Origin of the sequence: Jannaschia sp. Os4 (assembly GCF_016820245.1) — a bacterium.
Classification (GTDB): Bacteria; Pseudomonadota; Alphaproteobacteria; order Rhodobacterales; family Rhodobacteraceae; genus Jannaschia.
Genome location: NZ_JAFCAR010000001.1, coordinates 220,208 through 274,703, shown reverse-complemented (window position 1 = coordinate 274,703; position 54,496 = coordinate 220,208). Strand labels below are relative to the sequence as shown.

Below are 54,496 nucleotides of genomic sequence, written 5' to 3'. Positions count from 1 at the left end.
GCAGCGCCGCCAGATGACGACGCCTGCCGCTGACAACGTCCACGCGCTGGCCGTCACGGGTCATTTCGACGACTGCCAAGCGCGCGTGAAGGACATGTTCAACGACCTCGCCTTCCGCGACCGGGTGCGGCTTGCGGGGGTGAACTCGATCAACTTCGCCCGCGTGCTGGCGCAGGTGGTCTACTACTTCACCGCCGCGACGGCGCTGGGCGCGCCGCACCGCAGCATCTCCTTCGCCGTGCCCACGGGCAACTTCGGCGACGTCTTCGCGGGCCACATCGCCAAACGGATGGGACTGCCCATCGAGACGCTGGTGGTGGCGACGAACCGCAACGACATCCTGCACCGGACGCTGGCGACGGGCGAGCACCGGCTGGGGGAGGTGTTCCCGACCATCTCGCCGTCGATGGACATCCAGGTGTCGTCCAACTTCGAGCGCGCGCTGCACCTCGCCTATGGCGGCGACGGCGCCGCGATCCGGCAGTTGATGGCGGAACAAAAGGCTGGGGGGTTTGCGGTTTCGCAGGGCGCGCTGGAGGCGCTGCGCGAGACCTACGCCTCGGGCCGCGCCTCGGAGGAGGAGACCTCGGCTGCGATCAAGGCCGCGCTCGACACGACGGGCGAGCTGCTCTGCCCCCATACCGCCGTGGGCTGGCACGTGGCGCAGCAGCATCTGGGCGCCGCGCCGATGGTCACGCTGGCCACCGCGCACCCGGCCAAGTTCCCCGACGCCGTCGAGGCCGCCACGGGAATCCGCCCGCCGCTGCCGCCCCGCATGGCCGACCTCTACGACCGGCCCGAGCGGGTCACGCGGGTCGAGAACGACCTCGACGCGCTCGAGACGCTTATAGACGACCGGCTGGGCGTCGCGGCATGATCCACGTCCACCGCCTGCCCAACGGCGTCCGCGTCGTGACCGAGGACATGCCCTCGATGGAGAGCGCTGCCGTGGGCGTCTGGATCGGCGCGGGCGGACGCCACGAGACGCCGGACCAGAACGGCGTCGCCCACTTCCTCGAGCACATGGCCTTCAAGGGCACGACCCGGCGCACCGCGCTGCGGATCGCCGAGGAGATCGAGGACGTCGGCGGCTACATCAACGCCTACACGTCCCGCGAGGTGACGGCCTACTATGCCCGCGTTCTGGGCGACGACGTGCCGCTGGCCGTGGACCTGATCGCGGACATCGTGCTCGACCCCGTCTTCGACCCGCGCGAGATCGAGGTCGAGCGCGGCGTCATCCTGCAGGAGATCGGGCAGGCGCTGGATACCCCCGACGACATCGTCTTCGACTGGCTGCAGGAGGCCGCCTACCCCGAGCAGCCGATGGGCCGCACGATCCTTGGCCCGGCCGAGCGGGTGCGCGCCTTCGGGGCGGACGACCTGCGCCGCTTTGTGGCGCAGAACTACGGGCCGGACCAGATCATCCTCGCCGCCGCCGGCGCCGTCGACCACGAGGCCATCGTGCGGCAGGCCGAGACGCTGTTCGGCCACCTGACGCCCCGCCCGCAGGCCACCCCGGACGCCGCGCGCTTCGCCGGGGGCGAGGTGCGGCGCGTGAAGGGGCTGGAGCAGGCGCATCTCTGCCTCGGCCTGCCGCAGCCCGGCTACCGCGACGACGCGGTCTACGCGGCGCAGGTCTTCGCGGGCGCCTTGGGCGGCGGCATGTCCTCGCGGCTGTTCCAAGAGGCGCGGGAGAAGCGGGGGCTGTGCTACTCGATCTTCGCCTCGGTGGCCGCCTACTCGGACACGGGCCTGCTGACGATCTACGCGGGCACGGGCGGCGACGACGTCGCGGGCCTGTCGGAGCTGGTGATCGACGAGCTGCGCCGCGCCGCCGACGACATGACCGAGGTGGAGGCCGCCCGCGCCCGCGCGCAGATGAAGTCCGGGATGCTGATGGGTCTGGAATCCCCCTCGGCCCGGGCCGAGCGGCTGGCCCGCGTCCTCGCCGTCTGGGACCGGGTGCCCCCCCTGTCGGAGGCGATTGAGCGCATCGACTCGGTGGACGCGGCCACGCTGCGGGCCCATGCCGCCAAGCTGCTCGTCGAGACGCCCGCCCTTGCCCTCTACGGCCCGGTGGACGGCGCGCCCGAGGCGGGAGACCTCGCCCGGCGGCTGGCCGCCTGATGCTCTTCGCACGGCTGCGGAAGCCGAGGATCGAGACGGACCGTCTGCTGCTTCGCCTGCCGGTCCACGGCGACTTCCGCGAGTGGGCGGACCTTCGCCGCGAGTCGGCCGACGCGCTGCAGCCTTGGGAGCCGAGGTGGTCGCCGGACCATCTCAGCCGCAAGGCGTTCACCAACCGCGTCTACTGGGCCAACCGCTCGTGGTCGCAGGGCAGCGCCGTGGCGCTGTTCCTGACCCGCAAGGCGGACGGCGCGCTCTTGGGCGCGCTGACGCTGGACAACATCCGGCGGGGGCCGTCGCAGACCGGGACGATGGGCTACTGGACCGGAGAGCGGCATCAGCGGCAGGGCTACATGCGCGAGGCGCTCGAGGCGGTCGGCCACCACGCCTTCGGCCGCCTCGACCTGTCGCGTCTGGAGGCCGCCTGCCTGCCCGAGAACGCCGCCTCCCGCGCGCTCTTGGAACGGGTGGGGTTCAAGTACGAGGGCGTCGCCCAGAGCTATCTCCAGATCGGGGGACGATGGCGCAACCATGTCCTCTACGCGATGCTGCGCGGCGACCGGCGGGGCCGGACGGAGGCGGGGTGAGCGGCGGGGCGGGCCGCCGAGGGCGGGGCCACGTCCCGATGGCGCCTCGGATCGCGGGGCACGTCGTCGGCCCCTCCGGCAAGATGCGGCGGCCTTCCGGGCGCGGCGAGGGGCGCGCCGGACGGGCCGGGCGATGAGGAAGCCGCCCTCGCCCTGCATCGACGTGTGCCGCTACCGCCGCGCGGGTCCGGCGGGGGCGCATTGCATCGCCTGCTCCATGACGAAGGCGCAGAAGCGGCTGGGCAAGGCGGCCAAGGGCCGTGAGGCGCGCCGCGGCTTCGTCGCGCTGGTGCGCGCGCAGCAGACGGCGATGGGGGGCTTCGAAGGCTGGCGCACGGCCTACGCGCGCAAGCTGGCCAAGCGCGGGATGGGCTGGGACGACCTCTAGGGCGCGGACCGCGCCGCCCCGGCTCGTGCGGCGGCGCGGCGAAGCGCGCCCTGTCTCCGCGCCGCGGACCCGCTATCCTGTCCGCAGGAGGCACCCGCCCATGATCCGACTGCTCCTTGTCCTGCTGCTGCTCGCCGCGCCCGCCGCCGCGCAGGACCGCCGCCCGTCGCACTGCATCGCCATCGCGCAGGCGCCGGGCCTCGAATACGTCCACCGCGTTGCATACGGCGCGCCCCTGCCGGACGCGTTCACGGTCCGCCTCTCCTACGTGGACCACTCGATGTTCATGCTGGAGACCCCGGGCGGCCTGCGCGCCGTGACCGACTTCAACGGCTACGTCGGGCAGGTCGCCCGGCCCGACGTCGTCACCATGAACCGCGGCCACATCACCCATTGGGATCCCACGCCCGACCCGGACATCCCCCACATCCTGCCCGGCTGGAACGTCGAGCGGCCCGGCCAGCCCGCCGACCACCATCTCGACTTGGGCGAGATGCTGGTCCGCTCCGTCTCGACCGACCTGCGCCCGGGGCAGGGGGGCGAGGACAACGGCAACTCGATCTTCGTGTTCGAGGTGGGCGGCCTGTGCATCGGGCATCTGGGCCACCTGCATCACGAGCCCTCGCCCGAGGACTACGCCGCGCTGGGCCGCCTCGACGTCGTGATGGCCCCGGTGGACGGGGGCCTGACGCTGCCGCGCGAGACGCTGATCCGCGTGCTGGGGCGGCTGCGGTCCTCGGTGATCCTGCCGATGCACTGGTTCGGCGAGGGGACGCTGCAGGCCTTCCTGCGCGACATGGAGGGGACCTTCCCGATCGAGCGCCGCGCGGAGTCCCACATCGACGTCTCCTTGCGCACGCTGCCCGACCGGCCCACGGTGATCGTCCTGCCGCCGCGCTTCCTGAGGGATGAATGACCGCCTTCTCCAAGATCGAGCCCGACCTCCGCGCGGCCCTCCCGCCCAAGACCTTCCCAAACCTCCAGCCCCGCTACCTCGAGGAGCCGCGGGGGCGGTGGGCCGGGCGGGGCGGGCTGCTGGTGTCGCCCGCCTCGACCGAGGAGGTGGCGCGCGTCGTGTCCCACTGTGCCGAGCACGGCGTGCCGGTCGTGCCCTATGGCGGGGGCACGGGGCTGGTCGGTGGGCAGGTCTCGGGCGATCTGGAGCCGGTGATCCTGTCGCTGGAGCGCATGTCCGCCATCCGCGAGGTGGACGCGACCGAGAACGCGCTGGTGGCCGAGGCGGGCGTGACGCTGCAGGCCGCGCAGGAGGCGGCGGAGGGGGTGGACCGCCTGTTCCCGCTGACCATCGCGAGCCAAGGCAGCGCCCGGATCGGCGGGGTGATGGCGACCAACGCGGGGGGCGTGAACGTGCTGCGCTACGGGAACGCGCGCGACCTCTGCCTCGGGCTGGAGGCGGTGCTGCCCGACGGGTCGGTCCTGCGGGGGCTGTCGCCCCTGCGGAAGAACAACACCGGCTACGACCTGCGCCACCTGATGATCGGGGCCGAGGGGACGCTGGGCATCATCACGGCGGCCACGCTGCGCCTGCATCCGCGCCCTGCGAAGGCGGGAGCGGCGATGATGGTCGTGCGCGACCCCGCGGCGGCGCTGGACCTGCTCAACCTCGCGCGCGACCGCATCGGCGAGGGCGTCTCGGCCTTCGAGCTGATCGGGCGCTTCGGCCTCGACGCGCTGGCGGAGCACATGCCGGACGTGCGCCTGCCGCTGGGCCGCCCCGACTGGTCGGTGCTGATCGACCTCGGCCTGTCGGCCTCCGGCGACCCCGAGGCCGCGCTCCTCGACCTGTTCGAGGCGGGGACGGAGGCGGGGCTCGTCTCGGACGGGGTGGTCGCGCAGTCCGAGGGGCAGCGCGCGGAGATGTGGGCGGTGCGCGAGTCGATCCCGCTGGCCAACCGCAAGGTCGGCGCGGTCAGCAGCCACGACATCTCCGTGCCCACGGCGGCGATCCCCGCCTTCATCCCCGAGGCGACGGCGGCGGTCGCGGCGGTGGGACGGTTCCGCATCAACTGCTTCGGCCACGTGGGCGACGGCAACCTGCACTTCAACGTGTTCCCCGTCCCGGGCGAGAGCCGGGCCGATCACGAGGACCGGCGCGACGCGATCAAGCGGGCGGTGCACGACGTGGTCCACCGGTTCGGCGGGTCCGTCAGCGCCGAGCACGGGGTGGGGCGGCTCAAGGTGGACGACTTGGAGCGCTACGTCGATCCGGTGAAGCTGGCGGCGATGCGCGCGATAAAGGGCGCGCTGGACCCGAAGGGGATCATGAACCCCGGCGCGGTGCTCAGGGCGCGGTGACGGAATACGCCCCGCCGGAGGGGAACCGGCGGGGCGTGGGGGGACGCGGCGGTCTGCATCGCCGCTGCGCCACGCAGACCCGATTCGGGTGAACGGAGGGTTAACGGCCGACGGTCACGCCCCGTCGAAGGCGCAGAGCGCGTGGACCGAATGGCCCATCCCCTCGACCACGCCCCGCCCGCCCAGCTCGGGCAGCTCCACCACGAAGGCGCAGGCGACGACCTCGGCGCCCAGCCGGTCCATCAGCTCGATCCCCGCCTTGGCCGTCCCGCCCGTCGCCAGAAGGTCGTCCACGATCAGCACGCGCGCGCCGGGCTCCAGCGCGTCGCGGTGCACCTCCAAGGTCGCGGTGCCGTACTCCAGCGCGTAGTCCTGCTCGTAGGTCGCGCCGGGCAGCTTGCCCTTCTTGCGCAGCGGCACGAACCCGGTCCCCAGCTGGTGCGCCACCGCTCCCCCGAGGATGAAGCCCCGCGCCTCCAGCCCCGCCACCGCGTCGATGGTCTGCCCTGCGAAGGGCGCGAGCAGCTGGTCCACGGCGAGGCGCAGGCCCCGCGGGTCGGCGAAGAGGGTGGTGACGTCCCGGAACAGGATCCCCTCGTGGGGGAAGTCGGGGATCGTGCGGATGTAGTCGGCGACGGCGCGGTGGTCCAAGGTCAGCCCTCCGGAGGGTAGTGCAGGCGCAGGGCGGCCGCGTCCTGCCCGCGCAGGAAGGGCACCGAGTTGCCGCTCTCATAGAAGACCGAGCGGTGATAGACAGCCCCCGCCACATCCGTGAGCAGGCCGAGCGCCTGCACCACCTCCTCCAAGAGCACCGGCCCGATCTCCCGGCGGCGGATGTGGCGGGAGATGGCGATGTCGGCCTCGGCGATGAGGTCGGGCGCGTCGCGGCTCCGGCGGACCGCCACGAGCGCGAGCGGCAGGGGGCGCCCGTCCAGCGCCTCGACCCCGGTGCCCGCGATCTCGAGGCCGGGCGGCGTGGGGACGACGTGGATGGCGACGTCGGGGGCGTCGTCGTCGCGTCGCAGCCGGATGCCCGCGCCGACGCCGTTCACCTCCTCCACCACGCGGGACAGGCCCGCCTCGAACAGCGCGCGTTGGTAGTCGCGGAGCATGTCCAGCCCTTCCGCGAACCCCACGGTCAGCGGGTCGCGCGCCGCGTCGGGCCAGCGGACGAAGGGCTTGGTGCAGCCGAGGCCCGGACGGGCGCCGCAGGCCACGAGGCGGTGGAACTCGGCGTCCGTGAGGCGCCGATCGACCTCCACGAACTCCTGCGCGTGGGCCGGGACGGCGAGGAGCGCCGCGAGCAGCCACCTCACAGGACGCGGCCCGCCACGGCGCGCAGCCGGTCCACGAGGGCGGGGTCGCGGGCCTCGGGCTTGGTCATCACGGCATGCTCCAGCGCGCGGTCGCAGCCGTGGGGGCAGGGGCCGTCGTCGGCGAGGCGCGCGGGCATGGCGGCGACGGTGGCGCGGGCACGGGCGGCGTTGCCGCCCAGCGTGGCGACGATGGCCGCGATGTCCACGGTGTCGTGCTCGGGGTGCCACGAGTCGTAGTCCGTCACCATCGCGAGGGCCGCGTAGCACATCTCCGCCTCCCGGCAGAGCGCGGCCTCGGGCATGTTGGTCATCCCGATCACGTCGCAGCCCCACGATCGGTAGAGGCGCGACTCGGCCACCGTCGAGAAGGCCGGCCCCTCCATCGCGAGGTAGGTGCCCGCGTCGTGCACCGTGGCGCCCGCCTCCCGCGCGGCCCCGGCCGCTAGCGCCGACAGGCGCGCGCAGGTGGGGTGCGCCAGCGACACGTGCGCCACGCAACCCGTCCCGAAGAAGGACCGCGCCCGGCCCTTGGTCCGGTCCACGAACTGATCGACCGCCACGAAGTGGCCCGGCGCCATCTCCTCGCGGAACGACCCCACGGCCGAGACGGCCAGCACGTCGGTGCAGCCCGCCATCTTCAGCGCGGCGACGTTGGCGCGGAACGGCACCTCCGAGGGGGAGTGGACGTGGCCGCGCCCGTGGCGGGGGAGGAAGGCCACCTCCACCCCGTCCACGGCCCCTTCGGTCAGCGCGTCGGACGGCATGCCCCACGGCGTGTCGACGGCGCGCGTGCGCGTGTCGGCCAGCCCCTCGACCGCGTAGACCCCCGATCCGCCGATCACGCCAAGCTTCCGCATCCGCCTTCTCCCTGCCCCTCCCGCAGGATGGCCCGGCCCGCCCCCCTGTCAATCGCGGACGGAGGGGCGTAGGGGGCGCCCAACCTCAGACAGTTCCCGAGACACCCGATGGCCTCCACCGACCAGCCATGGGCGGCGCTCGCCGCCCGCTTCCGCCCCGACCTGCGCCTCGCGCCGACCGACCCGCTGACGCCCGCGCGCTTCCGGATCGAGATCCTCGCGGGCCTCACGGTCGCGCTGGCCCTCGTCCCCGAGGCGGTGGCCTTCGCCTTCGTGGCCGGGGTGAACCCGCTGGTGGGCCTCTACGCGGCGTTCCTCGTGGGGCTCATCACGGCGCTGTTCGGCGGGCGGCCCGGCATGATCTCGGGCGCGACGGGCGCGCTGGCGGTCGTGATGGTCTCCCTCGTGGCCCAGCACGGGGTGGAGTACCTCTTCGCCACCGTCGTGTTGATGGGAATCATCCAGATCGCCGTGGGCCTGCTGCAATGGGGCAAGTTCATCCGCCTCGTGCCGCACCCCGTCATGCTGGGCTTCGTGAACGGTCTGGCCATCGTCATCTTCCTCGCCCAGCTCACGCAGTTCCGCACGAGCGACGGGCAATGGCTGCCGCCGCAGGACATCGCGCTGATGCTGGGGCTGGTCGCGCTGACCATGGGCGTCATCTGGGGGCTGCCCAAGCTCACGGCGGCGATCCCCGCGCCGCTGGCGGGCATCGCGGTGACGGCGCTGATCGTGATCGGCCTCGGCCTGCCGACGCCCACCGTGGGCGACATGGCCTCCATCGCGGGCGGCCTGCCGCAGTTCCACCTGCCGCTGGTGCCGCTGAACCTGGAGACGCTGCAGATCATCCTGCCCTACGCGATGATCCTCGCCGCCATCGGCCTGATCGAGTCGCTGCTGACCCTGAACCTCGTGGGCGAGATCACGGGCCAGCGGGGCGGCGCCAGCCAAGAGTGCATTGCGCAGGGCGCGGCCAACACCGTGACCGGCTTCTTCGGCGGCATGGGCGGCTGCGCGATGATCGGGCAGTCGATGATCAACGTGAAGTCGGGCGGGCGCACGCGGGTGTCGGGCATCTCGGCTGCGCTGTTCCTGCTGGCCTTCATCCTCGTGGCGGCCCCCCTGATCGAGCGTATCCCCTTGGCGGCGCTCGTGGGCGTGATGTTCATGGTCGTCATCGGCACCTTCGCGTGGAACTCGCTGACCATCCTGCGCAAGGTGCCCCGCACCGACGCGGTGGTGATCGTGCTGGTGACGGTGGTGACCGTGCTAACCGACCTCGCCATCGCGGTGGTGGTGGGCGTCATCGTCTCGGCGCTGGCCTACGCGTGGGAGAACGCGCGCCGCATCCGCGCCAACACTCACGTGGGCGAGAACGGCGCCAAGTACTACGAGTTGGAGGGGCCGCTCTTCTTCGGCTCGGCCACGGGCTTTCAAGAGATGTTCGACCCCGAGGGCGACCCCGACCTCGTGGTCGTGGACTTCGCCCGCTCGCGGGTGGCGGACCAGTCGGCGCTGCAGGCGATCGACGCGGTGGCGGCCAAGTACGAGGCGGTGGGCAAGCGGATCGAGCTGCGCCACCTGAGCCGCGACTGCCAGCGGCTCCTGCGCCGGGCGGGGCAGCTCGTGGTGCAGCAGGCCGACGACCCGACCTACGGGGTCGCGGCGAACTACGGCGTGCGGACGGGCACGCTCGACGGCGGGCATTAGGACCGCGCCGTCGCCCCATGCGCTCCGGTGGCCGCAGGCACCCTCCGTCACCGGGGGGTGTCGGCCGCACGGCACGACGGACCCTCCGACGCGAAGGGGCCCGCGCCGTCGCCGGCACGAGCCCCTTCGTCCCGGTCGCGGGCGCGCGGCCCGCGTCGGTTCACTGCTGCGAGGCGAGATAGGCGATCAGGTTCGCCCGGTCCTCCACATCGGCCATGCCGCGATAGGCCATCTTGGTGCCCGGCGCATATTCCTTGGGGTTCAGCAGGAAGCCGGAGATGTTCTCGGGCGTCCAGTCGCCCTCCATCTCGGCCAGCGTGCCCGAGTAGCTGTAGCCCTCGACCGCGCCCTTGTCCCGGCCCACGACGCCGTTGAGGTAGGGGCCCGTCCCGTTCGAGCCGTCGAGCTTGTGGCAGGCCGAGCACTGGCGCCACAGGCCCTCGCCCGCCTCGGCGGAGGCGTTCACGTAGACCTCCTCGAAGGGGATCTCGGGCTCGGCCTCGGCCGTCTCGGTCGCGCCGCCCTCCTCCTCGACCTCGATCAGGTAGCCCATGGCCACCTCGTCGCCGTGGCCTTCGTGCCCCACGTGATACAGGCTCTCGGCCGCCCAGACGCCCAGCAGGAAGATCAGCAGCGCGCCGCAGAAGGCGCCGCCGGCCTTGGTGATCGTCATGGTGTCCATTCGGGCCTCTCTCGTGTCGTCGGTCGGGCGCGGGCGGCCCGGTCTACTCGGTCGGGGCGCATGTATGGGGTTTCGCCCCCCTTCGGCAAGGGATACCCCGTGCGACCGAACGCGCGACCGGGGGAGGGGTTTCATGGGCCACATCGCATTCCAAGGCGAACTCGGGGCCTACGGCCACGAGGCCTGCGTCGAGGCGCACCCCGAGATGGAGCCGCTGCCCTGCGCGACCTTCGAGGACGCGCTCGCAGCCGTGCGCGAGGGGCGCGCCGACATGGCCATGATCGCCGTCGAGAACTCGACCTACGGGCGGGTGGCGGACGTGCACCGCCTTCTGCCCGAGTCCGGGCTGCGGATCGTGGGCGAGCATTTCGTGCGGGTCCGCATCGCGCTGATGGCGCGGCCGGGCACGGCGCTCGCGGACGTGCGGCGGGTGCGGGCGCATCTCGTGCTGCTGCCGCAATGCGGGGCGTTCCTGCGCGAGAACGGGATCGAGCCGGTGGCCGCCGCCGACAGCGCGGGGGCCGCGCGCCAGCTGGCGCAGGGCGGGCGCGGCGAGGGCGAGGGGGTGCTGGCCTCCGAGCTGGCGGCCCGCACCTACGGGCTGGAGGTGCTGGCCCGCGACATCGAGGACCACGGCCACAACACCACCCGCTTCGTCACCATGGCCCGCGAGGCGGCCGCGCCCCCGCCGGGCGGCATGGTCAAGACGACCTTCGTGTTCCGGGTGCGGAACATCCCTGCCGCGCTCTACAAGGCGATGGGGGGCTTCGCGACGAACGGCGTGAACATGACCAAGCTCGAGAGCTACATGATCGACGGGGCCTTCACCGCGACGCAGTTCTACGCCGACGTCGAGGGCCACCCCGAGGATCCGCCGCTCAGGCGCGCGCTGGAGGAGCTGGACTACTTCACCGACCATCTCGACGTGCTGGGCGTCTATCCGGCGGACCCGGAGCACTTCGACGGGGGGCACTGACCGCTTCCGCGCCGTCCCCCCGTGACGCCGCCGGGCAACCGGCGTAGCGGTCGCCCAAACGGGAGGACGACCATGCAGGACGCGCGCCAATTCTACATCGACGGAGCTTGGGTTGATCCGGTCGACGGGACGGACATGCCGGTCCACGACCCCTCGACCGAGGAGGCCTTCGCCACCATCACGAACGGCGGTCCCGAGGACGCCGACCGCGCCGTGGCCGCCGCCAAGGCGGCGTTCCCCAAGTGGCGCCTTTCCTCCAAGGCCGAGCGGCTGGACCTGCTGGAGAGCATCCAGTCCGTCTACGCCCGCCGCTCCGACGAGATGGGCGACGTCATCTCGCGCGAGATGGGCGCGCCGGTGGACATGTCCCGGACGCAGCAGTCGGGGACTGGGTCGTTCCACCTCGGGGCGTTCATCGACGCCCTGCGCGACTTCGATTTCGAGCATCCCTACAAGCCCGACGACACCGCCACCCACATCATCCACGAGCCGATCGGCGTCTGCGCGCTGATCACGCCGTGGAACTGGCCGATGAACCAGATCACGCTCAAGGTGATTCCGGCGCTGGCCACGGGCTGCACCTCGATCCTCAAGCCGTCGGAACTGTCGCCGCTCTCGGCCATGCTCTTCTTCGAGATCCTGCACGAGGCGGGGGTGCCCGCGGGCGTGTGCAACCTCGTGAACGGGGACGGCGCGGGCGTGGGCTCGCGGCTGTCGAGCCACGAGGACGTGGACATGGTGTCCTTCACCGGCTCGACGCGGGCCGGGCGCCTGATCACGAAGGCGGCGTCCGAGACGATCAAGCGCGTGACGCTGGAGCTGGGGGGCAAGGGGGCGAACATCGTGTTCGCGGATGCCGACCCCAAGGCCGTCAAGCAGGGGGTGATCCGCTGCTTCAACAACACCGGCCAGTCCTGCAACGCGCCGACCCGGATGCTGGTCGAGCGGTCGCGCTACGACGAGGCCGTCGAGCAGGCCGCCGCCGCCGCCGAGGCGACGCAGGTGAACGCGGCGTCGGAGGCGGGGCGGCATATCGGGCCGCTGGTGAGCGCGGCGCAGTTCGAGAAGGTGCAGGTCCTGATCCAAGCGGGCATCGACGAGGGCGCGCGGCTGGTGGCGGGCGGCGTGGGCCGCCCGGAGGGGGTGAACCGCGGCTGGTTCGTGCGGCCGACGGTCTTCGCCGATTGCACCAACGATATGAGGATCATGCGCGAGGAGATCTTCGGCCCGGTCCTGTCGATGATGCCCTTCGACTCGGAGGAAGAGGCCATCGAGATCGCCAACGACACGCCCTACGGGCTGACCTCCTACGTGCAGACCACCGACCCCGAGAAGGCGCGGCGGGTGGCGCGGCTGCTGCGGACGGGGATGGTGGACATGAACGGCAAGGGACGCTCGGCGGGGTCGCCCTTCGGCGGCATGAAGCAGTCCGGGAACGGGCGCGAGGGCGGCGTTTGGGGGCTGGAGGACTTCCTCGAGGTGCGCGCCATCGGCGGCTGGCCGGCGGCGTGACGCGACCCCGAGCGGGGCGGGGTCAAGGCGGCATGGCGTAGCGTTCGCAGGGGGCGCCCCCCGTGCACCCCCCGTACATACGCCGTGCATACGCCGTGCATACGGGCGGCCGACGCACCGTCCGGCGCTTCCACGGCACGGATGGTGCGGGACGGACGCCGAATCAGGGTGCCCCGCCCCCCGCCGGCGGGCGGCGGCTCCCCCGAGGCATCTCCCGCGAGGCGAAGGCGCGCCGGGGCGGGCCGTGGCTCAGGGGGAGAGGACGGTCTCCGCGACGGCCACGACCTCGCCGTCGCGCGACAGGGTGAGGCGGGCCGAGAGCGCGCCCGACCCGCCCACCGTGACCGTCGAGAGGGAGGCCGCGTCCGTGCCGGGCGGGACGCGGACGGCTTGGCGGCTGCGCGAGGTGGTCCCGCCGCGGGCGCGCGTCACCTCCAGCACGGCGTCGAGGGGGGCGCCGGTGCGGTTGGTGGCGCCCGCGACAATCCGCAGCCCGCCCTCGACCGGCTCGATCAGGAGGTGGGGCAGCGCGTCCTGCGCCGCGGCGGGCGCGGCGAGGAGAAGGGCGAGGAGCGGGACGGTCGCGCGCATGGGGGCCTCCGGGGAAGGAGGCTAGGGCGCGGCACGGGTCGCGGGCAAGGTGGCGCGGTGCACGGCGGCCCGTACGGGCTTCAGTCGAGGCCCGCCGCCTCGGCCACCCAGTCGGTCAGGTGCGGGACGTAGTCCTCCGGCCCGTCGCCCCCGGCCGCGAGGGCGGCGGCGTAGCTGTTCTTGACCGCCGAGCCGACCGGGTTCGGGACGCCCGCCGCATCGGCCATGGCGGCGAGGTAGCGCATGTCCTTGGTCGCGTTCCGGAGCGTGAACTTGTGGCTCTCGCGGTTCCCCTCGAGCGCGTGGCCCATGAAGGTCCGGTAGAAGCCGCAGTCCATCCGGCTGCCGCGGATGACCCCGTCGAACTGCTCGATGGAGATGCCGACGGAGCGGGAGAGCGCCAGCGCCTCGGCGTAGATCGCGCCGTAGCCCATGGCGAGGAAGTTGTTCAGCAGCTTCATGCGGTGGCCGGTGCCGACCTCGCCGAGATGGGCGACGCCCGCCCCGGCCCATGTCGCCAGGATCGGCTCGAGCCGCGCGAAGGTCTCGGGCGTGGCGCCGACCATGGTGGCGAGCTGCCCTTCCTCGGCCTGCGCCGGGGTGCCGCCCAGAGGCGCGTCGGCCATCTCGACGCCGCGGGCGCGCAACTTCTTGGCCAAGGCGACGGTCGAGACCGGGTTGGCCGTGGAGCAGTCGACCACGATGGCGCCGTCGCGCAGGCCGGGGATCAGGCCCTCCACGATGGCCTCCACCTGCGGGGAGGCGGGCGCGCAGATGTGGACGACGTCCGAGGCCGCGGCGAGGGCCTCGAGGCCGTCGGCCTCGGCGCAGCCCATCGCCACGAGGTCGTCCACGGGCGCGCGGTTGCGGTGGGCGATCACCGTCACCTCGTGCCCCGCGCGGCGCATCGAGGCCGCCATGCCGTGGCCCATCAGGCCGACGCCCACGAATCCGATCTTGTCCATCACACCGATCCTCCATCGACGAAGAAGTTGCTGGCGGTGATCGCCCTCGCGTCGTCGGAGGCGAGGAAGAGCACCATGCGGGCCACGTCCGCGGGCTGGACGAGGTCGGGGAGGCACTGGCGGGCGCGGTGCTTCTCGATCGCCTCGGGCGTGACCCAGAGGTCCTTCTGCCGCTGGGTCATGATCCAGCCGGGCACGACGCAGTTCACGCGGATGCGGTGGTCGCCGAGGTCGCGGGCCATCGTCCGGGTCAGGCCGTGCACCGCGGCCTTGGCGGTGGCGTAGGCCGGGAAGCCGCCGCCCGCCTCCCACCACGAGTTCGAGCCGAGGTTCACGATGGATCCGCCGCCGGCCTCGATCATGTCGGGGGCGACGGCTTGGGTGACGAAGAACTGGTGGCGCAGGTTGGTGGCCTGCCGCTCGTCCCAGTACTCGGGGGTGACGTCCCGCCAGTCGTGGCGGTCGTCGCGGGCGGCGGAGTTGACGAGGACGTGGAAGGGGCCGGTGCGCGCGCGCAGGGCGTCGATGGCGGCGCGGGTGGCGGGGATGTCGGTGAGGTCGCAGAGCGCGTGGGCGGCGCCGGTCTCCCGCGAGACGGCCTCGGACGCGGCGGCGTCACGGTCGAGGAAGCCCACCGTGCTGCCTTGGGCGGCGAAGGCGCGAACCATCTCGGCCCCGATGCCCGACGCGCCGCCGGTGATCAGGACGGCGCGGCCGGAGAGGGACGGGTAGCGGGCGAGGGTGTCGGACATGGGGGCCTCCTTCCGGGCGCGTGGTGGCAGAGCGGGCGGGGGGAGGCAAATGGCGACGCGGGTTCCCGGAACGCGAACGGGCCGCCCCGAGGGGCGACCCGTCCGAATTCCGTCTCGCGGCGGTCTCAGCCTTGGCGGGCCTTGAACCGGCGCTGGGTCTTGTTGATCACGTAGACCCGGCCCTTGCGGCGCACGACGCGGCAATCGCGGTGGCGCTGCTTGAGCGAGCGGAGGGAGTTGCGGACCTTCATGGGTCTCTCCTTCGGTCGCGGCGCGGCGATGCGCCTTGGTTGCGTGGCCGTCCCGGGTGGGACGCAGGGCGCTCAGAACCGGACACTTTCCCTTGGAAAGTGCCGGGGCCGGGTCCCCGGTGGAGGGTGCCGACACTTTCCTGCGGAAAGTGCGGCGTGGTGGGCGATACTGGGATCGAACCAGTGACCCCTTCGATGTCAACGAAGTGCTCTACCGCTGAGCTAATCGCCCGCCTTTGCGCGCCCGAGACTGGAACCCCAGCCGCCGGAGGCGCATTGGTGGGCGGGTCCCTAAGCGCTTTGTCGAAGGCCCGCAAGGGGGCTATCGGCCAGCTCCCGCGCCGAGTATTTCATTGACGCCGAGCGGTGGAACCGAGGGACATGACGCGACGCCCGTTCACGCTGACCCGACCCGCCGTGCCGGACACGGCCGTCGTCGTCGCGTCCCCCCATTCCGGCCGAGCCTACGACTGGCACCTGCGCCGCGACAGCGTGCTTGATGACGTGGCGCTGCGCTCCTCCGAGGACGCCTTCGTGGACCTGCTGCTGCAGGACGTGCCGTCGCACGGCGCGCCGCTGCTGGCCGCGGAGGTGCCGCGCGCCTTCGTGGACCTGAACCGCGCCCCGGAGGAGCTGGACCCGGCCTTGGTCCGGGACGTGCCCAAGGGCGGGACCAACCCGCGGGTGTCGTCGGGCCTCGGAGTCATCCCCCGCGTGGTCGCGCAGGGGCGGGCGATCTACTCGGGCAAGATCAGCCGCGAGGAGGCCCGCGCGCGGATCGAGCAGGTCTGGCAGCCCTATCACGACGCCCTGCACCGCCTGATGGACGAGGCCTACGCCCGCGAGGGGCAGGCGATCCTGATCGACGTCCATTCCATGCCCCACGAGGCGATCGCCCACGTCGCCGGGCCGGGCGGGCAGCCGCCGGAGATCGTGCTGGGCGACCGCTTCGGCGCGTCGGCGGCGGGCGAGGTGGTGGACGCGGCCGAGGCGGTGTTCCGCGACCTCGGCTTCCGGGTGGCGCGCAACGCGCCCTTCGCGGGGGCCTACGTGGTGCAGGCCTACGGCGATCCGGCGCGGGGGCGGCATGCCCTGCAGGTCGAGATCGACCGGGCGCTCTACATGGACGAGGCCAAGGTGCGGCGGGGCGCGGCGTTCGATGGGATGCGCCAGCGGATCGGCGAGGCGATGGCGCGCATCTGCGAGATCGGGCGCGCCCATCGCGGTCGGGTCGCGGCGGAGTAGCGTCTCAGCGCAGGGCGCGGCCCTTCACGATGATCCCTTCCCCGAAGCGCGCCCGCAGCGCGTCGGTCGCCCGCTCGGTCTTGGCGCGGGCGGCGGCGCCGGGGTCGAGGAGGTCGTCCGCGCGGTCGGCCCCGGCCTCCGGCCCGATCTCCGACAGGCCGCAGCCCACCAAGCGGAAGGGGCCGGGATCGGGATGGGCGGCCATGAGCGCCACCGCCTCGCGCCAGATGCGGTCGGCGAGCTGCGTGGGCTCGGGCAGCGCGTGGCGGCGGGTGGCGAGCTTGAAGTCGGCGCGCTTAAGCTTGAGCGTGACGGTGCGGCCCGCGAGGCCCTTCGCCTTGGCGCGGTCGGCGACCTGCTCGGCGAGGCGCCACAGGTGCGCCTCCAGCACCGCGCGGTCGGCCACGTCCGCGTGGAGCGTGGTCTCCTTGGAGATCGACTTGACCGCCCGGTCCGGCTTCACGCCCCGGTGGTCGATGCCGCGCGAGAGGTGCCAGAGCCGGTCGCCTTGGCTGCCGAAGCGCTCGATCAGGGCCTTGCGCTCCCACCGCTTGAGGTCGGCCACGGTGCGGATGCCCGCGCGGGCGAGGGACTCGCGCGCGGACGGGCCGATGCCCCAGATGATCCCCACGGGCTTGGGGTCGAGGAACGTCCCGGCCTCGGCCCGCCCGATGATCGAGAAGCCCTGCGGCTTGTCGAGGTCCGAGGCGATCTTGGCGAGGAACTTGTTGGGCGCGAGGCCGACCGAGCCGGTGATCCCCAACTCGCGCTCCATCCGGTCCACGAGCCGGGCGAGCATCACGGCCGGGGGCTGGCCGTGGAGGCGCGCGGTGCCCGACAGGTCGAGGAACGCCTCGTCCAGCGAGAGCGGCTCGATGGCGGGGGTCATCTCCTCCATCATGGCGCGGATCGCCTTGGAGACCTCGACGTAGAGGGACATGCGGCCCTTGAGGACCACGGCGTCGGGGCACAGGCGCAGCGCCTGGAACATCGGCATGGCGGAGCGGACGCCGCGCAGGCGGGCGACGTAGCAGGCCGTCGAGACCACGCCGCGCCGCCCGCCGCCGATGATGACGGGGCGGTCGGCGAGGGACGGGTCGTCGCGCTTCTCGACGCTGGCGTAGAAGGCGTCGCAGTCCATGTGCGCGATGGAGAGGTCCCAGAGTTCCGGATGGGCCGTGACGCGCGGGCTGCGGCACGCGGGGCAGCGGACCGCGGCGGGCGCGTCGAAGGCGTGGAGGCAGGCGCGGCAGAGGGCGGGCATGGGAGGGACGTGATACCCGCTCCGGCGCGCGGGGGGAACGGTCCTGCATTCCCGCAAGGGCGCTTGGCCACGCCGGACGGGCAACCGCCCGCGGCAGCGGGACGTTCCCATGCGAACCCTCCGACACGGAGCCGCCCCATGTCCCCCACGCCCCCCGACCGGACGCGCCCGAGACGACCGGCCCCGCATCGGGGCAGCGGGATGCGAACCGTGGCGGGGATCGTCTGCCTCGCGCTCGGGACCGTGTGGCTGACCGCGCAGGCCACCCCGGTCCTCGGCGGGCTCGACGCCGAGATCGAGGCGGTCTTCGTCCGCGACTGACGGCGGGTCGGGGCCGCGGGCGGGGAACGCGCGCCCTCGTGCCGCGTTCGCCCCGCGACACGCGCGACCCCCGGAGGCCTCCATGACAGATTCCCGTCCGCCCGCCCGCAGCCGCCGCGGCGGCGTGGCCATCTGGATCGGCGTCGGCCTGATCGCGCTGCTCGCCCTCGCCCTCTTCGGCTTCGCCGTCCCCGACCGGGAGGTGCCGGAGGCGGACGAGGCGATCCTCCTCGACGACGGCTGATTCGGGCGGCGGGGCGGAACCGCCGCTTCCGGCGCGGGTTCCCGGTCCACCTGCAAACGGAGCGTCCCGATGACCCATGCCGATACCGGCGCGGCCCCGCCGCGCACGCCGCGCGATCCCGTCGCGGCCTCGCCCACGCCCGACATCGCCGCCTCGCGCAGCGCGGGGGCCGTGGTCTCCCCCGCCGAGCCCGCGCCCGTCGAGGGCCGGATCAATGGGCATGACAGCTATCCGCAGGCCCGCCGCCGCACGCCGCTCCTGCTCGTCGCCTTGGCGGCGGTGATCGGTGCGCTGCTGCTGTTCTGGCTGCTCGGCGCGGCGGGCGACGACGTCGCGCGCGTCGGGGCGACGGCCCCCGCCGCCGTGGTCGCGACCGACTAGCGCGCGGGCAGCGCGTCGAGGATGGCGCGCGCCGCCCCGGCGGGGTTCGGGGCCCCGTGGATCGGACGGCCCACCACGACGTGATCGGCCCCCGCCGCGATCGCCGCCCCGGGGGTCGCGACCCGCTTCTGGTCCCCCACGGCCGCCCCGGCCGGCCGGACGCCGGGGGTCACGATGAGGCGGCCCGCCGCCTGCGGCAGCGCCCGTATCGCCGCCGCCTCCCACGGGGAGGCGATGACTCCGTCCGCGCCCGCCTCGAGCGCCCGCGCGGCGCGCCCCACCACGATGTCGGCCACGTCGCCCGGCGCGATCATCGCGGCGTCGAGGTCGGCGCGGTCCAGCGAGGTGAGGATCGTGACGGCGAGGATCTTGGTGTCGCCCTTGGCCTGCGCGGCGGCGGCCACGACCTGCGGGTCTCCGTGGACCGTGAGGAAGTCGTGCCCGAACCGCGCGAGGCCGCGCACCGCCGCCTCGACGGTGGCCCCGATGTCGAAGAGCTTGAGGTCGACGAAGGTGCGCTTGCCGCGCTCGTCCTTCAGCTCGTTCGCGAGCGCGAGGCCCCCGCCGGTGAGCAGGCCCAGCCCCACCTTGTAGAAGCCGCAGGCGTCACCGATGCGCTCGGCCAGCGCGAGCCCCGTCAGGGCATCGGGCACGTCCAGCGCCACGATCAGGCGGTCGTCGGTCTGGGTCATGGGGGCCTCCGCTCGGGTCGGGCGGGGGTTAGGCCCGCCCGGGCGCGCGGGCAAGGGCCGCGCGGGCGGGGCCGGACGTGCGGACGCCCGCCCCGGAGGGGGCGGGCGTCGCGGTCGCGCCGGACCGGGAGGTCAGGCGGCGGTGGTCTCGTCGTTGGCCGCGAGCATCGCGCCGCCGTCGGCGGCGGCCTCCGCGGCCTCGCCGTCCACGACGACGGCCTCCTCGACCTCCTCGCCCTCTTCCTCGGCAGGATCGGCCGGATCGGCGCCGCCCTCAGCCGGATCCTCGCCCTCGACGGGGGCCTCGCCCTCGCCCTCGGGGGCGCCCGGCTCCTCCGGCTCGGGCCGGTCGTAGGTCGCCTCGGAGCCCTCGGTCACGGACAGGTCATCCACCGAAAGGCCCGCCCCGCCGGTGACGCGGGCCACGATCGCCCCGTCGACGCGGATCACGGCGTCGTCGTCGTCGTCCTCGACGGTCACCTCGGCGCCCGTCGCGACCGCCAGCTCGATCGTGTCCTCCTCGGCGAGGTCTGTGATCGTCGCCGCCTGCGCCGGGTCGGCCCCGAAGAGGCGGAACGTGTCGGCGCCCTCGCCGCCGGTCAGCACGTCGCCGGTGGCCCCCACGAGCGTATCGTCGCCCGCGCCGCCCTCCAGCGTGTCGGAGAACAGCTCCAGCACGTCAGGGTCGTTGCCCCCGCCCGCGCTGTTGGCGCCGTTAAGCAGGTCGTCGCCGTCGTTGCCTTGCAGCGAGTCCGACCCGAAGCCGCCGTTGACGTCGTCGTCGCCGTCGCCCGCCACGACGAGGTCGTCGCCGCCGCCGGCGAAGATCGTGTCGTCGCCCGCGGGCCCGGTCGCGCCCTCCTCGCCCGGCGCGACGCTGTCGTCGCCCCAGATCGTGTCGTCGCCGGTCGCGCCCGTCATCAGGTCGCTGCCGCCGCCGCCGAACATGAGGTCGTCGCCGAAGCCCGCCTGCACGGTGTCGTCGCCCGCGCCGCCGAAGGCCGTGTCGTCGCCCGTGCCGCCGTTGACCACGTCGTCGCCGCCGGAGCCGGCCACGAGGTCGTCGCCCGTGCCGCCGAACAGGCGGTCGTCGCCCGTCCCGCCGACGGCGTTGTCGTCGCCGTCGCCGCCGAGCAGGAGGTCCGCGCCGTCGCCGCCGCGCAGCACGTCGTTGCCGTTGCCGCCGAGCAGCTCGTCGTCGCCGCCCGCGCCGTTGAGCACGTCGCGCGCCTCGTTGCCGAGCAGCCGATCGTCGTCGCGCCCGCCGTCGAGCGTGTCCTGCCCGGCACCGCCGCGCAGGAGGTCCGCGCCGTCGAAGCCGATCAGGACGTCGGCGCCCGCGCCGCCGTTGATCTCGTCGTCGCCCGCCCCGCCGAGCGCGCGGTCGTCGCCCTCGCCGCCCAGCAGCAGGTCGTCGCCCTCGCGTCCGCGCAGGGTGTCGTCGCCGTCCGCGCCGTCGAGGGTGTCCGCCCCGAGCCCGCCGTCGATCAGGTCGCCCTCGGCGCCGCCCGTGAGCACGTCGTCCCCGTCCGTGCCGGCGAGGTCCGGCGTCTCCTCGACCTCGTCGGGCGCGTCGTCGCGGTCGTTGTCGTCGTCATCGTCGCCGCCGCCGCTGAAGAGGCTGACGAGCAGGGCGCCCACACCCAGGAAGAGGAGCCCTTCGAGGGCGAGTGCGGCACCGAAATCCATGAGACGAATCCTTCCATCGCGTCGGAGGACGCTCCCCCGGTCGGGCCGACCTGTGAACGAAACGTTAATCCAGTCAAGGAAACGATGCTTTTCCGCGGAGGCGCGGCGTCAGCCTCCGCCGCCCCCCAACGCGTTGACGACGGACCATTCCTCCGGCCCGACCGGCTGCACGGACAGGCGCGGCTGGCGCAGCAGGGCCATCCCGGCGAGGGCGGGCGTGGCCTTGATCGCGGCCAAGGTCACGGGGGAGGCAAGCGGATGCAGCGCGCGGATGTCCACGCACGTCCACCGCGGGTCGTCGGCGGTCGAATCGGGATGAGCCTCGGCGATCACCTCGACGACGCCCACGATCTCGCGCGCCTTGCCCGAGTGGTAGAAGAAGCCGAGGTCGCCCACCGCCATCTCGCGCATGACGTTGCGGGCCTGGTGGTTGCGGACCCCGTCCCATTCCTCGCCCGCGTCGCCACGGGCGACCTGCTGGTCCCACGACCACGTCTCGGGCTCCGACTTGAAGAGCCAGTGCCGCATCAGCCGATCACCCGGTTCCACGTCTCGATCCGCACGTCGGCGAACAGGCCCGCCCGGGCGTAGGGGTCGGCGGCGGCGAAGGCCTCGACGTGGGCGCGGTCGGCGGTGGCGAACACGATGATCGAGCCGGCCATGTCGCCGGCGGCGTTCACGGTCGGGCCGGCCTGCACCACGTGGGGATCGGCCCTCAGGTGGGCGAGATGCGCCTCGCGGTTGTCGAGCCGGGTCTGAAGCGCGCCGTCGCGGTCGGTGCAGATGAGGACGGTCAGCATGGGGTCACTCCGTGGTCAGGTCGCGGGACAGCAGCGCGTCGACCGCGCCGCCGATGGTCGTGGTGCCGTCGAGCAGGGCGGCGGTGGCGCGGGCCACGGGCATCTCGACCCCGTGGCGCGCGGCGAGGTCGAGCGCGGCGCGCACGGTGTGGACGCCCTCGGTGGTGGCGTCGGGCGGCGGCGCGCCCCGCCCGAGCGCGAGGCCGGCGGCGAAGTTGCGCGACTGCGGGCTGGCGCAGGTCAGCGCGAGGTCGCCCAAGCCCGACAGGCCGGACAGGGTGCGCGGGTCGGCCCCCAGTGCCGCCGCCAGCCGCGCGGTCTCGGCCATGCCGCGGGTCATGAGCGCGGCGCGCGCGCTCTCGCCCAAGCCCGCGCCGATGGCCGCGCCGCAGGCGATCGCGGTGACGTTCTTGAGCGCCCCGCCCAACTCGACGCCGACGACGTCGTCGGTCCGGTAGAGGCGCAGGGCAGGGGTGGAGAGCAGATCCTGCACGTCCGCGGCGTCCCGCATCCCGAGGGTCAGCGCGGTGGGCAGGCCGCGCGCGACGTCGGCGGCGAAGGACGGGCCGGAGAGGATGCCGACGCGGGCGCGGGGCAGGGCCTCGGCGAGGATGGCGGTCGCGCCGCGCAGGGTGCCGGTCTCGAGGCCCTTGCAGGCGGCGACGGCGGTGGCGGGATCGATCCGCAGGCGCGCCAGCGTCGGCGCGAGCGCCTGCATCGGGACGGCGAGGACCGTGCAGCCAGTCGAGGCCGGGTCTGCCGCCTCGTCGAGATCCGCCACGCAGCGGATGCGGTCGGGCAGATCGACGTCCGGCAGGCGGGGCAGGCGGCGGGTGCGCTGGGCCGCGCGCATCGCCGCCGCGTCGCGGCCCCAGAGCGTCACGTCGCGCCCGGCCCCGGCCCACGCGACGGAGAGCGCCGCGCCGAACGCGCCCGCGCCGATCACGGCGATCCGCCCGCTCACGCCTTGGCCCCCCGCTTGCCGCTGCCGAGCATGGGGCGCGCGGCGCCGTCCAGCGGCCAGCGCGGGCGGGCGGGGAAGTCGAGCGGGTCGGGCGCCGCGCCGGCGCGGCGCGCCTCGATCCCCGCCCAGGCGATCATCGCCGCGTTGTCGGTGCAGAGCGGCAGGGGCGGGGCGAGGAAGGCCGCGCCGGCCTGCGCCGCGACGCCCTCGAGCGCCGCGCGAAGGGCGGCGTTGGCGGCCACGCCGCCCGCGACGGCGAGATGGGCGACGGGATGGGCGGAGAGCGCCCGGCGGGTCTTCTCGGCCAGCACCTCGGCCACGGCGGCTTGGAACGAGGCGCAGAGGTCGGCGCGGGCGTGGCGGGGCAGGGCGCCCTCCACCAGCGCCTCGTCGCGGGCGCGGAGCACGGCGGTCTTGAGGCCGGAGAACGAGAGGTCGAGGCCGGGGCGGTCGAGGAGAGGGCGGGGCAGGGGGATGGAGGCGGTGCCCCGCGCCGCCTCGCGCTCGACCGAGGGGCCGCCGGGCTGCAGGAGGCCGAGGAGGCGGGCGACCTTGTCGAACGCCTCGCCCGGCGCGTCGTCGATGGTGCCGCCGAGGCGATGGAAGGACCGCGGGCCGTCGACGCGGAGGAACTGGCAATGCCCGCCCGACACGAGGAGCACCATGTAGGGAAAGGGGATCCCGTCCGTCAGGCGCGGCGTGAGCGCGTGGCCCGCGAGGTGGTTGACGGCCACGACCGGCGTGCCCGTCGCCGCGGCGATCCCCTTGGCGCACATCGTCCCGGCGAGGACGCCGCCGATCAGGCCCGGCCCGGCGGTCGCGGCGATCAGGTCGAGATCGCGCAGCGCGACGCCAGCCTCGGCCAGCGCGGCCTCGACGGCGAGGTCCACCTTCTCCGCATGGGCGCGGGCCGCGATCTCGGGGACGACGCCGCCAAAGGCCGCGTGCAGCTCCGTCTGACCCATCACCACGTTCGACAGGATGCGGCGGTCGCCCGACACCACGGCGGCGGCGGTGTCGTCGCAACTGCTCTCGATGCCCAAGGCCAACATGGGCAGGCGCTAGCACCCGCCCCGCCCCCATGACAACGTGAGGAATGCCGTCCGTCCTGCTGACCCGCCCCCGCGCCCGCTCCGAGGAGACCGCCGCCGCGCTGGCCGCGCGGGGGGTCGGGCCGGTCGTGGTGGCGCCGTTGATCGAGATCGACCTGCGCCCGGTGCCTCCGGTGGCGGGCGGGCTGCTGCTGACGTCGCGGAACGCGGTGGCGGCGTGGGCCGCCTCGGGCAACGGGACGGCGCGGCCCGCTTGGTGCGTCGGCCCCCGCACGGCCGCCGACGCGCGGGCGGCCGGTCTGGACGTCCGGGGGCACGCCCCCGACGCGGCCGCCTTGGCCGAGGCCGTCCCCGTCGACGCGCCCGCGCTCACCCATCTGCGCGGCGAGGTCGCGCGTGGCGGGCTGGTCGAGCGGCTGCGGGCCCGGGGCCTGCGGGCCGGCGCGGCGGTGGTCTACGGCCAAGCGGCGCGGCCCCTGTCGGCGGAGGGGCGGCGCGCCTTCGGCGGGGCGGTGGTCGCGCCGGTCTACTCGCCGCGCGCCGCCCGCCTGCTGGGCAACGAAATCCCCCCCGCCGCGTTGTCCCACGTGACGCTCCTCGCCATCAGCGCCGAGGCCGCCGCCGCGTGTCCCCCCGCCGCGACCGTCCGCATCGCCGCCCGCCCCGACGGGGCCGCCATGCTCGACGGGATCGAGGCGGCGTGGCGCGAACGGGGCGGTTGAGGGAGGGGGAGGGCCGCTATATCGGGGATTGGACGGTTCGCGCGGCGCGGGCCGGGACGGAGGACGGGCGTGGCGCGCAAGACGACTGGAAGCACGGGCGGCACGGGCCGCTCGACCACACGCAAGGCGAGCGCCGCGAAGGCCGGGACGTCCAAGCCCTCGACGGCGGGCGCTCCGCGCGACGACGGGGCCGTGCCCGAGGCGCCCAAGGTCGAGGATGCCGTGGTGGTCGACGAGACGACGCCCGCGGCCGGGGGCGCCGAGGCGGGCGACGCCACGCTGCCCGTCCCGGCCGACCCGACCCCCGACCCGGTCGAGGCGGGGGCCGAGAAGGCGAGGTCCGAGACCGCGATCCCCATCGCCCCCGAATCGCATCCCGCGCTGGAGTCTCCGGATGCCGTCGCGGCGTCGGCGGACGGGGACGCGGCGAAGGACGACGCGCCGTCCCGGGTCGACGGAGCCACCGCCGCCGCCGCGACCGCGATCCCCGCCGTGGCCGCCGTCCCGGCCGCATCCGAACGGACCGACCGCCCCGTGGAGAAGGTCGTGGAGCGGCGCGGGTCGGGCTTCGTGCCGCTGGTCCTCGGGGGCCTCGTCGCCGGCGGGATCGGATGGGCCGCCGCGACCTTCCTCCCCGCCGACGAGGGCACGGAGGGGCCGGGGGACGCGCGCGTCGCGGCCTTGGAGGCCGAGCTGGCCGCCCTGCGCGCCGACCTCGACGCCGTGCCCGCCGCCGAGGCGCCCGACCTGAGCGCGCTGGAGGCGGCGCAGGCCGACCTCGCGGCCCGGCTCGACGCCCTGCCCGCCGAGGGGGAGGACGGGTTCGATCCGGCCCCGCTGGAGGCGCGCATCGCCGCCTTGGAGGCCGCGCCCGCCGCCGCCGCCGAGGGGGGCGCCGAGCCCGAGGCGGTCGCCGCCCTGCGCGCCGATCTCGATGCGCTCTCCGCCCGGCTCGACGCCGTCGGGCCGCCCGAACTGCCCGAGGAGGTCGCCGCCCTTCCCGCCACCGTCGCGGAGCTGGGCGCGCGCGTGGATGCGCTGCCCGCCCTGCCGGACGGCGTCGCGGACCTGCCCGACCGCGTCGCCGCGGTGGAGGAGCGCGTTGCGGGCCTGCGGGAGGAGGCGCTCGCCAACGCCGCCGCCGCCGAGGCGAGCGCGGCGGACGCCCTGCGCGATCGGCTCGCGCTGGCGGTGAGCACGGGCCGGCCCTACGCGGACGCGCTGGCCGAGATGGAGGCCGCGGCCCCCGAGGCGCTCGCGGCCTTCGCGGAGACGGGGGTGCCCTCGGTCGCGATGCTGCAGGAGCAGTGGGACGACGCGGCGCGCGCCGCCCTCCGCGCCGCCCGCGCCGCCGATCCGGGGGGCGGGGGCGTCGGCGGGTTCCTCCGCGCGCAGCTCGGCGCCCGGTCGCTGGAGCCGCGGACGGGCGACGACCCCGAGGCGGTGCTCAGCCGCGCGAACGCCGCCGTCGCGGCGGGCGAGATCGGGGAGGCCCTGACCGAGATCGAGGCCCTGCCCGAGGCCGCCGCCGCCGAACTGGACGGCTGGACCGCGCAAGCGCGCGCGCGGGTCGCCGCGCTCGCCGCCCTCGACGACTTCGCTTCCCCCGCCGCCAACCAAGAGGGGGAGTGACATGCTCTGGACCCTGTTCAAGATCCTCGCCTTCTTCGCGCTCGTGGCGGTGCTCGCCTTGGGCGCGCGCTGGCTGCTCGCGGCCTCCGGGTCGGTGGTCGTCACGCTGGCGGGCACGGAATACGTCCTGTCCCCGCTGATCGCGCTGCTCGCCCTCGTCGCGCTGATGGTCGGCGCGTGGATCGCGCTGAAGCTCCTGAAGCTGCTCTGGGCCGTGTTCCGCTTCCTCGCGGGCGACGAGACCGCGATTAGCCGCCATTTCGCCCGCTCGCGGGAGCGGCGGGGCTACGACGCCTTGAGCGACGCGATGATCGCGCTCGCGGCGGGCGAGCCGCGCGAGGCGATGGCCAAGGCGGACAAGGCCGAGAAGCTGCTGAACCGGCCCGAGGTCACCACGCTGATGGTGGCGCAGGCGCACGAGGCGGCGGGCGACGTCCCGAAGGCGCGCGAGAAGTGGAAGCAGCTCGTCGAGAACGACAGGACGCGGTTCGTGGGCATCCGCGGCCTCCTGCGCGAGGAGCTCGACGCGGGCCGCACCGACACGGCGATGAAGCTGGCGGAGAAGGCGTTCGCGCTGAAGCCCGGCCATGTCGAGACCCAGGACACGCTGATCCGGATGCAGGCGCGTGAGGGCGACTGGGCCGGCGCCCGGCGCGTGCTGACGGCCAAGCTGAAGTCCGGGGTGCTGCCGAAGGACGTCTACAAGCGGCGCGAGGCGGTGCTGACGCTGGCGGACGCGCGCGAGCGGCTGGCGGCGGGCGAGACGGACAAGGCCCGCGCCGAGGCGCTGGAGGCGAACCGCCTGTCGCCCGAGCTCGTGCCGGCGGCGGTGCTCGCGGCGCGGATGCTGATCGAGACCGGGGAGGGGCGGCGCGCGTCGAAGGTGCTGCGCACCGCGTGGGCCAAGACGCACCACCCCGACCTCGCCGCGGCCTACGCGGACATCGAGCCCGGCGAGACGCCGCAGGCCCGGATCAAGCGGTTCGGCGCGCTGCTCAAGCTGGACCCCTCGGCGCCGGAGAGCCGGATGCTCGACACGGAGCTGCACCTCGCCGCCGAGGACTTCCCCGGCGCGCGCCGGGCGCTCGGCAGCACGCACGAGACGCACCCCTCCGCCCGCGCCCTGTCGCTGATGGCGGCGATCGAGAAGGGCGAGGGCGCGCCGGAGAACGTGGTGCGGGCCTGGCTGACCAAGGCGCTGTCGGCGTCGCGCGGCCCGCAGTGGGTGTGCGACAACTGCGGGACGGTGCACGGGCACTGGGTGCCGGTCTGCACCAACTGCGAGGCGTTCGACTCGCTGGGCTGGACCGAGGCGCGCGTGACGCAGGATGCGGTTCCGGCGCTCGCGCCCGAGATGATGCCGTTGCTGACCGCCGCGGAGGAGCCGTCGGCGCCGGTCGTCGCCGAGGCCAAGGCCGAGGCCCTTCCCGGTCCCTCCGTCGCGCCCGCGCCGCGACCGGCGGTGCCGCTGCCCGCGACGCACAGGGCACCGGAGCCGCCGAGGCCGATGGACCCGAAGGTCGTGGGCACGACGGCCGACGTCGACGCCAAGGAGGGGTTCGAGACGCTTCCCGCCGGGGACAGCCCGCCCGCGCCGCAGGACGAGACGCCCACCACGGCGGGCACCTCGCGCAGCTGAGCCCGCAACGTCGGGGGCCGGTCGATTTGGGGCTGGCCCCCGGCGCGGGGCCTCGCTAAACGGCGCGGGCGCGTGGCTTGCCGCTGTAGCTCAGCTGGTAGAGCACGTCATTCGTAATGATGGGGTCGGGGGTTCGAGTCCCTTCAGCGGCACCACGCGCGTTTCCAGACGGACCGGCAAGACGATGGCCCCGCTCCCGCGGGCGGGTCCGGTCGTCGCGGTCGCGGGTCAGGCGGCGTAGGCGCGGATCGCGGCGCGGGGGCCGTCGCGGTCGAGCGTGGCGCAGGCCGACGCGAAGGCCTCCGCGAAGGGCGCCGCGGCGCCGAGGTCGCCGAACACCTCCTCCAGCGCGAGGAAGGCCGCCGGATCGTGCCGTGCCGCGTCGCGCAGCATCCCGGCCTTGGGATCCTCCAGCGGCTCGGCGGTCGCGCAGTGGGCGCGCCACAGGGCCACCTCCAGCGCGAGGCCGTCGACGGGGGCGTCCGCCGCGAGGCGGTCGCGCAGCGTCGGCAGGACGAACTGCGGCTGCCGCCCCGAGCCGTCGAAGCAGAGCCGGGGCACCGTGTCGCCCACGCGGGCGTTGGCGAAGCGGTCGAGGCAGGTGTCGAGATAGGCGTGGGGGTCCACGCCGGGGATCGGGGCCAGCGTCGGGATCGCCTCGCGCGCGATGAGGGCGCGGACCCATGCGCGGATGTCGGCGTCGGCCATCGCGTCGTGGACCATGTGGTGGCCCAGCAGGGCCGCCGGGTAGGCGAGCGCCGCGTGGCCCGCGTTGAGGACGCGCAGCTTCATCAGCTCGTAGGGCACGACGTCGTCCACGAACTCGACGCCCACGGCCTCCAGCGCGGGGCGGCCGGCGGCGAAGTCGTCCTCCAGCACCCACTGGCGGAACGGCTCGCACACGACGGGGGCGGCATCGGCCACGCCGAAGGTCTCGGAGACCATCGCGCGCACCGCGTCGTCGGTCGCGGGCGTGATGCAGTCGACCATGCCGTTGGGCGTCGAGACCCCGTCGAGGAGGTCCGCCTCGCCCCGCATCCGCGCCAGCCCCTCGAGGGCTTGGCGCGCAGCGTGGCCGTTGCCCTGCAGGTTGTCGCAGGACATCACCGTGAACGGCCCGTGCCCGGCGGCCCGGCGGGCGCGCAGGGCGGCGAGGATCATGCCGAAGACGGTCTTGGGCGCGTCGCCGGCGGCGTCGGCCACGATCTCCGGGTGGCCCTCGTCGAAGGCCCCCTCCGCGTCGGTGAAGTAGCCGCCCTCGGTCACGGTGAGCGAGACGATGCGGATCGCCGGGTCGGCCATCGCGGCCACGGTGGCGGCGGGGTCCACGGGCGCGAAGCCGGTCATCGGGGCGATGACGCGCGCATCGAGGGCCGACGGCTCGAGCTCGACCACGGTGGTCATCCAGTCCTGCGCGGCGAGCCGCTCGCGCATGGCGGCGTCGCCGGGCCGGACGCCCGCCCCGACGATGCCCCAGTCGTGGTCGCGGCCCATGTCGAAGAGACGGTCGAGATAGACGCCCATGTGGGCGCGGTGGAAGTTGCCGACGCCGACGTGGACGATGCCGGGGGTCAGCGCGGCGGGGTCGTGGGCGGGACGGGCGACGCCCTCGGGCAGTCGGTCCAGCGTCCCGCGGGACGGGCGGATGGGGGCGTGATCCTTCATGCGAGCCAGTTTCCTCCGTCGACGCCGTAGGTCTGGCCGACGACGTAGTCCGCCGCCGGCGAGGCGAGGAACAGCGCCATCGGCACGAGGTCGTCCGCCGTGCCCATGCGCCCGGCGGGGACGGCGGCCCCGACCTCGCGCTTCTTCTGGCCGACGGGCTTGCCCTCGTGCCGGGCGAAGAGCGCGTCGACGCCGTCCCAATGCTCCCCGTCGACCACGCCCGGCGCGATGGCGTTCACGTTGATGCCGTGCCGGATGAGGTCGAGGCCGGTGGACTGGGTCAGCGAGATGATCGCCGCCTTCGTCGCGCAGTAGACCGCGACGAGCGGCTCGCCCCGGCGGCCGGCTTGGGACGCCATGTTGACGACGTAGCCGCGCGACCCGCGCTCGATCATGGAGCGGGCGGCGGACTGCAGCGTGAAGAGGGCGCCGGTCACGTTGACGGCCACGAGGCGGTCGTAGGTGGCGCGGTCGATCTCGACCGTCGGGGAGGCGTGGAACAGGGCGGCGTTGTTGACGAGCACGTCAGGCCGCGCGGCCGCGACGGCGGCGTCGATGGAGGACTGGTCGGTCACGTCCATCGCCAGCGCGTGGCCCCCGATCTCGGCGGCTTGGCGCTCCGGGGCCTCGAGGTCGCCGAGCCAGACCGTGGCCCCCGCCGCGGCGAAGGCGCGCGCGAAGGCCAGCCCGATGCCGCGGGCGGCGCCGGTGATCAGGACGGACTGCCCGTCCCGGTTCACAGGCGCAGGCCGTCCGCGCCGAACTTGTGCATCCGGGACAGGTCCGGCGTCAGCCGCACGGTGTCGCCGTGGCGCACGGGGACGTCGCCCGCTTGGCGCACGGTGATCGTCTCGGCGAGGCCGGTGCCGTGGACGTGGACGAAGGTGTCCGAGCCCAAGTGCTCGGCCACGCCCACGGTGCCCTGCCACGGTCCGTCCTGCGTGACGGTGAGGTGCTCGGGACGGATGCCGATGGTGGCCGCGCCGTGCTGCTCGGCCTCGGCGCCGGAGATAAGGTTCATCGTCGGAGAGCCGATGAAGCCCGCCACGAACAGGTTGCGCGGGTTGTGGTAGAGGTCGAGGGGCGAACCCACCTGCTCGATCACGCCCGCGCGCAGCACGACGATCTTGTCGGCCATGGTCATGGCCTCGACCTGGTCGTGGGTGACGTAGATCATCGTGGTGGCGAGCTGCTTGTGCAGTTCCCCGATCTCCATCCGCATCCCGACCCGGAGGGCCGCGTCGAGGTTGGACAGCGGCTCGTCGAAGAGGAACGCCTCGGGCTCGCGCACGATGGCGCGGCCGATGGCGACGCGCTGGCGCTGGCCGCCCGACAGCTGGCCGGGGCGCCGGTCGAGGTAGTCCGTCAGGTTGAGCGCGGCGGCGGCCTTCTTGATGCGCGCGTCCTGCTCGGCTTGGTCCACGCCCGCCATCTTCATCGGGAACGCGATGTTCTTGCGGACCGACATGTGCGGGTAGAGCGCGTAGGACTGGAACACCATGGCGAGGCCGCGCTTGGCCGGCGCCACGTCGGTCACGTCGCGCCCGTCGATCTCGATGTGGCCCGAGGACACGTCCTCCAGCCCCGCGATGAGGCGGAGGAGGGTGGACTTGCCGCAGCCCGAGGGGCCGACGAACACGGCGAACTCGCCGTCCTCGATGGTCAGGTCCAAGGGCGGGATGACCTGCGTCTCGCCGAAGGACTTGGTGACTTGGTTCAGCGTGATCTGGCCCATTACTTGACTGCTCCGAAGGTGAGGCCCCGAACGAGCTGCTTCTGGGAGAACCAGCCGAGGACGAGGATCGGCGCGATGGCCATGGTGGAGGCCGCCGAGAGCTTGGCGAAGAACAGGCCCTCGGGGCTGGAGTAGGAGGCAATGAAGGCGGTGAGCGGCGCAGCGTTCACGGCCGTAAGGTTCAGCGTCCAGAACGCCTCGTTCCACGCGAGGATGAAGTTCAGGAGCAGCGTCGAGGCGATGCCCGGCACGGCCATCGGCGTCAGGACGTGGACGATCTCGTCCTTGAGCGTGGCGCCGTCCATGCGCGACGCCTCGAGGATCTCGCCCGGGATCTCGCGGAAGTAGGTGTAGAGCATCCACACGATGATCGGCAGGTTGATCAGCATCAGGATGAAGACGAGCGCCGCGCGGTTGTCGAGCACGCCCAGCTGGATGCAGATCAGGTAGATCGGGTAGAGCACGCCCACCGCCGGAAGCATCTTGGTCGAGAGCATCCAGAGAAGGATGTCCTTGGTCCGCTTGGTCGGCTGGAACGCCATCGCCCACGCGGCGGGCACCGCGATCAGCACGCCGAGGACGGTGGAGCCGCCCGCGATGATCACGGAGTTCCACAGAAAGCGCATGTAGTTCGAGCGCTCCTGCACCACGCCGTAGTTCTCCAAGGTCCAGTCGAAGAACAGGAAGGAGGGCGGGGCGGCGATGGCCTCGGCCTCGGTCTTGAACGAGGTCAGGATCGTCCAGAGGATCGGGAAGAACAGGATCAGCCCGATGATCCATGCGAGGATCGTCCAGCCGAAGCGGGAGCGGTTGGAGGCGGCGCGGGCCATCAGGCGGCTCCTTTGCGGTCGGCGTCACGCATCGAGGTTCTTCCCCACGATCCGCATCAGGAAGATCGCGACGATGTTGGCGAGGATGACGGCGAGGATGCCGCCAGCGGACCCGAGGCCGACGTTCTGGCTCTCCAGCACGCGCTGGAACACGAGGTAGGTCAGCGTCCGGGTTCCGAACGAGCCTTGGGTCGTCACGAAGATCTCGGCGAAGATGCCCAGCAGGAAGATCGTCTGGATCAGGATCACGATGGTGATCGCCCGGCCGAGGTGGGGCAGGATGATGTACCAGAACCGCTTGAGCGCGGGCGCGCCGTCCATCTCGGCGGCCTCCAGCTGCTCGCCGTCGAGCGACTGGATCGCCGTCAGCAGGATCAGCGTCGCGAAGGGCAGCCACTGCCACGAGACGATCAGGATGATCGACAGCAGCGGCGTCTCGACCAACCAGTCGTGCGGCGTCGCCCCGAAGAAGCGCCAGACGTGGGACAGGACCCCGTTCACCGGATCCATCATCATGTTCTTCCACGCTAGCGCCGACACGGTGGGCATGACGAAGAAGGGCGAGATCACGAGGATGCGGACGATGCCCTGCCCGAAGATCGGCTTGTCGAGCAGCAGCGCGATCAGGATGCCGAGCACGACCGTGATCGCGAGGATCGAGCCGACCATGACGAGCGTGGTCGTGACCGAGTCCCAGAAGGCCGAGGACGACACGAACCGCTCGTAGTTGTCGAAGCCGATCCACGGCTCGAACACGTTCCGCAGCGGGCGGTAGTCCGCGAACGAGAAGTAAAGCGTCATGATCAGCGGGACGAGCATCCAGCCGAGCAGGAGCGTGACGGCCGGGGCCATCATGAATCGGGCGGCGGTGCGGGACGCTTTGGTCGCCATGTGGTCGCTCCGTGTTCGGTGGAGGCGGGGATCGCTGGACGCGGAGGCGGTGCGATGGGCACCGCTTGCGGATCAAGCGTTCGGGGGTGGGGCACCCCGCACAGGGGTGCCCCGATCTCTCAGGTGGGGCGGCTCAGTAGCCGGCCGCCTCCATCTCCTCGACGGCGATGGCCTGCGCCTTCTCCAGCGCTTCCTCGACCGACTGCTGGCCGGCGTAGGCGGCCGACAGCTCTTGGCTCACTTGGGACCACATGCCCGCCCACTCCGGGATCGCGGCGAACTGGACGCCCACGTAGGGCACCGGCTCGACGGTCGGGTTGTTCGGGTCAGCCGACAGGATCGAGTCGAGCGTCATCTGCGCGAAGGGCACCGACTGGTAGTCGGGGTTGTCGTAGAGCGACTGGCGCGCGCCCGGGGGCACGTTGGCCCAGCCCTCATTCTCGGCGACCAGCTCGATGTACTCCTTCGAGGTGGCCCACTCGATGAACTCCTTCGCGGCGTCCGCCTTCTGGGTGCCGGCGGGGATGCCGAGCGCCCAGGCCCAGAGCCAGTTGGCGTTCTTGCCGAGGCCGGTGTTCGGCGCGAGCGCGAAGCCGACCGAGTCCGCGACTTGGCTGTCGTCGGGGTTGGTCACGAAGGACGCCGCCACGGTGGCGTCGATCCACATGCCGCACTTGCCCTGCTGGAACAGGTTCAGGTTCTCGTTGAACCCGTTGGTCGCGTAGCCCGGAGGGCCGTAGGCGTCCATCATGTCCTTGAAGAAGTTGACCGTCTCGGCCCACTCGGGGGAGTCGAGCTGCGGGTCCCAGTTCTCGTCGAACACGCGGGCGCCGAACGAGTTGGCCATTGCGGTGATGAACGCACCGCCCTCGCCCCAGCCGGCCTTGCCGCGCAGGCAGATGCCGTACTGCTCGGCGTCGCGGTCGGTCATGGCGGCGGCGGCGTCGCGCACCTGCTCCCAGGTCGGGGAGTCGGGCATCTCGACGCCGGCGGCCTCGATCAGGTCCGTGCGGTACATGATCATGGACGATTCGCCGTAGAACGGCGCGGCGTAGAGCGTGCCGTCATGCGACAGGCCGCCGGCCATGGCGGGCAGGATGTCGTCGACGTCGTACTCGTCCGACAGGTCGTCCAGCGGCACCAGCCAGCCGTTCGCGCCCCAGATCGGGGCCTCGTACATGCCGATGGTCATGATGTCGAACTGGCCACCGTTGGTGGTGATGTCCGTCGTCACGCGCTGGCGGAGGACGTTCTCCTCGAGGGTGACCCACTCGACCTGGTGGCCGGTCTCCTCGGTGAACTGGTCCGTGTAGCCCTGCATCCGGATCATGTCGCCGTTGTTCACGGTCGCGATCGTCAGGGTGGTGGCGTGGCCGTCGGCCAGCGCGGCGCCGGCCGTGCCGACGAGCGCCGTCGCCCCGAGAAGGGCGCGGATGGTCATTGTCATTGGTATCCTCCCAGCGGTGGGCATATGCCCTCCAAGTGGGCAATGGCTCACATATCGAGGCGCCGAGGTCAAGCGGGTGATGCGCGGGCCATGCCGGATCTCGCCTTTGCGCCGACGCCGCGGCCCGAAACGTTTTCAACCCTCTAGGAGGCTCGACGCGGTCGCCTCGTCGGTGATGATCCCGTCCGCGAGCCGTCCCCTCAGGGCGCCCCGCAGGCCGGCCACCTTGTCCTGCCCGACCGCGATCACGGTCGTGGGCCTGTCCGAGTCGGGCTCCAGCGGGGCGGCCGTGATGCGCTCGGGGAGGTCGCCGCCGAGCAAGGCGCCGTCGGCGTCGAACGGATGGCCCGTGATCTCGCCCACCGCGCCCTGCGCCGTGAGGGCCGCCACCTCGGCGGGGCTGGCGAAGCCGTCCGCGACCATGGGGGCCTTCGGCCCGACGCTGGCGAGCCCGACGAACACCGCGTCCGCCCGCGCGCAGAGCGCGAGGGTCGAGGCGACGGGCGCCTGCGCGTGGAGCATCGCCCGCTCCTCGGGGTCGGAGGCGAAGACGGGCAGGGCCATCGGGTAGTGGCGCGCCCCGACCCGCTCGGCCAAGCGCCCCGTCGCGCCGAAGGGCGAGGCCGAGCCGTCGCGCATCATGTCGCCGAGCAGCGAGACGATCCGGTGTTGCGGGCGCTCCATCCGGTCGACCTGCTCGACGGCGGCGACGACGGTCCGGCCCGTGCCGAGGGCGAGGATGCGCGGCTCCTCCTCGGCCAGCACGCGCTCGATCTCCACGGCGGCGGCGGCGGCCACCCCCGACAGGAGGCCCGGCGCGTCGGGATCGGAGGGCACGACCTCCGCCAGCCGCAGGCCCCAGCGGTCGCGCAGCGCGGCGCCGAGCTCCATGCAGCGTGCGATGGGATGGTCGAGCCGGACCTTCACAAGCCCCGCGCCGGCCGCTTGGCTCACGAGGCGCTGCGCCTTCTGGCGGGAGACCCCGAGGTTGCGCGCGATCTCGTCCTGCGTCCGCCCCGCGACGTAGTAGAGCCAGCCCGCGCGGGCGGCGTCGTCGAGGCGGGGGTCGGTCATCCTAGTCCTCCAGCAGGGCGGGGCAGAGGTCGCAGAGGCCCTCCCACGAGGTCAAGGTGCCGACGGAGGGCGCGGGGCCGTCCCAGTCGCGCCCGGCGTGATGGCCCCCGCCGAGATACAGGACCGAGGGGATGCCCGCCGCCGCGGCCGCCATCAGCCCCGGCGCGCTGTCCTCGATCACGAGGCACCGCTCCGGCGGGACGCCGCCCCGCTGGGCCGCGAGGAGGAACAGGTCCGGCGCGGGCTTGCCCCGCGGCACCTCGGACGCGGTGTCCACCCGCCCCTCGAACCGCTCCGCCAGCCCCGCGATGCGCAGCGCGGTGGCGGCCCGCAGCGGGGTGGAGGAGGTCGCGACCCGGGACGGGGCGCGCAGCCGGTCGAGCATCGCCGCCACGCCGGGCGTCGCCCGCAGCCCGTCCTCGAAGGCGGCGAAGAGGCGGGCGCGGTAGCGCGCCTCGAAGTCGGCGGGCAGGAGGTCGCCATGGCTCGCGCGCAGCCCCTCCGCGACCTTGACGAAGGACCGCCCGAGGAAGTCGCGCCGCACCCGGTCCGCGTCGATGCGGATCCCGCAGGCGGCCAGTTCCGCGATCAGCGCGGCCCCGGAGAGCGGCTCGCTGTCCACGAGCACGCCGTCGAGGTCGAAGAGGACGAGGTCGACACGCATGGGGGCGGGCGTCGCGCGGCTATAGGTCGCCCGCGATCTTGAGCGCGAGCTCCGCCCAGACCACCTCGTGCGCGGCGGTGATCCCGACGAAGCCCGGCACGGTGATCGGGGCCGAGAGGTCGAACCGCCCCAGCCGGTCGCGCCCCGTCTCCGATGCGATGGCGTAGATGCCCGACAGGCGCACGCGCCCGTCGGCCCCCGCGTACATGTCCTCGACGAAGACGCTCAGCTCGGCGTCGGGGAACCCCGAGAGCGGCCACGGCGCGGGGGCGACCTTGGCGCTGGTGATGGCGTTCAGGTTGCGCAGCAGCGAGGCGGCCAAGGCGCGGTCGGGCAGGTCGGCCCAGACGTTGTCGGCGTCCGCGATGATCGAGCCGTCGGGCTGCTGCACCGCGATCTCCTGCACGGAGGCGTATTCGGGGACGGAGACGTCCTCGATCATGACCGTGCGGGCCGAGACGCCCACCCGCTCCTGCGACGTCACGGGGGGCGGCACGTATTGCAGCGTGTCGCCGCATCCGGCGAGCGCCACGCAGAGGGCGAGGATACGGCGCATGGGGCTACCTTCCGAAGATGAGGGCGTTGGGGTTGCGTTCGAGCGTGCGGGCCAGCTTCTCGATCTCCTCCGCCGCCGACGCCACGGCGTCGAGCGTGGCGATCAGGTCGGTCGAGAAGCGCGAGCCGTCCGAGTAGGTCGTGAGCAGCGCGCCCGCGTTGTTCGACAGCGCCGACAGGCGGGTCAGAAGGTCAGGCAGGTTCTGGGCCGCGATGTCCACGCTGCGCGCCGCGCCCGAGGCCGAGGCGAGGGTGGAGTTCAGGTTGTCGAGCGTCGGCCCGGTGCGGACGCTCTCGACGAGCAGCCGGATCTCCTCCAGCGTGTCGACCAGCGCGGGCGGCACGTCGTCGGCCTCGTCCGAGGAGATGAAGGCGTCCGCGCTGTCGAGGAACTGCGTCGCCGAGGCGATCAGCCCCTCCAGCTCCAGCGCCTGCGCCTTGGCGGTCAGGCCCTGCAGGTCCTTGGTCAGGACCGTCACCTCGTCGAGGACCCGGCCCGCCTGCTCGGTGAGCAGCGGCACCTCGGCGGCGCCCTCGGCGACGGCGGCGGCGGCGCGCTGGGCATCCTGCAGGGTCGCGGTCAGCGCCTGCGCGGCGCCCTCGGCGTTGAGCTGGGCCGCGATGTCCGCCGTCTCGGCGGCGGTGGCGGCGAGGTCGGCCAGCAGCGCGTCGAGCGCCGGGTCGGAGACCAGCTCGTCCACCCCCTGGAGTGCGCCGCGCGCGGCCGCGGGCAGGGCGGCCGTGTCGGGGTCGGCGAGGATCGCCTCGGCGGCGGCGACCGCGTTCTGCAGCGAGTCGCGCAGCGGCCCGAGGTCTGCGGTCCCCTCGGCCACGTTGGCGGCGGCGGACTGCACGTCCGCGAGCGCGTCCGACAGGCGCGCGGCGAGCCCGGCGGCGGCCACCTCCTCGGCGGTGGCCCGCAGGGCGGTCGCCGAGGCCGCGGCATCGGCGAGGATCGTCCGGAGTTCGGGGGCGGTCGTCACCCCCTCGATCCCCGCGAGCGCGGAGCGCGCGACCGAGGGCAGCGCCTGGGCGTCCTCGGAGGAGAGGATGGCGTCGGCGCTGTCGATGGCCGAGCGGGCGGCGGCCGTCAGGTCGGGCAGGTCCACGGTCCCGGCGGCGACGTTGCCCGCCGCCTCGGTCGCCGCCGCCAGCGTCTCGGACAGGCGCTCGGCCACGCGCTGCGCGGCGATCTCGGCCACGATGCCCTGCAGGTCGTCCGCGATGGTACGCACGTCGAGCAGCACGGCGGCCACGTCCGGCGAGGAGACGATCGCGCGCCCGTCGCGCACGAGGCCCTGCGCCTGCTCGACCGTGTCGCGCACCTCGCCGGGCAGGGCGCGGGTGTCGGGGTCGGCGGCGATGCGGTTGAGGTTGTCGAGGAGGTCCGTGGCGGAGCCCATCAGCTCCTCGATCGGCAGGTCGTTGAGCCGCGCGAGGACCCCCTCCGCCGTGTCCGCGAAGGACGAGTTGTCGCCCGCCACAGTCGGGATCAGGGGTGTGTCCGCGATCCCCACCTCGAGGACGGCGGACGGCACCCCCTCCGGTTCCACGAGGTCCACGGCGAGGTCGCCGCCCAAGAGCGAGGTCGACACGAGCTGCGCGCGCATCCCGCCCGCCACGAGGTCGCCGATGTAGTCGATCGCGTCGAGATCCTCGCCGACGACGTCGAGGCCCATCCGGGCGGGCTGGAGCGCCATGCGCACGAGGAGCTGCACCGCCCGCGTGTCGTCGTCGGGGCGGATGTAGCCGGTCACGTCGGTCACGAGGCCCACCCGCACGCCCCGGTAGCGCACCGGCGCCCCGTCCGTGAGCCCCGTCGCGGCGGCGGGGAACAGCGCCGAGACCGCGACCGAGCGCGCGCTGGGCAGCTCGAAGGCGGAGGCGCGGGCGGTGTCCTCGTCGGCGAAGATGTCGAACACGTGCCCGTCCTCGATCGGGCTGCCGCCGGAGACGAGCGTGTCGAAGTTGAGGCCCCCCTCGAGGATGGACGCCAGCGACTGGACCCGCAGCTCGACCCCCGATCCGCCGAGGGTGGCCGACACGCCCGAGACGTCCCAGAACCGCGTCGCGGTGGAGAGCTGCTGGTCGTAGGGCGCGCGCACGAACGCGTCCATCCGCACCTCGGTGCCGTCGCGCGACAGGCGCGGGTTCGACGTCTCGCCGACCTCGATCCCCTTGAACAGGATGGGCGCCCCGGCCTCGAGCCGGTTGGAGTCGCGCGCGCGCAGGACGATCACCGTGCCCTCCGTGTCGGGCGGCACGGTGGGGGCGCGGTCGTCGCCGAGGAAGGCGGTGCGCGGCTCGCCGGCCTGCGCGTCCCACGTGCCCTCGATGTAGATGCCCGACAGGATGGTCGAGAGGCCCGACACGCCGCGCGCCGAGACCTCGGGCTGGACGATCCAGAACGAGGCGTCCTCGTCGAGGAAGGGCGCGATGTCCTTGTTGACCCGGACGTAGACGTTCACGAGCGAGAGGTCGGCCGTGAATCCCACGTCCTCGACCACGCCCACCACCACCTCGCGGTAGCGCAGCGTCGTCTCGCCCGGCGCGATGCCCGCCACGTTGGGGAAGGCGACGGCGATCAGCGTGCCGCGGTCGCGGAACGACTGCCACGCGATGGCGCCCGCGATCACGACCGCCACGATCGGCACGAGCCAGACCGCGCTGACCACGCGGCGCAGGCGCCCGGGCTGGTCGGGCTCCTCGATGCGGGGCTGGTGGGCGGCGGGCGGTGGTGTGTCGGTCATGATCTCAGGCGTCCCGCTCGATGCGGTCCCAGATGGCGCGGCTGTCGAAGGACATGGCCGACAGCATGGTGAAGATGACCGAGAGCGCGAAGCAGAACGCCGCGATGCCGGGATTGATCGTCGCGAGGAGGTCGAACTGCACGAGGGCGGCCAGAATCGCGACGACGAACACGTCGATCATGGACCACCGCCCGATGAACTCCACAACCTCGTAGAGGTGGAGCAGGCGACCGGGGTTCTGCCTGTGGTCGTTGCGCACGATCAGCGCGAGGTAGGCGATCGCCACGAACTTGCCCACCGGGATCATCACCGAGGCGAAGAACACGATGGCCGCGATCCCCACCGAGCCCAGCTCGACGAGTTCCCAGACGCCGCCGACGATGGTCGCCTCGACCTTGCGGCCCAGCTGCGCGGTCAGCAGCATCGGGTAGATGTTGGCCGGGACGTAGAGCAGCAGCCCCGCCCACCACCACGCCCAGACCCGCTGGAGCGACGTGTCGTCCCGCGACACCAGCCGCGCGCCGCAGCGCGGGCACCGCCCGGTTCCCAAGCGCGAGGGCAGCGTGCAGGTGCGGCATCCCACCAGCCCCGCGTCGAGCGCGGTCGTCGCCTCGGTGACGGCGGGGCCGCTCATGCCGGCCGCTCGGGCGCGTCGGCCCCGCCGCGGATCGGCGTGCCGCTCGCCTGTTCCAGCGCGGTCCAGAGCGTGTGGCGCGTCATCTGCGTGTCCTTGAACGCCGCGATCAGCACGATGGCCCCGAAGGCCCAGAAGGCCGGCCCCATCGTCAGGGTGGCGAGGTCGGCGAGCTTCACCAGCGCGATGGCGACGCCCACCATGAAGATCTCCGCCATCGCCCACGGCTTGAGCGCGATGGCGAGGCGCAGCAGGCGCGCCGCCCCCGGCCACGGGCGCGCGTCGAAGGCGAGCGGGCCCAGCGACCAGATCAGCGCCGCGAAGCGGGTCGCGGGCAGCACGATGATGAACGCGCCGACCGCCAGCGACAGCGGCGCCATGATGCCCGAATCGAAGGTCATCACCGTGTCGAAGACCGAGGCCCGCGCGGTGAACACGCCGTTCTTCAGCTGAAGGAACGGGAAGAACACCACGATCCCCATGAGGATCAGCGAGGCGAGGGCTAGCGCCACGACCCGCGCGATCGCCTCCGGGCGGCCCATCGCCAGCACCGTGCCGCAGCGGATGCAGCGCGCGCGCTGGCCCTTCGCCAACGGCCCTATCTCGTGCAGCGCGTCGCAGGTCGGGCAGCAGACCGGCGCGCCGCCGGGGAGCGCGTCACTCGCCATAGTCGCGCTCGAAGAAGATGCCGACGGAGGTGTCGCCCGCCCCGCCCACCGAGCCGCGCACGGTCAGGCTCTGCGTCACGTCGAGGTTCAGAGACAGGGTGGCTGTGCCGTCCTGCCCGACCTGCACGTCCGTGTAGACGTTGTCCGTGATGTATTTGCCCACCCGCACCGCCGTGTTCCCCTGCGCGTCCGTGGTGATGTCGAGGTCGTCGAGGCCCGCCGCGCCGCGCAGGTTCTCCAATACCCCGCCCGAGCCGCCGCCCGCCAGCGTGGCGACCGACGAGGCGAGCTGGAGCGCTTGGAGCGGCGAGAGTTGGCTGAGGTCGCGCCCGAAGAAGAGCTGCGCGATGATCTCCTCCTGCGGCAGGCCCGCCGCGCTCTCGAACCGGACCTCCAGCGCGTCCGCCGGGCCCTCCACGACGATGGCGGCGTCCACGGACGCGCCCTCGGCGCGGGCCACGAGGCGGATGAACGGGGTGAGCGAGCCTTGGAAGCTGATCGACCCCTCGTCCAGCTGGAACCGCTGCTGGAGCACGTCGAGCCGCCCGCGCACGAGGTCGAACCCGCCCGCCGTGACCGGGTTCGCCGTCGTCCCCGTGATGCGCAGCGATCCGCCGAGCTCCGCGTCGAGGCCGCGGCCCCGGACGAAGATGCGGTCGGCCTGCAGCACGAGGTCCAGCGAATAGACCGGTCCGCCGCCCCCGCCGGATGCGCCCTCGGCCGCTGCGCGCAGGTCCAGCCCCGCGCGGTCGAGCGTGCGGCGCACCTCGGGGCGGACGTTGACGTGGGTGATCGGCGGCAGGTCCCCCAGCGCCGTCAGGCCCGTGGAGGGGACGCTGATCTCCGTGTCGTCCAGCACGACGCGACCCGCGATGCGCGCCCCTCCGGTGAGCGGGCCGGTGATGCTGATCTCGCCCCGCGCCCGCGTGGTGTAGAGGGTCGGGTCCTCCAGCAGCACGTCGAGTTCCGCGACGAGCGCGGCGTCGAACGGCGCGGACAGGTCCACCGGGCCGCGCACCGCGATGCGCCCGCCGGTGGCGACGGACGCGGTGACGTCGATCTGCGCCCGCCCGCCGGTCAGCACGATGCGCGCGTCGATCCCCTCCAGCCCGTTGGACAGGGTCGGCAGGCTCAGCGCGGCGCCGGAGGTGGTGACCGTGCCGGTGATGCCGTCCAGCCCCCCGTCCGCGATCCGCAGGTCGAAGGCCGCCGTGCCCGCGATGCGGTTCGGCTCGAGGAACGGGTTGGCGAGGCCCAGCGGGGCCGTGCCCTGCACCGACAGCCCGAGGCCGCCCGCGCCGCCGACGGTGCCCGAGACGGTCGCCTGTGTGCCGCCCGGCCCGTCGATGTCGGACTGGACCGCGATCGCGTCGCCCTGCTGCCGCGCGGTGCCGCGCGCGCGCAGCGGGCCGGCGAAGTCGGGGATCAGCGGCGAGACGTCCGGCAGCGACAGGTCGTAGGTCACGTCCACCCCGCCGGTCACCGGCCCCTGCACCGAGAGGCGCGAGCCGAACGGCCCCGACGCGTCGGCGTCCAGCACGATCCGCCCGTCCACCTGCCGTGCCGTCCCCGTCGCCGACAGTGGGCCGTTGAGCCCCGGCGCGAAGGCCGCGACGTTGGCCGCGTCCACCGAGAAGTCGACGGCGAGGTCGCCCGTCACCTGCCCCGAGACGGAGGCGCGCAGCCCCTGCGCCCCGTTCGCGTCCGCATCGACGAACCAGTTCCCGCCGCGCTGCGTCGCCGTGGCGTCCAACGCCAGCGGCCCGCGCAGTTGCGGTGCCAGCACGCTCGCGTCCGGCACGCGCGCCGTGAGGTCCAGTTCCGGCGCCTCGCCCGTCGCCACGCCCTGCAGCGCGAAGGACGCGCCGTAGGGGCCGCCGCCGGTGAGGTCGACCTGCACCCCCTCGGGGGCGAGCGTGACCGTCCCCGCCGCGTCCAGCCCGCCGGGCACCCCCGGCGCGAAGGTCGAGAGGGTCGGCACGGAGACGTCCACCGCCAGCGTCAGCGGCTGGTCCGTCAGGACGGTGTCCACCGTGGCCGCCGTCCCCGCCGGGCCGCGCAGGTCGGCGGTCAGCGTCCAGTCCGCGCCCATCCGCGCCAGCACCCCGTCCGCGCTGACCGTGCCCTCGACGCCGGGGACGCCGGGCACGAAGGCCTCCACCTCGGGCACCGTGGCCGCAAAGCTGAGCGCGGCGTCCGGCCCGGTGGCGGGCCCCTCGACGCGCAGCACGATGCCCGACGGCCCGTCCGCGCGCAGGTCCACGACGATCGCGTCCGGGCGCGTGACCGTGCCCTCCAGCGTGACCGGCCCGCGCAGCGCGCCGGGCAGCTCGCCCGGCACGGCCGCCGCGAGGTCGGGCACGCGCGCCGCGACGTCGAGCGACAGGTCGCCCGTGACCGGCCCCGCCACCGACGCGGTGATCCCGGCGGGTGCTGCGAGGTCGGCGTCGACGACGTAGGACCCGCCTTCGGACGTCAGCCGCCCGTCCAGCCGGGCGGCCCCCTCGGCATAGGGCGCGGGCAGGTTCGCCAGCGCCCCCAGCCGGGGCACGACGGCAGAGAAGGTCGCGTCCGCCCCAGGCCCCGTCAGCGGCCCGTCCACCGTCACCTCGATCCCGGCGGGCGCGGTCAGCGTGGCGTCGAGCGCGGGCGCGCCGTCCACCTGCGTGAGCCGCCCGTCCAGCGTCAGCGGCCCGGCCAGCGCGGGCGGCACGGCGGCGAGGTCGGACAGGTCCGGGACGCGCAGCGAGACGTCCGCGTCCGCGCCCGGCCCGGTGAGCTGCCCGTCCACCGACGCGGTGATCCCGGCGGGCGCGTCGAGGTCGGCGTCGAGCACGTAGGCCTGCGACGAGCCCGTCAGCCGCCCCTCGAGCGTGGCGCGCCCTGTCAGCGTCTCTGGCAGCCCCGCCAGCGCGGCGAGGTCGTCCACGGCGGCGCGGAAGGTGGCGTCCACCTCCGCCCCGGTGACGGGTCCCTGCGCCGTCAGGTCGAAGCCCGGCCCGTCGAGGTCGGCGTCGATGACGATGGCCTCGCCGTCGCGCCGCGCCGTGGCGGACAGCGTGGCGGGGCCGGAGAGTTGCGGCGGGACGTTCGCAAGCCGCGCGATGTCGGGCGCCCGCGCCTCGATCTCCACGTCCAGCGACGGGCCGGTCACGGGGCCGGAGACCGTCGCCTCGATCCCCTCGGGCCCCTCCAGCCGCACGTCCACCGCCAGCCCCGCGCCGACCGAGCGGACGCGGCCCTGCACCACCGCCTCGCCCGCGACCGGGCCGGGGATCAGCCCGAGCGCCTCGACCGCAGGCACCCGCGCGGCGAAGCCCACGTCCAGCGGCCCGCCCGCCGCCGTCCCCGTGGCCGTCGCGGCGATGTCCTGCGGCAGCGAGAGCGCCGCATCGACCGTGATCGCCCCGTCGGCGTCCGCGACCGTCGCCCGCGCGACCGCCGGCCCGGCCAGCGCCTCGGGCACCGGGGCCAGGGCCGACAGGTCTTCGACCGCCGCCGTCACGTCGAGCGCGAGCGGCGCCAGCGCGCCCTCGACGCCCGCGTCCAGCCCCGCGGGGCCGTCCACGACCAGATCGACCCGCAGCCCCGCCTCGTCGAACACCCGGCCGCGCAGCGTGGCGGGGCCCTGCAGCCCCTCCGGCACCGGCGCGACGAGGGTGAGGTCCGGCACGTCCAAAGCCACGGCGAGGTCCAAGGGCCGGCCCGCGACCGGACCCTCCACCTCGGCCGCCACGCCCGCGTCGGTGGCGAGGTCGGCGTCGATCACCCACGCGCCCTCCTCGGAGGCGAGCGTGCCCGCCACCTCCGCCGCGCCCGCGAGCCCTTCGGGCAGCGCGCCCTGCAGCAGCGTCACGTCGCCCAGCCGGGGCAGTTCGGCGGTGAAGGCGATCTCCGCGTCCGGCCCGGTCACCGGGCCCGTGGCCGTGACGCGGCTGTTCCACGGCCCCGTCCCGGTCAGGTCCACCGCGAAGGCCTCCCCGTCGCGGAAGGCCCGGCCCGTCACCACCGCGCCGCCCTCGAGCGCATCCACGAGGACCGAGAGGTCCGGCACCTCCGCCGTGATCTCCACGTCCGTCGCGGGGCCGGTGAGCGTCCCCGAGGCCGTCGCGCGGATGCCGTCCGGGGCGGCGATGCCAGCCGTCCCCCGCCACGCCGTCGCGCCGCCCTGCAGGTCGAGCGTCAGGTCGGCCGGGCCGTCGATCTGCGGCACGAGCGGCGAGACGTCGGCCAGCCGCACCGACAGGCGCGCGGACCCGGTGTCGTCGACGGCGTAGTCCGGCGCCTCCTCCGAGAGGATCGTCGCGGATCCCGTGGCCGTCACCTGCGGGTTCGAGAGGTCGAGGTCCTCGAGATAGGTCCCCGTCTCGTCGCGCCGGGCGCGCAGGGCGAGGTCCGTGCGCCCCGAGAGCAGGCCGTCCGCCTGCGCGATGCCCGTGACGAGGTCCGTGGCCGTGCCGTCGAGTGTCAGGTCGAACGACCCCGCCAAGGGCGCGGCCTCGCCGGTGAGCGCGACCTCGACGGCGCCCGCGAGGTCCAGCCTCGCCAAGGCCGCGAACCGGGCGAGCCGGGGCACCTCCGCCTCGATGTCCAAGGTCAGCGGCAGGCCCTCGCCGATCGCTCCCGCGGCGACGTCGCCCGCGACCGACAGGTCGCCCGCCTCCAGCGCGAGGCCGGTCAGGCGCAGCGGCTCGGACGGGCGCCACGCGACGTCCGTCTCCAGAGCTACGCCGGTGCCCGCCGCCTCGCCGAGCGCGGGGTCGACGAAGGCCAGCCCGTCCGCCTCCAGCGCCAGCCGTCCCGCCGCCGCGCCGACCGCGTTGGTCCCCGCCTCGGCGTCCCGGTCGATGGTGCCGCGCCCGACCAGCGCCGCGCGCTCCAACTCGACCGTGTCCGTCGAGAGGTCCGTGAGGGTCGCGTCCAAGGAGATCTCGTCCGAGACGGCGGCGTCGAAGGCGAGCCGCAGGTCCAGCCCGCCCACCGTGACCGTCCCGCCCACGGGCAGCAGCACCGGCCCCCCGTCGGTATCCGCGACCGTCGCGGTCAGGTCGATCACGCGGGGCCATCCGTCCTCGCCGATCTCCACGCGGCCCGCGACGTCCAGCGCCTTGGCGTCGAGGTCCAGCGCCTCCAGCGACAGCGCGCCGTCCGGCGCCTGCCGCCCGCGCGCCACGAGGGCCACGTCCTCGCCGAAGAACTCCCGGTAGCGGGGCGCCAGCAGCGCGGTCACGTCCCCCGCGAGGTCCACCGCGAAGGTCCGGTCGCCGCCGTCCTGCCCGACGGCGACCGTGCCGCCCAGCCGCTCGGCCCCGTCCGTCGCCAGCCGGATGTCTGCGGCGAAGTCCGACAGCGGGCCGGTGCCCTGCACGGAGAGGTCGACCGACGGCTCGCCCGGCAGGCCGAGCAGCGAGGCCGCGATCCCGCCCGGCGCCTCCGACACGTCCACGTCCACCGAGAGCGTGCCGCCCGGCGCGTAGCTCGCCACGACCGCGAACGTCCCCTCCGGCCCGTCGAGCCGCCCGGCCCGCGCGTCCACGTCCAGCGCCCCGTCCGCCAAGGTGGCCGACGCCTCGAGCGTCGCCTCCACCGGCTGCCCGACCAGCGCCTCGCCCAAGCGGATGCGCTCGGCCGCGAGCCGCTCGATCTCGACCGACACCGGCAGTTCGGGGATCGAGAAGCCCCCGGCGCCCGCGGGCGGCGGCTCGAACCCCTCCGGCGGCAGCGGCGTGCGGACCACCTCGATCAGCCCTGCGGTCAGCTCCTCGACCTCCAGCCGCCCGCGCAGCAGCGCGGAGCGGTTCCAGTCGAGGACCACGTCCTCCAGCCTGAGCCACTCGCCCTCGTCGTCCGAGACCGACAGCAGGTCGAGCGTCGCCCGCGACGACAGCGCGCCCTCGAACCCGTCGAGCCGCATCGACAGGCCGGGGGCGGAAAGGTTGTCCTCGATCAGGCCCACGATGAAGCCGCGGTCGCGCTCCTCCTGGGCGAGGGCGGGCGCGGCGCAGAGCAGGAGGGCGGGGAGGAGGCGCTTCATCAGAACGCCTGCCCGATGCCGATGTAGACGCGGACGCCCCCGTCGTCGGGGCCCGAGACCGGCGCGCCCACGTCGAACCGGATCGGCCCGATGCCGGTGTTGTAGCGGACGCCGATCCCCGCGCCGACGTGGTTGACCGGATCGGACCAGTCCGACTCCGCCGACAGCCAGCCCGCGTCCACGAACCCGACGATGCCGATGTTCTCCGTCACGCCCTGCCGGAGTTCGGTGCTCATGCCGAAGAACGACTGTCCGCCCGACCGCTCGCCGCCGCCTTGGTCGATGGCGAGCGACTGGAACCCTTGGCCCCGCACCGTGCCGCCGCCGCCCGAGAAGAACAGGTCCTCCGGCGGCGTGTCCTCGAGGTCCGGGCCGACGACGGTGCCCAGCTGGAACCGCACCGCGAGCACGCTGCGCCGTCCCGGCCCGAAGCCTTGGTAGCCCCGCGCGTCCGCCGTGAACCGCAGGCCGCCGCCGGTGGTCTCGGTGCCGACGAAGGGCCGGATCGTGGTCTCGATGTAGTAGCCGTCCGCCGGGTTGAGCGCCTCGTCCCGGCGGTCGTAGGTCCCGGCCAAGGGCAGCGAGAAGATGTTGAAGGTCCGCGACCCGAAGGCGTCCGTCACCTCCGAGCGGCGGTAGCCGACCCCGTAGCTGAACGTCGTCTCGTCGTTGACGATGCGCCGGGCGAGGGCCTGCAGCTCGATCTGCTCGGACTCGAAGTCCTCCTGATCGATCGAGCGCACCGCGCCCGTGACCACCAGGTCGGTCTCGCGGTTGAACGTGGCCGGGCGGTTGTAGGCGAAGGACAGGCCGAAATCCTCGCCCCCCGTGCTGCCGCCGAGCCCCTTGGCCTCCGCCTCGATCCGCAGCGAATCTGCGTAGCCCGTCAGGTTGCGCCACAGGTGGAAGCCCGACAGCGTCAGCCCCTCGCTGCTCGACACCTCCGCGCCGATCCCGAAGCGGCGGGGCGGGTCCTCCACCACCGTGATGTCGAGCGGGAGGCGGTTGCCGTCGACGAGGCGCTCGCCCTCGACGATGGCGACGGAGGCGAAGGCCCCGGTGCGCTGCAGGCGGCGGGCGGCGAGGCGGACCTCCTCGGGGTCGAAGGTGCTGCCCTCGCGCAGGTCGGTGATGCGACGGATCTGCTCGGTGCGGACGCGCTCGCTCCCGCGGAACGTCTTGGGTCCGTAGACGACGACCGGCCCGGGCTCGATCTCCACGGTCGCGTCCAGCCGCGCTGCGGCGTGGTCTGCCACGATCTCCTGCCCGCCGACCGCCGCCTTGGCGCGCCCCTCCTCGCGCCACCGGGTGACGGCGGCGCGGGCGGCGTCGCGGATGGGGCCGGTCCCGGCGGGCTGGCCGGGGGCGAAGGCCTCGGGGATCTCCGTGTCGTCCGCCAGCGGCCCGATCCGGGCGCGCCCGAACAGGAAGCGCGGGCCGGCCTGCACCGAGACGACCACGCGCCGCACGGGATCGCGCCGCCCCACGACGGGCAGGGCGGCGGCCTCCGTGCCGTCGACGGAGATGGAGACGACGGGCGCGAAGTGCCCCTCCTCGAAGAGCGCGGTCACGAGCCGGGCGTAGTCGGCCTGCGCGGCGGCCACGACGTCGCGGCGGGTGGGCGGATCGGCGGGGTCCGGCTCCTCCAGCACCTCGCGCAGGAGCGACACGGCGCGCAGGCGGTCCGACAGGTCCTCGTCCACGGGCAGGTCGAGGACGAGCTGCTGGGCGGCCGCGGGCCCCCCGATCAGCATCGACCACAGCCCCAGCGCCACAAACGCCCGGATGCTTCGCGTCACGTCGTCGTCCCCCCTCGGGTGGCCGGGTGGCAGACCGGCCGCGCCTTCTGCCGGGCGCATCGCCTTGTTTCCACGCGCCGCTCGCGGGCGCAATTCAACTATGGGTGGTGATGCGGATAAGCCGCGTTCCCGCCGATTCCCCGCGGGTCAGGCCGCGTCGCGGAACCGTCTCGCGTCCGCCCGCAGCGTCCGCACGATCCGCGGCGGCCAGCCGCCCCGCTCGGCGCGCCGCGCGAGGTCCGCCACCAGCCGCTCCGCATGGGCGGCGGCCATCGCGTCGTCCTTCACGTAGGGCGCGGCGGCGGGGAAGGCGCGCGCGTAGAGCGCGGCGAAGTCGAGGTCGGCCCGGATCACCCGGCCCCGCGTCCGGGCCCTGAGCCCCTCGCCGTGCTCCAGCGCCTCCATCAGCCCGGCGGCGAGCCAGTCGAGGCAGGTGATCGCCGTGAAGGGGTCGTTCACGCCGGGGCTCAGCGCGAGCGCGCACATCTCGACGAGCTGGTCCGCGACGAACGTGATCGTCTGCGTCTCCGTCGGCTGCGCGCCCAAGGCTATGGCGCGCTCGACCGTCTCGTCTGGCTCCGCGCCCCAGACGGAGAGCCACGAGCCGCGGGGCGCGACGAAGCTGCCCGGCATCGCCTCCACCCGCAGCACGGCGTCGCGCGCCTCCGCCCAGCCCTCCAAGCCCTCGAAGTCGACGGCCTGCACGTAGCCGCCGCCGTCGGGGCGCAGCGTCGCGTCCGGGTCGCGGTCGGGCGCGTCGCGCGGCTCGGCCTCGTCCTGCTGGCCGTCGATCTCCTCGCGCACCATGCGGATCAGCGTGCCGCCCAAGCCGGCGGCGATGTTCGAGACGTTGATGGTCTCGGGGACGTGGTGGATGAAGTAGATCACCGCCGCGATGGCCGGGAAGATCGAGACGAACGTGGCCGCCACCACGAGGTGCGGCACCCGGTCCTCCGGGCCGCCCATCAACCACAGGTTGACTACGGCGAAGGTGAAGACGCCGATCAGGATGGCGAGCACCGTCTGGTTGCCCCGGTCGCGGAGGAAGTTGCCGATCAGGCGCGGGCCGTACTTCCCCGCCGCGTGCGTCACCGCCACGATGGTCAGCGAGAACATCACCCCCGTCACCCCGATCACCGCCGAGGCGATGGTGGAGATCAGGGTCCGCGCGCCGTCGGCGTCGAGCCCGGTCATCACCTGCGGCAGGTCCGCCTCGGCCTCGACCAGCGCCCCGTCCGCCCAGTTGATCGCCCATGCGAGGACGAGCGCGGCCACCATCGCGCAGGCGGGCAGGAACCAGTAGCTGGCGCGGACCTCCTGGACGGCTTGGCGGATCCACGCGGTCGAGAGCAGGCGTCGTATCGTCATCGGCGGAGAACCACGTGGTCGGGGAGGGGGGAACGCCGCCCGTCCCCGTTCGTTTCACGCCGGCACACCGAGGAGCCGCCCGCATGACCACCCCGACCCCCGACGGGCGGCTCGCCGCTCCGCTGCAGAACCTCGACCCCGCGGCGGCGGCCGCCGCCGAGGAGGCCCTGGAGGAGGAGGCCCGCGACGAAGAGGCGGTGGAGGCGGCGTCGAAGCTCGCGCCGAAGCTCCTCTACGAGGTGATCCGCCGCGACGGCGAGGAGGAGCTGACCCGCCCGACGCGCTCGCTGGTCTGGTCGGGCATCGCGGCCGGGATCATGATCTCCATGTCCGTGCTCGGCGAGGCGATCTTCCGCACCTACCTGCCGGCGGAAGCGTCGTGGTCCTACCTCATCGAGAACCTCGGCTACTCGCTGGGGTTCCTCGTGGTGATCCTCGGGCGGATGCAGCTCTTCACCGAGAACACGATCACCACGGTGCTGCCCGTCGTGCACGAGGGGCGGGGGCGGCTGCTCGGGCCGATGCTCCGGCTGTGGGGGATCGTGCTGGCGGCGAACGTGGTCGGCGCGTTCGCGGTGGCCGCCCTCTACCGCTTCACCCCCGCCATCCCGACGGAGCTCTGGCCCGCGATCACCTCGCTCTCGCTGCATGCCACCGGGTTTGAGCCCGCCACCGCCTTCGCCCGCGCGATCCCCGCCGGGGTGCTCGTCGCGGCGCTCGTGTGGATGCTGCCGCAGCGCGGCAACGCCTTGCCCATCATCCTGATCTTCACGTGGCTCATCGCGGCGGGGGACTTCACCCACGTCGTCGCGGGGTCGGTCGAGTGGGCATGGCTCGTCTGGGGCGGCGAACTCGGGCTGGCCGAGGGGGCGCTCACCTTCTTCCTGCCGGTCCTTGCGGGGAATATCGTCGGCGGGACGGCGATCTTCACGCTGCTGGCCTACGGACAGGTGATGGACGAACTGGACCGCAAGGACCTGTGAAATCCGTGCAAAAGGCGCCTCGAATGCGGGGTGCTTTCCCCGGAACGGCCCCGCCCGGCCCGCGGTTCGTCCCCTGACCGGACACTGAACCGCCCAACGAGGCCCGTATGGAGACGACCCTAATCACGCTCGGCGCACTGATCGCCGCGGACGCATGGGCCCTGTGGTCCATCGCAGGGGCGGACGCCTCGATCGCGCGGCGCGCCGCATGGGCCGCCTTCGTGATCGGCCTGCCCGTGATCGGCTTCCTCGGCTGGAGCCTGTTCGGGCCGCGCCGGGCCCGCTCGGGCCCGTCGTCCCTCACATGATGGGGCGGCGCGGCGGCGCTTGGGTCGTCGTCAGGCCGAGCTCGGCGAGAAGGTCGAGGTCGTTCACGGTCAGCGTCCCGTCCCGCCACGTCGCGATCTGACGCTCGCGCAGCTTGGCCAAGGTCTTGTTCGTGTGCACGAGGCTCAGCCCCAGCGCGTCGGCGAGGTCCTGCTGCTTGAACGGCAGGGTCATGGTGTTTGAGACCGTGAGGTCCAGTTGCGTCGCCCGCAGGTAGACCTTCACCAAGGCCCACGCCACCGCCTGCTCCGCATTGCGCTGGCCCACGGTGGTGAGCGCCTCGCCGAGGAAGTGCTCCTCGGTCGCCGCCAGCCACGTCAGGTCGAAGGACCGGCCCGGGGACGACTTGAAGAAGTCCCACAGCGCGGCGCGGTCGAACACGCAGAGCCGCATCTTGCCCCGCGCCTCGACCGTGTGCCCCATCTCGCCCATCACGGCGGCCTGGAGGCCGAGCAGATCGCCGGGGAAGACGAAGTTGAGGACCTGCCGCCGCCCGTTCTCGAGCATCTTGTACCGGATGCCGAGGCCCGACAGGACGGTGAAGAGCTGGGCCGAATGGGCCCCCTCGGTGAGGACCGGCGTCCCCCCCTCGACCATCATCTCGCCGACCTTGAAGCGTTGCGTCTGACGGATCTCCTCCTCGCTCATTGCGGTGAACAGGCCGCGGCGGCGCAGGGGGCAGGCTTCGCACTTTGTGACCATCAGGACGCAAATCCCCCTTTTCCTATGTCGCAGTTAAATGCGACGTCGTGGGCCTTGTTCCACAGCGGGTCGCGAGGGGGCCGGGGCACACGTATGGGATTTTACATATACGCGACGGACCTGCTGATCCGGATCGACCTCGTGGACCTGATCCGGGAGGTGCATCCCGCCGCCGAGATCGTCGAGGCCGAGACCCCGTCCGACCTCGTGCCGGCCGGACCGGACGCCGGGACGATCGTCGTCGTCCTCCAAGGCGATGAAAGCGTTTTCGAGGCCGTGGCCGAAACTTCCGCGATCGCGTCGTCGGGCGCGTCCGTCCTGGCGATCCCGACGGGCGGCGCGTCGCAGGTCGCGAGCGATCGCGGCTGGACGATCCTGCGGCGTCCGTTCACGGATGCCGACTTCCATGCGTCGATCGACATAGCGAAATCCGGCGCTGCGACAGGCCGTCGCACCGTCGGCAGCTCCTGAATCCGGCCCCGTGGCGGGGCCGGACCGGTACTTTCACTAGGCCGACAGGGTCTCCGTCGAGGCGAAGAACATGGCCTGGGACACCGCCGAGCGGACCTTCTCCTGGGTGTAGGGCTTCGGGATCAGGAAGGCGGGCTCCTTGCGCTCGCCCGACAGCAGCCGCTCGGGGAAGGCGGTGATGAAGATGACGGGGCGCTTGCCCAGATCCTGCATCACCTCGTTGACCGCCTCGATGCCCGACGAGTTGTCGGCGAGCTGGATGTCCGCGAGGATCAGGTCCGGCAGTTCCTCGCCGGCGAGCTTGACCGCCTCGGCATGGGTGCGCGCGATCCCGGTGACGCGGTGGCCCATGTCGGAGACCAGCGCCTCAAGGTCCATCGCGATGATCGACTCGTCCTCGATGATCATCACGCTGCCGGCCACCGCGTCCGCCATCTCGCGCCGGGCGGTCTCGACGAGCTCGTGCGCCTCGACCGGGTCGAGGCCCATGATCTCGGCGACCTCGGCGAAGGTGAAGTCGAGCAGGGTGTGGAGCAGCAGCGCCTCGCGGGTGTTGCCGGTCAGGCCCGCCATGTGCTTCTGGGCCCGCGCGGCGAGGCCCGCCTCGTCGCCCGCGACCGGCGCGCCGGACGAGATCCAGATGCCGTGGAAGGTCCGGAACAGGGCCGCCCGCGTGCTCGTCGCGTCCTCGAGGAGGCTGCGGTCGGAGAGGATCGCCTCCAAGGTCGCGGCCGCGTAGTTGTCGCCCGATGCCTGCGAGCCCGTCAGCGCCCGCGCATACTGCCGCAGGTACGGAAGCGCCCGGCTGATCTCGGCGGTGGTGTCCGTCACGATGTCCCCCATCTTCTGTTGTCGGTTGTGCCGGGAACCAAACATGCACTCTCGGGTTTAGTTCCGCGACCGGGACGTCAGATCCCGCAGGCGCGTGCGGCCGGACGCACGGGGGACATGGGGACCGTATGAGCCAAGACCAACCCAGCAATCGGGTCGACGACCTGATCGACCAGAACCTGCGTCGCGTCTACGACGACGTGCTGCAGGAGGACGTCCCCGACCGCTTCGCGAAGCTGCTGGCGCAACTGGAACGGGGCAGCGCGCCCGAGCCCGCCGACGCGGAGGGCTCGAAATGACCGACGCCTCCGACGCGCCGATCCCCGGCGCACCCGATCCCCGCAAGGAGATCGTCGAGCATCTCCCCGCGATGCGCGCCTTCGCGGTATCGCTGACGCGCAACGCGTCCCTGGCCGACGACATGGTGCAGGACGCCCTCGTGAAGGCGTGGTCGAACCTCGACAAGTTCAAGCCCGGCACGAACATGCGGGCGTGGCTTTTCACCATCCTGCGCAACACCTACTACTCGAACCGCCGCAAGGCGAAGCGCGAGGTGCCCGACACCGACGGCGTCATCACCGCGTCCCTGTCGCGCAAGCCCGACCACGACGGGCGGCTGAACCTGATGGACTTCGAGACCGCGTTCGAGAAGCTCCCCGAGGAGCAGCGCGAGGCGCTGATCCTCGTCGGGGCGTCCGGCTTCGCCTACGAGGAGGCCGCCGAGACCTGCGGCGTCGCGGTCGGCACCATCAAGAGCCGGGTCAACCGCGGCCGCGCCAAGCTGGTCGAGCTGATGGGCATGTCCCAGGAGGACGCCTTCGAACTGACCGACCCGGCCACGATGGCCGTGGTCAGCTCCATGCAGAACGGCAGCCTCTGATCCCGTGGCCGATGCCGCCGACCGGAGGGGCGCGGGGCTGAGGCCCCGCCTCATCCTCATGCTCACGCTCGCGCTGCTGCCCCTCGGGGCCATCGCCTACTGGCAGAGCGCGCGCGTCATCTCGGCCGCCGAGCGGCAGGAGGACCTGCTGCTGCTCGCCCGCACCGAGCGGGCGGCGAACCCGCTCCAGTCGACGATCCAAGGCGCGCTCGGCGCGGCGGGCGCGATCGGGGTCCTGTTCGACCGGCTCCAGGCCGACCCGGATGGCTGCGCCGTCTACCTCGGGCGCATCCTCGAGGAGCGGCCGGACTATTCCTTCGTGGGGCTGCTGCCCCGCGACGGGCGCATGACCTGCTCCACGGCGGGGCGGCCCTTCGACTTCTCGACCTTCGACTCCTTCGGGGAGTCCGTCGAGGATCCGAGGATCAACATCACCAGCAACCCCGACGCGCCGCTCAGCGGGCAGGCGGTGCTGATCGTCACGCGCCCGGTGCGCGAGGGCGCCGACCT

54 protein-coding genes and 2 tRNA genes (2 of these 56 cut by a window edge) are annotated in these 54,496 nt (G+C 73.5%); 23 read left to right on the top strand and 33 right to left on the bottom strand.

Annotated elements, in window-relative coordinates:
* The 6 genes from thrC to JQC91_RS01345 all read left to right on the top strand — a co-directional run.
* Positions 1 to 877 carry the 3' portion of a threonine synthase gene (gene thrC / locus JQC91_RS01370; protein WP_203284979.1) on the top strand. It extends 515 nt beyond the left edge of the window, so 877 of the gene's 1,392 nt are visible here — the last part of the coding sequence; its start codon lies beyond the left edge, outside the window; it ends in the stop codon at positions 875 to 877.
* Positions 874 to 2,130 (top strand): pitrilysin family protein, encoded by a 1,257-nt coding sequence (locus tag JQC91_RS01365; protein ID WP_203284978.1) that lies wholly within the window; start codon positions 874 to 876, stop codon positions 2,128 to 2,130. Before thrC ends, JQC91_RS01365 begins: the two co-directional genes overlap by 4 nt.
* Positions 2,130 to 2,717, top strand: coding sequence for a GNAT family protein (locus JQC91_RS01360; RefSeq protein WP_203284977.1), 588 nt, complete (start codon positions 2,130 to 2,132; stop codon positions 2,715 to 2,717). Before JQC91_RS01365 ends, JQC91_RS01360 begins: the two co-directional genes overlap by 1 nt.
* 133 nt (positions 2,718 to 2,850) lie before the next feature.
* Entirely contained in the window at positions 2,851 to 3,105 is a 255-nt protein-coding gene (locus JQC91_RS01355; protein WP_203284976.1) for a DUF1289 domain-containing protein, read from the top strand.
* Between the two features lie 100 nt (positions 3,106 to 3,205).
* Positions 3,206 to 4,021 carry an MBL fold metallo-hydrolase gene (locus tag JQC91_RS01350; RefSeq protein ID WP_203284975.1) on the top strand — a complete coding sequence of 272 codons (816 nt, stop codon included), beginning with the start codon at positions 3,206 to 3,208 and terminating at the stop codon, positions 4,019 to 4,021.
* The gene (locus JQC91_RS01345) at positions 4,018 to 5,421 is read left to right on the top strand and encodes an FAD-binding oxidoreductase (RefSeq protein ID WP_203284974.1); all 1,404 of its coding nucleotides are present in this window, start codon (positions 4,018 to 4,020) and stop codon (positions 5,419 to 5,421) included. The genes JQC91_RS01350 and JQC91_RS01345 overlap by 4 nt, the downstream gene beginning before the upstream one ends.
* A gap of 114 nt (positions 5,422 to 5,535) precedes the next feature.
* Here JQC91_RS01345 and JQC91_RS01340 read toward each other — a convergent pair whose 3' ends face one another.
* Genes JQC91_RS01340 through JQC91_RS01330 form a run of 3 tightly spaced genes read right to left on the bottom strand, consistent with a single transcriptional unit; the run spans position 5,536 to position 7,594 of the window.
* Positions 5,536 to 6,078, bottom strand: a complete 543-nt coding sequence (locus tag JQC91_RS01340) for an adenine phosphoribosyltransferase (RefSeq protein WP_203285489.1) — start codon at positions 6,076 to 6,078, stop codon at positions 5,536 to 5,538.
* Positions 6,075 to 6,737, bottom strand: coding sequence for a DUF2927 domain-containing protein (locus JQC91_RS01335; protein ID WP_203284973.1), 663 nt, complete (start codon positions 6,735 to 6,737; stop codon positions 6,075 to 6,077). The genes JQC91_RS01340 and JQC91_RS01335 overlap by 4 nt, the downstream gene beginning before the upstream one ends.
* Positions 6,734 to 7,594, bottom strand: a complete 861-nt coding sequence (locus tag JQC91_RS01330; RefSeq protein ID WP_203284972.1) for an S-methyl-5'-thioadenosine phosphorylase — start codon at positions 7,592 to 7,594, stop codon at positions 6,734 to 6,736. Before JQC91_RS01330 ends, JQC91_RS01335 begins: the two co-directional genes overlap by 4 nt.
* Before the next feature lie 108 nt (positions 7,595 to 7,702).
* Between JQC91_RS01330 and JQC91_RS01325 the strand changes: the two genes are divergently transcribed.
* Positions 7,703 to 9,304 carry a SulP family inorganic anion transporter gene (locus JQC91_RS01325; protein ID WP_203284971.1) on the top strand — a complete coding sequence of 534 codons (1,602 nt, stop codon included), beginning with the start codon at positions 7,703 to 7,705 and terminating at the stop codon, positions 9,302 to 9,304.
* Positions 9,305 to 9,464: 160 nt separating this feature from the next.
* On the opposite strand, the gene JQC91_RS01320 is transcribed toward JQC91_RS01325, so the two are convergent.
* On the bottom strand, positions 9,465 to 9,986 hold the full coding sequence (locus tag JQC91_RS01320; protein ID WP_203284970.1) for a cytochrome c family protein: 522 nt from the start codon (positions 9,984 to 9,986) through the stop codon (positions 9,465 to 9,467).
* A gap of 133 nt (positions 9,987 to 10,119) precedes the next feature.
* On the opposite strand from JQC91_RS01320, the gene JQC91_RS01315 reads away from it, so the two are divergent.
* Both JQC91_RS01315 and JQC91_RS01310 read left to right on the top strand, forming a co-directional pair.
* Positions 10,120 to 10,962: a prephenate dehydratase gene (locus JQC91_RS01315; protein WP_203284969.1), complete on the top strand. Its 843-nt coding sequence runs from the start codon at positions 10,120 to 10,122 to the stop codon at positions 10,960 to 10,962.
* Between the two features lie 72 nt (positions 10,963 to 11,034).
* Positions 11,035 to 12,474: an aldehyde dehydrogenase family protein gene (locus JQC91_RS01310; RefSeq protein ID WP_203284968.1), complete on the top strand. Its 1,440-nt coding sequence runs from the start codon at positions 11,035 to 11,037 to the stop codon at positions 12,472 to 12,474.
* 249 nt (positions 12,475 to 12,723) lie between these two features.
* On the opposite strand, the gene JQC91_RS01305 is transcribed toward JQC91_RS01310, so the two are convergent.
* From JQC91_RS01305 to JQC91_RS01285, 5 genes are all read right to left on the bottom strand, one after another.
* Positions 12,724 to 13,065, bottom strand: a complete 342-nt coding sequence (locus JQC91_RS01305) for a hypothetical protein (protein WP_203284967.1) — start codon at positions 13,063 to 13,065, stop codon at positions 12,724 to 12,726.
* An 80-nt stretch (positions 13,066 to 13,145) separates the two neighbouring features.
* Positions 13,146 to 14,030: an NAD(P)-dependent oxidoreductase gene (locus tag JQC91_RS01300; RefSeq protein ID WP_203284966.1), complete on the bottom strand. Its 885-nt coding sequence runs from the start codon at positions 14,028 to 14,030 to the stop codon at positions 13,146 to 13,148.
* A complete protein-coding gene (locus JQC91_RS01295; RefSeq protein WP_203284965.1) occupies positions 14,030 to 14,782 on the bottom strand; it encodes an SDR family oxidoreductase in 753 nt (250 codons plus the stop codon). The genes JQC91_RS01300 and JQC91_RS01295 overlap by 1 nt, the downstream gene beginning before the upstream one ends.
* A gap of 125 nt (positions 14,783 to 14,907) precedes the next feature.
* Positions 14,908 to 15,033 carry a type B 50S ribosomal protein L36 gene (gene ykgO, locus JQC91_RS01290; protein WP_010141322.1) on the bottom strand — a complete coding sequence of 42 codons (126 nt, stop codon included), beginning with the start codon at positions 15,031 to 15,033 and terminating at the stop codon, positions 14,908 to 14,910.
* 157 nt (positions 15,034 to 15,190) lie between these two features.
* Positions 15,191 to 15,265: transfer RNA gene (locus JQC91_RS01285), tRNA-Val, on the bottom strand.
* Positions 15,266 to 15,414: 149 nt separating this feature from the next.
* Between JQC91_RS01285 and JQC91_RS01280 the strand changes: the two genes are divergently transcribed.
* A complete protein-coding gene (locus JQC91_RS01280; RefSeq protein WP_203284964.1) occupies positions 15,415 to 16,278 on the top strand; it encodes an N-formylglutamate amidohydrolase in 864 nt (287 codons plus the stop codon).
* Positions 16,279 to 16,282: 4 nt separating this feature from the next.
* On the opposite strand, the gene JQC91_RS01275 is transcribed toward JQC91_RS01280, so the two are convergent.
* On the bottom strand, positions 16,283 to 17,542 hold the full coding sequence (locus JQC91_RS01275; protein ID WP_203284963.1) for a DNA polymerase IV: 1,260 nt from the start codon (positions 17,540 to 17,542) through the stop codon (positions 16,283 to 16,285).
* Between the two features lie 138 nt (positions 17,543 to 17,680).
* On the opposite strand from JQC91_RS01275, the gene JQC91_RS01270 reads away from it, so the two are divergent.
* From JQC91_RS01270 to JQC91_RS01260, 3 genes are all read left to right on the top strand, one after another.
* Entirely contained in the window at positions 17,681 to 17,863 is a 183-nt protein-coding gene (locus tag JQC91_RS01270; RefSeq protein ID WP_203284962.1) for a hypothetical protein, read from the top strand.
* An 82-nt stretch (positions 17,864 to 17,945) separates the two neighbouring features.
* The gene (locus tag JQC91_RS01265) at positions 17,946 to 18,107 is read left to right on the top strand and encodes a hypothetical protein (RefSeq protein WP_203284961.1); all 162 of its coding nucleotides are present in this window, start codon (positions 17,946 to 17,948) and stop codon (positions 18,105 to 18,107) included.
* 69 nt (positions 18,108 to 18,176) lie between these two features.
* Positions 18,177 to 18,488 (top strand): hypothetical protein, encoded by a 312-nt coding sequence (locus tag JQC91_RS01260; protein WP_203284960.1) that lies wholly within the window; start codon positions 18,177 to 18,179, stop codon positions 18,486 to 18,488.
* Here JQC91_RS01260 and pyrF read toward each other — a convergent pair.
* From pyrF to tsaD, 6 genes are all read right to left on the bottom strand, one after another.
* Complete coding sequence (gene pyrF, locus JQC91_RS01255) at positions 18,485 to 19,180, bottom strand: orotidine-5'-phosphate decarboxylase (protein ID WP_203284959.1); 696 nt, start codon at positions 19,178 to 19,180, stop codon at positions 18,485 to 18,487. The two genes, JQC91_RS01260 and pyrF, sit on opposite strands and share 4 nt — an antisense overlap.
* 132 nt (positions 19,181 to 19,312) lie before the next feature.
* Positions 19,313 to 20,869, bottom strand: coding sequence for a calcium-binding protein (locus JQC91_RS18080; RefSeq protein WP_203284958.1), 1,557 nt, complete (start codon positions 20,867 to 20,869; stop codon positions 19,313 to 19,315).
* 108 nt (positions 20,870 to 20,977) lie between these two features.
* Positions 20,978 to 21,397, bottom strand: a complete 420-nt coding sequence (locus tag JQC91_RS01245) for an EVE domain-containing protein (RefSeq protein ID WP_203284957.1) — start codon at positions 21,395 to 21,397, stop codon at positions 20,978 to 20,980.
* A complete protein-coding gene (locus JQC91_RS01240) occupies positions 21,397 to 21,669 on the bottom strand; it encodes a YciI family protein (protein ID WP_203284956.1) in 273 nt (90 codons plus the stop codon). The genes JQC91_RS01245 and JQC91_RS01240 overlap by 1 nt, the downstream gene beginning before the upstream one ends.
* Before the next feature lie 4 nt (positions 21,670 to 21,673).
* On the bottom strand, positions 21,674 to 22,633 hold the full coding sequence (locus JQC91_RS01235) for an NAD(P)H-dependent glycerol-3-phosphate dehydrogenase (RefSeq protein ID WP_343069880.1): 960 nt from the start codon (positions 22,631 to 22,633) through the stop codon (positions 21,674 to 21,676).
* On the bottom strand, positions 22,630 to 23,685 hold the full coding sequence (tsaD, locus tag JQC91_RS01230; protein ID WP_203284955.1) for a tRNA (adenosine(37)-N6)-threonylcarbamoyltransferase complex transferase subunit TsaD: 1,056 nt from the start codon (positions 23,683 to 23,685) through the stop codon (positions 22,630 to 22,632). Before tsaD ends, JQC91_RS01235 begins: the two co-directional genes overlap by 4 nt.
* A 44-nt stretch (positions 23,686 to 23,729) precedes the next feature.
* On the opposite strand from tsaD, the gene JQC91_RS01225 reads away from it, so the two are divergent.
* The 4 genes from JQC91_RS01225 (at position 23,730) to JQC91_RS01210 (ending at position 27,833) form a co-directional block, all read left to right on the top strand.
* Positions 23,730 to 24,407: a uroporphyrinogen-III synthase gene (locus tag JQC91_RS01225; protein WP_203284954.1), complete on the top strand. Its 678-nt coding sequence runs from the start codon at positions 23,730 to 23,732 to the stop codon at positions 24,405 to 24,407.
* A 69-nt stretch (positions 24,408 to 24,476) separates the two neighbouring features.
* Positions 24,477 to 26,039 carry a hypothetical protein gene (locus JQC91_RS01220; protein ID WP_203284953.1) on the top strand — a complete coding sequence of 521 codons (1,563 nt, stop codon included), beginning with the start codon at positions 24,477 to 24,479 and terminating at the stop codon, positions 26,037 to 26,039.
* 1 nt (position 26,040) lies between these two features.
* The gene (locus JQC91_RS01215; protein ID WP_203284952.1) at positions 26,041 to 27,678 is read left to right on the top strand and encodes a heme biosynthesis HemY N-terminal domain-containing protein; all 1,638 of its coding nucleotides are present in this window, start codon (positions 26,041 to 26,043) and stop codon (positions 27,676 to 27,678) included.
* A gap of 79 nt (positions 27,679 to 27,757) precedes the next feature.
* Positions 27,758 to 27,833 (top strand) — tRNA-Thr (locus JQC91_RS01210).
* Between the two features lie 73 nt (positions 27,834 to 27,906).
* Here JQC91_RS01210 and JQC91_RS01205 read toward each other — a convergent pair.
* The 15 genes from JQC91_RS01205 to JQC91_RS01135 form a co-directional block, all read right to left on the bottom strand.
* Entirely contained in the window at positions 27,907 to 29,343 is a 1,437-nt protein-coding gene (locus JQC91_RS01205; RefSeq protein ID WP_238941239.1) for a mannitol dehydrogenase family protein, read from the bottom strand.
* The gene (locus JQC91_RS01200) at positions 29,340 to 30,083 is read right to left on the bottom strand and encodes an L-iditol 2-dehydrogenase (protein ID WP_203284951.1); all 744 of its coding nucleotides are present in this window, start codon (positions 30,081 to 30,083) and stop codon (positions 29,340 to 29,342) included. The genes JQC91_RS01205 and JQC91_RS01200 overlap by 4 nt, the downstream gene beginning before the upstream one ends.
* The gene (locus JQC91_RS01195) at positions 30,080 to 31,078 is read right to left on the bottom strand and encodes an ABC transporter ATP-binding protein (protein WP_203284950.1); all 999 of its coding nucleotides are present in this window, start codon (positions 31,076 to 31,078) and stop codon (positions 30,080 to 30,082) included. Before JQC91_RS01195 ends, JQC91_RS01200 begins: the two co-directional genes overlap by 4 nt.
* Positions 31,078 to 31,908: a carbohydrate ABC transporter permease gene (locus JQC91_RS01190; RefSeq protein WP_203284949.1), complete on the bottom strand. Its 831-nt coding sequence runs from the start codon at positions 31,906 to 31,908 to the stop codon at positions 31,078 to 31,080. The genes JQC91_RS01195 and JQC91_RS01190 overlap by 1 nt, the downstream gene beginning before the upstream one ends.
* Positions 31,909 to 31,932: 24 nt before the next feature.
* The gene (locus JQC91_RS01185; RefSeq protein ID WP_203284948.1) at positions 31,933 to 32,799 is read right to left on the bottom strand and encodes a sugar ABC transporter permease; all 867 of its coding nucleotides are present in this window, start codon (positions 32,797 to 32,799) and stop codon (positions 31,933 to 31,935) included.
* A 133-nt stretch (positions 32,800 to 32,932) separates the two neighbouring features.
* On the bottom strand, positions 32,933 to 34,240 hold the full coding sequence (locus JQC91_RS01180; RefSeq protein WP_203285486.1) for a sugar ABC transporter substrate-binding protein: 1,308 nt from the start codon (positions 34,238 to 34,240) through the stop codon (positions 32,933 to 32,935).
* A gap of 141 nt (positions 34,241 to 34,381) precedes the next feature.
* Positions 34,382 to 35,320: a sugar-binding transcriptional regulator gene (locus tag JQC91_RS01175; protein WP_203284947.1), complete on the bottom strand. Its 939-nt coding sequence runs from the start codon at positions 35,318 to 35,320 to the stop codon at positions 34,382 to 34,384.
* A gap of 1 nt (position 35,321) precedes the next feature.
* Complete coding sequence (locus JQC91_RS01170; protein WP_203284946.1) at positions 35,322 to 35,984, bottom strand: HAD family phosphatase; 663 nt, start codon at positions 35,982 to 35,984, stop codon at positions 35,322 to 35,324.
* A 19-nt stretch (positions 35,985 to 36,003) separates the two neighbouring features.
* The gene (locus JQC91_RS01165) at positions 36,004 to 36,540 is read right to left on the bottom strand and encodes a PqiC family protein (protein WP_203284945.1); all 537 of its coding nucleotides are present in this window, start codon (positions 36,538 to 36,540) and stop codon (positions 36,004 to 36,006) included.
* Between the two features lie 4 nt (positions 36,541 to 36,544).
* The gene (locus JQC91_RS01160) at positions 36,545 to 39,289 is read right to left on the bottom strand and encodes an MlaD family protein (RefSeq protein ID WP_203284944.1); all 2,745 of its coding nucleotides are present in this window, start codon (positions 39,287 to 39,289) and stop codon (positions 36,545 to 36,547) included.
* A 4-nt stretch (positions 39,290 to 39,293) separates the two neighbouring features.
* Positions 39,294 to 39,923 (bottom strand): paraquat-inducible protein A, encoded by a 630-nt coding sequence (locus JQC91_RS01155; RefSeq protein WP_203284943.1) that lies wholly within the window; start codon positions 39,921 to 39,923, stop codon positions 39,294 to 39,296.
* Positions 39,920 to 40,591 carry a paraquat-inducible protein A gene (locus tag JQC91_RS01150; RefSeq protein WP_203284942.1) on the bottom strand — a complete coding sequence of 224 codons (672 nt, stop codon included), beginning with the start codon at positions 40,589 to 40,591 and terminating at the stop codon, positions 39,920 to 39,922. Before JQC91_RS01150 ends, JQC91_RS01155 begins: the two co-directional genes overlap by 4 nt.
* A complete protein-coding gene (locus tag JQC91_RS01145) occupies positions 40,581 to 46,625 on the bottom strand; it encodes a translocation/assembly module TamB domain-containing protein (RefSeq protein WP_203284941.1) in 6,045 nt (2,014 codons plus the stop codon). The genes JQC91_RS01150 and JQC91_RS01145 overlap by 11 nt, the downstream gene beginning before the upstream one ends.
* A complete protein-coding gene (locus JQC91_RS01140; protein ID WP_203284940.1) occupies positions 46,625 to 48,424 on the bottom strand; it encodes a BamA/TamA family outer membrane protein in 1,800 nt (599 codons plus the stop codon). The genes JQC91_RS01145 and JQC91_RS01140 overlap by 1 nt, the downstream gene beginning before the upstream one ends.
* 147 nt (positions 48,425 to 48,571) lie before the next feature.
* The gene (locus JQC91_RS01135; protein ID WP_203284939.1) at positions 48,572 to 49,792 is read right to left on the bottom strand and encodes a DUF2254 domain-containing protein; all 1,221 of its coding nucleotides are present in this window, start codon (positions 49,790 to 49,792) and stop codon (positions 48,572 to 48,574) included.
* A gap of 83 nt (positions 49,793 to 49,875) precedes the next feature.
* On the opposite strand from JQC91_RS01135, the gene JQC91_RS01130 reads away from it, so the two are divergent.
* Positions 49,876 to 50,775 carry a formate/nitrite transporter family protein gene (locus tag JQC91_RS01130; RefSeq protein WP_203284938.1) on the top strand — a complete coding sequence of 300 codons (900 nt, stop codon included), beginning with the start codon at positions 49,876 to 49,878 and terminating at the stop codon, positions 50,773 to 50,775.
* Between the two features lie 107 nt (positions 50,776 to 50,882).
* Complete coding sequence (locus JQC91_RS01125) at positions 50,883 to 51,083, top strand: PLD nuclease N-terminal domain-containing protein (protein WP_203284937.1); 201 nt, start codon at positions 50,883 to 50,885, stop codon at positions 51,081 to 51,083.
* On the opposite strand, the gene JQC91_RS01120 is transcribed toward JQC91_RS01125, so the two are convergent.
* Entirely contained in the window at positions 51,076 to 51,750 is a 675-nt protein-coding gene (locus JQC91_RS01120) for a Crp/Fnr family transcriptional regulator (protein ID WP_238941238.1), read from the bottom strand. The genes JQC91_RS01125 and JQC91_RS01120 overlap by 8 nt on opposite strands.
* A 195-nt stretch (positions 51,751 to 51,945) precedes the next feature.
* Between JQC91_RS01120 and JQC91_RS01115 the strand changes: the two genes are divergently transcribed.
* A complete protein-coding gene (locus JQC91_RS01115; RefSeq protein WP_203284935.1) occupies positions 51,946 to 52,275 on the top strand; it encodes a hypothetical protein in 330 nt (109 codons plus the stop codon).
* A gap of 36 nt (positions 52,276 to 52,311) precedes the next feature.
* Here the strand turns inward: JQC91_RS01115 and JQC91_RS01110 are convergent, their stop codons facing one another.
* On the bottom strand, positions 52,312 to 53,106 hold the full coding sequence (locus JQC91_RS01110; RefSeq protein WP_343069879.1) for a response regulator: 795 nt from the start codon (positions 53,104 to 53,106) through the stop codon (positions 52,312 to 52,314).
* Positions 53,107 to 53,234: 128 nt separating this feature from the next.
* On the opposite strand from JQC91_RS01110, the gene JQC91_RS01105 reads away from it, so the two are divergent.
* The 3 genes in view from JQC91_RS01105 to JQC91_RS18190 are tightly spaced (at most 4 nt apart) and all read left to right on the top strand, a layout consistent with a single transcriptional unit that may run on beyond the window.
* Positions 53,235 to 53,405 carry a NepR family anti-sigma factor gene (locus JQC91_RS01105; protein ID WP_203284933.1) on the top strand — a complete coding sequence of 57 codons (171 nt, stop codon included), beginning with the start codon at positions 53,235 to 53,237 and terminating at the stop codon, positions 53,403 to 53,405.
* Positions 53,402 to 53,986 (top strand): RNA polymerase sigma factor, encoded by a 585-nt coding sequence (locus JQC91_RS01100; RefSeq protein WP_203284932.1) that lies wholly within the window; start codon positions 53,402 to 53,404, stop codon positions 53,984 to 53,986. Before JQC91_RS01105 ends, JQC91_RS01100 begins: the two co-directional genes overlap by 4 nt.
* Before the next feature lie 4 nt (positions 53,987 to 53,990).
* Positions 53,991 to 54,496, top strand: partial view of a sensor histidine kinase gene (locus JQC91_RS18190; protein WP_203284931.1) — the start only. 1,210 nt of this gene lie beyond the right edge of the window; the window shows 506 of its 1,716 coding nt (coding positions 1-506); its start codon is at positions 53,991 to 53,993; its stop codon lies off the right edge, out of view.

Excerpts from the sequence above, each read along its gene's own strand:
- JQC91_RS01365 (WP_203284978.1), top strand. The coding sequence starts at position 874 with ATGATCCACGTCCACCGCCTGCCCAACGGCGTCCGCGTCGTGACCGAG.
- JQC91_RS01360 (WP_203284977.1), top strand. The coding sequence starts at position 2,130 with ATGCTCTTCGCACGGCTGCGGAAGCCGAGGATCGAGACGGACCGTCTG.
- JQC91_RS01355 (WP_203284976.1), top strand. The coding sequence starts at position 2,851 with ATGAGGAAGCCGCCCTCGCCCTGCATCGACGTGTGCCGCTACCGCCGC.
- JQC91_RS01350 (WP_203284975.1), top strand. The coding sequence starts at position 3,206 with ATGATCCGACTGCTCCTTGTCCTGCTGCTGCTCGCCGCGCCCGCCGCC.
- JQC91_RS01345 (WP_203284974.1), top strand. The coding sequence starts at position 4,018 with ATGACCGCCTTCTCCAAGATCGAGCCCGACCTCCGCGCGGCCCTCCCG.
- JQC91_RS01330 (WP_203284972.1), bottom strand. The coding sequence starts at position 7,594 with ATGCGGAAGCTTGGCGTGATCGGCGGATCGGGGGTCTACGCGGTCGAG.
- JQC91_RS01325 (WP_203284971.1), top strand. The coding sequence starts at position 7,703 with ATGGCCTCCACCGACCAGCCATGGGCGGCGCTCGCCGCCCGCTTCCGC.
- JQC91_RS01320 (WP_203284970.1), bottom strand. The coding sequence starts at position 9,986 with ATGGACACCATGACGATCACCAAGGCCGGCGGCGCCTTCTGCGGCGCG.
- JQC91_RS01315 (WP_203284969.1), top strand. The coding sequence starts at position 10,120 with ATGGGCCACATCGCATTCCAAGGCGAACTCGGGGCCTACGGCCACGAG.
- JQC91_RS01310 (WP_203284968.1), top strand. The coding sequence starts at position 11,035 with ATGCAGGACGCGCGCCAATTCTACATCGACGGAGCTTGGGTTGATCCG.
- JQC91_RS01305 (WP_203284967.1), bottom strand. The coding sequence starts at position 13,065 with ATGCGCGCGACCGTCCCGCTCCTCGCCCTTCTCCTCGCCGCGCCCGCC.
- JQC91_RS01300 (WP_203284966.1), bottom strand. The coding sequence starts at position 14,030 with ATGGACAAGATCGGATTCGTGGGCGTCGGCCTGATGGGCCACGGCATG.
- JQC91_RS01295 (WP_203284965.1), bottom strand. The coding sequence starts at position 14,782 with ATGTCCGACACCCTCGCCCGCTACCCGTCCCTCTCCGGCCGCGCCGTC.
- ykgO (WP_010141322.1), bottom strand. The coding sequence starts at position 15,033 with ATGAAGGTCCGCAACTCCCTCCGCTCGCTCAAGCAGCGCCACCGCGAT.
- JQC91_RS01280 (WP_203284964.1), top strand. The coding sequence starts at position 15,415 with ATGACGCGACGCCCGTTCACGCTGACCCGACCCGCCGTGCCGGACACG.
- JQC91_RS01275 (WP_203284963.1), bottom strand. The coding sequence starts at position 17,542 with ATGCCCGCCCTCTGCCGCGCCTGCCTCCACGCCTTCGACGCGCCCGCC.
- JQC91_RS01270 (WP_203284962.1), top strand. The coding sequence starts at position 17,681 with ATGTCCCCCACGCCCCCCGACCGGACGCGCCCGAGACGACCGGCCCCG.
- JQC91_RS01265 (WP_203284961.1), top strand. The coding sequence starts at position 17,946 with ATGACAGATTCCCGTCCGCCCGCCCGCAGCCGCCGCGGCGGCGTGGCC.
- JQC91_RS01260 (WP_203284960.1), top strand. The coding sequence starts at position 18,177 with ATGACCCATGCCGATACCGGCGCGGCCCCGCCGCGCACGCCGCGCGAT.
- pyrF (WP_203284959.1), bottom strand. The coding sequence starts at position 19,180 with ATGACCCAGACCGACGACCGCCTGATCGTGGCGCTGGACGTGCCCGAT.
- JQC91_RS18080 (WP_203284958.1), bottom strand. The coding sequence starts at position 20,869 with ATGGATTTCGGTGCCGCACTCGCCCTCGAAGGGCTCCTCTTCCTGGGT.
- JQC91_RS01245 (WP_203284957.1), bottom strand. The coding sequence starts at position 21,397 with ATGCGGCACTGGCTCTTCAAGTCGGAGCCCGAGACGTGGTCGTGGGAC.
- JQC91_RS01240 (WP_203284956.1), bottom strand. The coding sequence starts at position 21,669 with ATGCTGACCGTCCTCATCTGCACCGACCGCGACGGCGCGCTTCAGACC.
- tsaD (WP_203284955.1), bottom strand. The coding sequence starts at position 23,685 with ATGTTGGCCTTGGGCATCGAGAGCAGTTGCGACGACACCGCCGCCGCC.
- JQC91_RS01225 (WP_203284954.1), top strand. The coding sequence starts at position 23,730 with ATGCCGTCCGTCCTGCTGACCCGCCCCCGCGCCCGCTCCGAGGAGACC.
- JQC91_RS01215 (WP_203284952.1), top strand. The coding sequence starts at position 26,041 with ATGCTCTGGACCCTGTTCAAGATCCTCGCCTTCTTCGCGCTCGTGGCG.
- JQC91_RS01205 (WP_238941239.1), bottom strand. The coding sequence starts at position 29,343 with ATGAAGGATCACGCCCCCATCCGCCCGTCCCGCGGGACGCTGGACCGA.
- JQC91_RS01195 (WP_203284950.1), bottom strand. The coding sequence starts at position 31,078 with ATGGGCCAGATCACGCTGAACCAAGTCACCAAGTCCTTCGGCGAGACG.
- JQC91_RS01190 (WP_203284949.1), bottom strand. The coding sequence starts at position 31,908 with ATGGCCCGCGCCGCCTCCAACCGCTCCCGCTTCGGCTGGACGATCCTC.
- JQC91_RS01185 (WP_203284948.1), bottom strand. The coding sequence starts at position 32,799 with ATGGCGACCAAAGCGTCCCGCACCGCCGCCCGATTCATGATGGCCCCG.
- JQC91_RS01180 (WP_203285486.1), bottom strand. The coding sequence starts at position 34,240 with ATGACCATCCGCGCCCTTCTCGGGGCGACGGCGCTCGTCGGCACGGCC.
- JQC91_RS01175 (WP_203284947.1), bottom strand. The coding sequence starts at position 35,320 with ATGACCGACCCCCGCCTCGACGACGCCGCCCGCGCGGGCTGGCTCTAC.
- JQC91_RS01170 (WP_203284946.1), bottom strand. The coding sequence starts at position 35,984 with ATGCGTGTCGACCTCGTCCTCTTCGACCTCGACGGCGTGCTCGTGGAC.
- JQC91_RS01165 (WP_203284945.1), bottom strand. The coding sequence starts at position 36,540 with ATGCGCCGTATCCTCGCCCTCTGCGTGGCGCTCGCCGGATGCGGCGAC.
- JQC91_RS01160 (WP_203284944.1), bottom strand. The coding sequence starts at position 39,289 with ATGACCGACACACCACCGCCCGCCGCCCACCAGCCCCGCATCGAGGAG.
- JQC91_RS01155 (WP_203284943.1), bottom strand. The coding sequence starts at position 39,923 with ATGAGCGGCCCCGCCGTCACCGAGGCGACGACCGCGCTCGACGCGGGG.
- JQC91_RS01150 (WP_203284942.1), bottom strand. The coding sequence starts at position 40,591 with ATGGCGAGTGACGCGCTCCCCGGCGGCGCGCCGGTCTGCTGCCCGACC.
- JQC91_RS01145 (WP_203284941.1), bottom strand. The coding sequence starts at position 46,625 with ATGAAGCGCCTCCTCCCCGCCCTCCTGCTCTGCGCCGCGCCCGCCCTC.
- JQC91_RS01135 (WP_203284939.1), bottom strand. The coding sequence starts at position 49,792 with ATGACGATACGACGCCTGCTCTCGACCGCGTGGATCCGCCAAGCCGTC.
- JQC91_RS01130 (WP_203284938.1), top strand. The coding sequence starts at position 49,876 with ATGACCACCCCGACCCCCGACGGGCGGCTCGCCGCTCCGCTGCAGAAC.
- JQC91_RS01125 (WP_203284937.1), top strand. The coding sequence starts at position 50,883 with ATGGAGACGACCCTAATCACGCTCGGCGCACTGATCGCCGCGGACGCA.
- JQC91_RS01120 (WP_238941238.1), bottom strand. The coding sequence starts at position 51,750 with ATGAGCGAGGAGGAGATCCGTCAGACGCAACGCTTCAAGGTCGGCGAG.
- JQC91_RS01105 (WP_203284933.1), top strand. The coding sequence starts at position 53,235 with ATGAGCCAAGACCAACCCAGCAATCGGGTCGACGACCTGATCGACCAG.
- JQC91_RS01100 (WP_203284932.1), top strand. The coding sequence starts at position 53,402 with ATGACCGACGCCTCCGACGCGCCGATCCCCGGCGCACCCGATCCCCGC.